The sequence below is a fragment of the Azoarcus sp. TTM-91 genome (genome assembly GCF_012911025.1).
In the GTDB taxonomy this organism is placed as follows: Bacteria; Pseudomonadota; Gammaproteobacteria; order Burkholderiales; family Rhodocyclaceae; genus Azoarcus.
This window is the reverse complement of the sequence record NZ_WUEI01000001.1, coordinates 57,343-114,069: the sequence shown is the minus strand read 5'-3', so window position 1 is coordinate 114,069 and position 56,727 is coordinate 57,343. Positions and strand designations below refer to the sequence as shown.

At 69.9% G+C, this 56,727-nt stretch carries 48 protein-coding genes (2 of these 48 cut by a window edge); 35 read left to right on the top strand and 13 right to left on the bottom strand.

The window, feature by feature from the left end; genetic code table 11:
* The 3 genes from GRF61_RS00465 to GRF61_RS00455 form a co-directional block, all read right to left on the bottom strand.
* Positions 1–461, bottom strand: partial view of a TIGR02281 family clan AA aspartic protease gene (locus GRF61_RS00465; RefSeq protein ID WP_169148779.1) — the 5' portion only. 61 nt of this gene lie to the left of the window's left edge; 461 of the gene's 522 nt are visible here — the first part of the coding sequence; the start codon lies at positions 459–461; its stop codon lies off the left edge, out of view.
* A gap of 119 nt (positions 462–580) precedes the next feature.
* A complete protein-coding gene (locus tag GRF61_RS00460; RefSeq protein ID WP_169148778.1) occupies positions 581–2,203 on the bottom strand; it encodes a peptide chain release factor 3 in 1,623 nt (540 codons plus the stop codon).
* 212 nt (positions 2,204–2,415) lie between these two features.
* Complete coding sequence (locus tag GRF61_RS00455) at positions 2,416–4,068, bottom strand: VWA domain-containing protein (RefSeq protein ID WP_248281042.1); 1,653 nt, start codon at positions 4,066–4,068, stop codon at positions 2,416–2,418.
* Between the two features lie 290 nt (positions 4,069–4,358).
* On the opposite strand from GRF61_RS00455, the gene GRF61_RS00450 reads away from it, so the two are divergent.
* The 9 genes from GRF61_RS00450 to GRF61_RS00410 all read left to right on the top strand — a co-directional run bounded on the left by GRF61_RS00450 (position 4,359) and on the right by GRF61_RS00410 (position 17,664).
* Complete coding sequence (locus tag GRF61_RS00450; protein ID WP_169148776.1) at positions 4,359–6,020, top strand: DUF2138 family protein; 1,662 nt, start codon at positions 4,359–4,361, stop codon at positions 6,018–6,020.
* Positions 5,993–6,712, top strand: a complete 720-nt coding sequence (locus tag GRF61_RS00445; protein ID WP_348982323.1) for a DUF1175 family protein — start codon at positions 5,993–5,995, stop codon at positions 6,710–6,712. Before GRF61_RS00450 ends, GRF61_RS00445 begins: the two co-directional genes overlap by 28 nt.
* A gap of 22 nt (positions 6,713–6,734) precedes the next feature.
* A complete protein-coding gene (locus GRF61_RS00440; RefSeq protein ID WP_169148775.1) occupies positions 6,735–11,387 on the top strand; it encodes an alpha-2-macroglobulin in 4,653 nt (1,550 codons plus the stop codon).
* Positions 11,388–11,759: 372 nt separating this feature from the next.
* Positions 11,760–12,386 (top strand): hypothetical protein, encoded by a 627-nt coding sequence (locus GRF61_RS00435; RefSeq protein ID WP_169148774.1) that lies wholly within the window; start codon positions 11,760–11,762, stop codon positions 12,384–12,386.
* 188 nt (positions 12,387–12,574) lie between these two features.
* The gene (locus GRF61_RS00430) at positions 12,575–13,360 is read left to right on the top strand and encodes a sterol desaturase family protein (protein ID WP_211165650.1); all 786 of its coding nucleotides are present in this window, start codon (positions 12,575–12,577) and stop codon (positions 13,358–13,360) included.
* On the top strand, positions 13,350–14,207 hold the full coding sequence (locus tag GRF61_RS00425; RefSeq protein WP_169148773.1) for a fatty acid desaturase: 858 nt from the start codon (positions 13,350–13,352) through the stop codon (positions 14,205–14,207). The genes GRF61_RS00430 and GRF61_RS00425 overlap by 11 nt, the downstream gene beginning before the upstream one ends.
* Positions 14,207–16,099, top strand: a complete 1,893-nt coding sequence (locus tag GRF61_RS00420; protein WP_169148772.1) for an iron-containing redox enzyme family protein — start codon at positions 14,207–14,209, stop codon at positions 16,097–16,099. Before GRF61_RS00425 ends, GRF61_RS00420 begins: the two co-directional genes overlap by 1 nt.
* Positions 16,099–17,013, top strand: a complete 915-nt coding sequence (locus tag GRF61_RS00415) for a hypothetical protein (protein WP_169148771.1) — start codon at positions 16,099–16,101, stop codon at positions 17,011–17,013. The genes GRF61_RS00420 and GRF61_RS00415 overlap by 1 nt, the downstream gene beginning before the upstream one ends.
* A gap of 93 nt (positions 17,014–17,106) precedes the next feature.
* Complete coding sequence (locus tag GRF61_RS00410) at positions 17,107–17,664, top strand: mechanosensitive ion channel family protein (RefSeq protein ID WP_169148770.1); 558 nt, start codon at positions 17,107–17,109, stop codon at positions 17,662–17,664.
* Positions 17,665–17,731: 67 nt separating this feature from the next.
* On the opposite strand, the gene GRF61_RS00405 is transcribed toward GRF61_RS00410, so the two are convergent.
* The gene (locus tag GRF61_RS00405; protein ID WP_169148769.1) at positions 17,732–19,156 is read right to left on the bottom strand and encodes a nicotinate phosphoribosyltransferase; all 1,425 of its coding nucleotides are present in this window, start codon (positions 19,154–19,156) and stop codon (positions 17,732–17,734) included.
* Between the two features lie 199 nt (positions 19,157–19,355).
* On the opposite strand from GRF61_RS00405, the gene GRF61_RS00400 reads away from it, so the two are divergent.
* From GRF61_RS00400 to GRF61_RS00375, 6 genes are all read left to right on the top strand, one after another.
* Positions 19,356–21,071 carry a DUF2300 domain-containing protein gene (locus GRF61_RS00400; protein WP_169148768.1) on the top strand — a complete coding sequence of 572 codons (1,716 nt, stop codon included), beginning with the start codon at positions 19,356–19,358 and terminating at the stop codon, positions 21,069–21,071.
* Between the two features lie 232 nt (positions 21,072–21,303).
* Positions 21,304–22,221: a transporter gene (locus tag GRF61_RS00395; protein ID WP_169148767.1), complete on the top strand. Its 918-nt coding sequence runs from the start codon at positions 21,304–21,306 to the stop codon at positions 22,219–22,221.
* A 139-nt stretch (positions 22,222–22,360) separates the two neighbouring features.
* Positions 22,361–22,987 carry a hypothetical protein gene (locus tag GRF61_RS00390; RefSeq protein WP_169148766.1) on the top strand — a complete coding sequence of 209 codons (627 nt, stop codon included), beginning with the start codon at positions 22,361–22,363 and terminating at the stop codon, positions 22,985–22,987.
* Positions 22,988–23,004: 17 nt separating this feature from the next.
* The gene (locus tag GRF61_RS00385; RefSeq protein WP_169148765.1) at positions 23,005–24,582 is read left to right on the top strand and encodes a GMC family oxidoreductase; all 1,578 of its coding nucleotides are present in this window, start codon (positions 23,005–23,007) and stop codon (positions 24,580–24,582) included.
* A 26-nt stretch (positions 24,583–24,608) separates the two neighbouring features.
* The gene (locus tag GRF61_RS00380; RefSeq protein ID WP_169148764.1) at positions 24,609–26,069 is read left to right on the top strand and encodes a benzaldehyde dehydrogenase; all 1,461 of its coding nucleotides are present in this window, start codon (positions 24,609–24,611) and stop codon (positions 26,067–26,069) included.
* 181 nt (positions 26,070–26,250) lie between these two features.
* Complete coding sequence (locus tag GRF61_RS00375; protein ID WP_169148763.1) at positions 26,251–28,140, top strand: sigma-54-dependent Fis family transcriptional regulator; 1,890 nt, start codon at positions 26,251–26,253, stop codon at positions 28,138–28,140.
* 13 nt (positions 28,141–28,153) lie between these two features.
* Here GRF61_RS00375 and bkdR read toward each other — a convergent pair whose 3' ends face one another.
* Positions 28,154–28,651, bottom strand: a complete 498-nt coding sequence (gene bkdR / locus GRF61_RS00370; protein ID WP_169148762.1) for a Bkd operon transcriptional regulator BkdR — start codon at positions 28,649–28,651, stop codon at positions 28,154–28,156.
* A gap of 158 nt (positions 28,652–28,809) precedes the next feature.
* On the opposite strand from bkdR, the gene GRF61_RS00365 reads away from it, so the two are divergent.
* Positions 28,810–29,772 carry a DMT family transporter gene (locus GRF61_RS00365; RefSeq protein ID WP_211165649.1) on the top strand — a complete coding sequence of 321 codons (963 nt, stop codon included), beginning with the start codon at positions 28,810–28,812 and terminating at the stop codon, positions 29,770–29,772.
* 42 nt (positions 29,773–29,814) lie between these two features.
* On the opposite strand, the gene GRF61_RS00360 is transcribed toward GRF61_RS00365, so the two are convergent.
* The 3 genes from GRF61_RS00360 to GRF61_RS00350 all read right to left on the bottom strand — a co-directional run bounded on the left by GRF61_RS00360 (position 29,815) and on the right by GRF61_RS00350 (position 34,155).
* Positions 29,815–31,476, bottom strand: coding sequence for an MFS transporter (locus GRF61_RS00360; RefSeq protein WP_169148761.1), 1,662 nt, complete (start codon positions 31,474–31,476; stop codon positions 29,815–29,817).
* A gap of 5 nt (positions 31,477–31,481) precedes the next feature.
* Positions 31,482–33,368, bottom strand: coding sequence for an amidohydrolase (locus tag GRF61_RS00355; protein ID WP_169148760.1), 1,887 nt, complete (start codon positions 33,366–33,368; stop codon positions 31,482–31,484).
* A gap of 100 nt (positions 33,369–33,468) precedes the next feature.
* Entirely contained in the window at positions 33,469–34,155 is a 687-nt protein-coding gene (locus GRF61_RS00350) for a hydrolase (RefSeq protein WP_169148759.1), read from the bottom strand.
* 358 nt (positions 34,156–34,513) lie between these two features.
* Here GRF61_RS00350 and GRF61_RS00345 point away from each other — a divergent pair, with 358 nt between their 5' ends.
* The 3 genes from GRF61_RS00345 to GRF61_RS00335 all read left to right on the top strand — a co-directional run bounded on the left by GRF61_RS00345 (position 34,514) and on the right by GRF61_RS00335 (position 37,092).
* The gene (locus GRF61_RS00345) at positions 34,514–35,341 is read left to right on the top strand and encodes a DUF2135 domain-containing protein (protein ID WP_169148758.1); all 828 of its coding nucleotides are present in this window, start codon (positions 34,514–34,516) and stop codon (positions 35,339–35,341) included.
* On the top strand, positions 35,319–36,074 hold the full coding sequence (locus tag GRF61_RS00340) for a DUF2135 domain-containing protein (protein WP_169148757.1): 756 nt from the start codon (positions 35,319–35,321) through the stop codon (positions 36,072–36,074). The genes GRF61_RS00345 and GRF61_RS00340 overlap by 23 nt, the downstream gene beginning before the upstream one ends.
* A gap of 79 nt (positions 36,075–36,153) precedes the next feature.
* The gene (locus GRF61_RS00335) at positions 36,154–37,092 is read left to right on the top strand and encodes an alpha/beta hydrolase (protein WP_169148756.1); all 939 of its coding nucleotides are present in this window, start codon (positions 36,154–36,156) and stop codon (positions 37,090–37,092) included.
* Here the strand turns inward: GRF61_RS00335 and GRF61_RS00330 are convergent.
* Positions 37,089–37,628 (bottom strand): hypothetical protein, encoded by a 540-nt coding sequence (locus tag GRF61_RS00330; RefSeq protein WP_169148755.1) that lies wholly within the window; start codon positions 37,626–37,628, stop codon positions 37,089–37,091. The two genes, GRF61_RS00335 and GRF61_RS00330, sit on opposite strands and share 4 nt — an antisense overlap.
* Positions 37,629–37,746: 118 nt before the next feature.
* Here GRF61_RS00330 and GRF61_RS00325 point away from each other — a divergent pair, with 118 nt between their 5' ends.
* The 12 genes from GRF61_RS00325 (at position 37,747) to GRF61_RS00270 (ending at position 48,957) form a co-directional block, all read left to right on the top strand.
* Positions 37,747–38,298 carry a winged helix DNA-binding protein gene (locus GRF61_RS00325; RefSeq protein ID WP_133593926.1) on the top strand — a complete coding sequence of 184 codons (552 nt, stop codon included), beginning with the start codon at positions 37,747–37,749 and terminating at the stop codon, positions 38,296–38,298.
* Positions 38,295–39,056 (top strand): 5-oxoprolinase subunit PxpB, encoded by a 762-nt coding sequence (gene pxpB / locus GRF61_RS00320; protein WP_169148754.1) that lies wholly within the window; start codon positions 38,295–38,297, stop codon positions 39,054–39,056. Before GRF61_RS00325 ends, pxpB begins: the two co-directional genes overlap by 4 nt.
* Positions 39,053–40,153: a biotin-dependent carboxyltransferase family protein gene (locus GRF61_RS00315; RefSeq protein WP_169148753.1), complete on the top strand. Its 1,101-nt coding sequence runs from the start codon at positions 39,053–39,055 to the stop codon at positions 40,151–40,153. The genes pxpB and GRF61_RS00315 overlap by 4 nt, the downstream gene beginning before the upstream one ends.
* Positions 40,150–40,917, top strand: a complete 768-nt coding sequence (locus GRF61_RS00310) for a 5-oxoprolinase subunit PxpA (RefSeq protein WP_169148752.1) — start codon at positions 40,150–40,152, stop codon at positions 40,915–40,917. Before GRF61_RS00315 ends, GRF61_RS00310 begins: the two co-directional genes overlap by 4 nt.
* 279 nt (positions 40,918–41,196) lie before the next feature.
* Entirely contained in the window at positions 41,197–42,120 is a 924-nt protein-coding gene (locus GRF61_RS00305; protein ID WP_169148751.1) for a LysR family transcriptional regulator, read from the top strand.
* Between the two features lie 83 nt (positions 42,121–42,203).
* A complete protein-coding gene (locus GRF61_RS00300) occupies positions 42,204–42,998 on the top strand; it encodes a putative hydro-lyase (RefSeq protein WP_169148750.1) in 795 nt (264 codons plus the stop codon).
* Positions 42,999–43,085: 87 nt separating this feature from the next.
* Positions 43,086–44,123, top strand: coding sequence for a TRAP transporter substrate-binding protein (locus GRF61_RS00295; RefSeq protein ID WP_169148749.1), 1,038 nt, complete (start codon positions 43,086–43,088; stop codon positions 44,121–44,123).
* Positions 44,124–44,212: 89 nt separating this feature from the next.
* A complete protein-coding gene (locus GRF61_RS00290; RefSeq protein ID WP_169148748.1) occupies positions 44,213–44,830 on the top strand; it encodes a TRAP transporter small permease subunit in 618 nt (205 codons plus the stop codon).
* A complete protein-coding gene (locus GRF61_RS00285; protein WP_169148747.1) occupies positions 44,827–46,110 on the top strand; it encodes a TRAP transporter large permease in 1,284 nt (427 codons plus the stop codon). Before GRF61_RS00290 ends, GRF61_RS00285 begins: the two co-directional genes overlap by 4 nt.
* A gap of 50 nt (positions 46,111–46,160) precedes the next feature.
* Positions 46,161–46,844, top strand: a complete 684-nt coding sequence (locus tag GRF61_RS00280; RefSeq protein WP_169148746.1) for a DUF2848 domain-containing protein — start codon at positions 46,161–46,163, stop codon at positions 46,842–46,844.
* Between the two features lie 218 nt (positions 46,845–47,062).
* Positions 47,063–48,409, top strand: coding sequence for an amidase (locus GRF61_RS00275; RefSeq protein ID WP_211165648.1), 1,347 nt, complete (start codon positions 47,063–47,065; stop codon positions 48,407–48,409).
* Complete coding sequence (locus GRF61_RS00270) at positions 48,409–48,957, top strand: ureidoglycolate lyase (protein WP_169148745.1); 549 nt, start codon at positions 48,409–48,411, stop codon at positions 48,955–48,957. The genes GRF61_RS00275 and GRF61_RS00270 overlap by 1 nt, the downstream gene beginning before the upstream one ends.
* 386 nt (positions 48,958–49,343) lie before the next feature.
* Here GRF61_RS00270 and GRF61_RS00265 read toward each other — a convergent pair whose 3' ends face one another.
* Complete coding sequence (locus GRF61_RS00265; RefSeq protein WP_211165647.1) at positions 49,344–49,805, bottom strand: helix-turn-helix domain-containing protein; 462 nt, start codon at positions 49,803–49,805, stop codon at positions 49,344–49,346.
* An 82-nt stretch (positions 49,806–49,887) separates the two neighbouring features.
* Here GRF61_RS00265 and GRF61_RS00260 point away from each other — a divergent pair, with 82 nt between their 5' ends.
* From GRF61_RS00260 to GRF61_RS00250, 3 genes are all read left to right on the top strand, one after another.
* A complete protein-coding gene (locus GRF61_RS00260) occupies positions 49,888–50,505 on the top strand; it encodes an NAD(P)H-dependent oxidoreductase (RefSeq protein ID WP_169148744.1) in 618 nt (205 codons plus the stop codon).
* 290 nt (positions 50,506–50,795) lie between these two features.
* Entirely contained in the window at positions 50,796–51,578 is a 783-nt protein-coding gene (locus GRF61_RS00255) for an NAD-dependent deacylase (RefSeq protein ID WP_169148743.1), read from the top strand.
* A 71-nt stretch (positions 51,579–51,649) separates the two neighbouring features.
* On the top strand, positions 51,650–51,877 hold the full coding sequence (locus tag GRF61_RS00250) for a DUF2798 domain-containing protein (protein ID WP_169148742.1): 228 nt from the start codon (positions 51,650–51,652) through the stop codon (positions 51,875–51,877).
* A 125-nt stretch (positions 51,878–52,002) separates the two neighbouring features.
* On the opposite strand, the gene GRF61_RS00245 is transcribed toward GRF61_RS00250, so the two are convergent.
* Together GRF61_RS00245 and GRF61_RS00240 are read right to left on the bottom strand one after the other, a co-directional pair.
* Positions 52,003–52,863, bottom strand: coding sequence for a DMT family transporter (locus tag GRF61_RS00245; protein ID WP_169148741.1), 861 nt, complete (start codon positions 52,861–52,863; stop codon positions 52,003–52,005).
* Positions 52,863–53,747: a MurR/RpiR family transcriptional regulator gene (locus GRF61_RS00240; protein ID WP_169148740.1), complete on the bottom strand. Its 885-nt coding sequence runs from the start codon at positions 53,745–53,747 to the stop codon at positions 52,863–52,865. Before GRF61_RS00240 ends, GRF61_RS00245 begins: the two co-directional genes overlap by 1 nt.
* A gap of 85 nt (positions 53,748–53,832) precedes the next feature.
* Here GRF61_RS00240 and GRF61_RS00235 point away from each other — a divergent pair, with 85 nt between their 5' ends.
* Entirely contained in the window at positions 53,833–54,729 is an 897-nt protein-coding gene (locus GRF61_RS00235) for an oxidoreductase (RefSeq protein WP_169148739.1), read from the top strand.
* A gap of 255 nt (positions 54,730–54,984) precedes the next feature.
* Here the strand turns inward: GRF61_RS00235 and GRF61_RS00230 are convergent, their stop codons facing one another.
* Positions 54,985–56,727 carry the end of a hemagglutinin repeat-containing protein gene (locus GRF61_RS00230; protein ID WP_169148738.1) on the bottom strand. The gene runs 5,082 nt beyond the window's last position, so the window shows 1,743 of its 6,825 coding nt (coding positions 5,083–6,825); its start codon lies beyond the right edge, outside the window; the stop codon is at positions 54,985–54,987.

The following is a 56,727-nucleotide window of genomic DNA, read 5'->3' as shown; positions in this document are numbered from 1 at the left end:
AGCACGCTCATGCCCAGCAGCACCTGGTCGTCCTTCATGCCGGGGTTGAGGTGGGCGCGCACGTCCTGGGCGAGGAAGGGGCCGAAGCCGAGCTCGGCGATGCGGGTGGTGCGCACGGTGACGCCGCCGTTGGCAGTCATCACCTGGGCGGTGCCGCCGGGCTTGAGGCCGAGTTCGCTGCCCAGGTGGGCGGGCACCGACACCAGGGTGGCGCCGGTATCCAGCAGGAAGGTGACCGGCTGGCCGTTGATGGTGCCGGGGGCCACGTAGTGGCCCATGCGGTTCCGCCGCAGCGTGAGTTCGCCGCTGCCGCCGGGCTGGGCGACGAGGCCGTGGTTGGGGTTGTCGCGCTTCTGCAGGGCATTCTCGAAGTACAACCACAGCAGGCCGAGGAGGGCCAGCGCGGCCAGCCAGCTCATGATGCGGCCGGCGCGGCGGGTGGTGTGCTCGGATGCGCTCATGGCCAATTCACCGGTCGGGAAGGGAAGCGGGCAGGAAAAGGCCCGCCATCACGGCCGCGCTCACCTTTCCACCACGGTGGTCGGGTTGCGGACGAAGGCGGGCCGGCATGGCGTGAGGATCAGGACAGCACCTGGCCGTGCTCGCGGGTGGCATGGAAGCCGACCTTGGGCCATTTCTCCATCGTCACCTCCAGGTTGTAGCGGCTGCTGGCGAGATACACCGGGTTGCCGTCCACATCCTTGCCCAGGCGCAGTGCCTGTTCGCGTTCGAAGTTGCGGCGGGTGACTTCGTCCGGGAAGGTGAGCCAGCGGGCGGTGTGGATGTCGGCGGATTCGAAGATCGCATCCACCTTGTACTCGTCCTTCAGGCGCTGGGCGACGACTTCGAACTGCAGCTGGCCGACCGCGCCCAGCAGCATCTGCCCGCCGATCTGTTCGAACACCTGGATGGCGCCTTCTTCGCCAAGCTCCTGCAAACCCTTCTGCAACTGCTTGGATTTGAGCGGATCGCGCAGGCGCGCGGCGCGGAACATTTCCGGCGAGAAATAGGGGATGCCCTTGAAGCCAAGCACTTCGCCTTCGGTGAGGGTGTCGCCGATCTGCAGCTGGCCGTGGTTGTGGATGCCGATGATGTCGCCGGCCACGCCGTCTTCCTTCAGCACCCGCTCGTTGGCCATGAAGGTGAGCGCGTTGGCGAGCTTCATGTCGCGGCCGGCGCGCACATGCTTCACCTTCATGCCGGAGCTGTAGCGCCCGGAGCAGATGCGGAAGAAGGCGATGCGGTCGCGGTGCTTCGGGTCCATGTTGGCCTGGATCTTGAACACGAAACCGGTGAAGGCTGGTTCGGCCGGTTGTACCATGCGGGTGTCGCTGCCCTTGGTGCCGGCGACGCGCGGCTGCGGCGGCGGCGCCCAGTCGATCAGCGCCTGCAGGATTTCCTGCACGCCGAAGTTGTTGATACCAGAGCCGAAGAACACCGGGCTTTGCTTGCCGGCGAGGAATTCTTCGAGGTCGAAGGGCGGCGAGGCGTCGTTGAGCAGGTCGACGTTTTCGCGTACCTGGCCGATCTCCATCGGATAGCGGGCATCCAGTTCGGGGTTGTTGATGCCGGACAGCACCTCGGCGTCGCTGCGGCGTTCCTCGCCGGGGGTGAAGGTGAGCACGTTGTCCTGCAGCAGGTGATAGACGCCGCGGAAGGCCTTGCCCATGCCGATCGGCCAGGTCACCGGCGCGCAGCTGATCTTGAGCACGTCCTCGATTTCGGCCAGCAGCTCGAAGGGCTCGCGCACCTCGCGGTCCATCTTGTTCACGAAGGTGATGATGGGGGTGTTGCGCAGGCGGCAGACCTCCAGCAGCTTGATGGTCTGCGCTTCCACGCCCTTGGCGGCATCGATCACCATCACCGCGGCGTCCACCGCGGTGAGCACGCGGTAGGTGTCTTCGGAGAAGTCCTCGTGGCCCGGGGTGTCCAGCAGGTTGATGGTGTGGTCCTGATATTCGAACTGCATCACCGAGCTGGTCACCGAGATGCCGCGCTGCTTTTCCACCTCCATCCAGTCGGAGGTGGCGTGGCGGGCGGATTTGCGCGCCTTCACCGTGCCGGCGAGCTGGATGGCGCCGCCGAACAGCAGCAGCTTTTCCGTCAGCGTGGTCTTGCCCGCGTCAGGGTGGGAAATGATGGCGAAGGTGCGGCGCTTGGCGACATCGCGCAGCAGGTCGGGGGGAAACGGTGTGGAAGACACGGTAGAAGGCCAGCCAGAAGTTGCGGGGGCGCGGCCGGGGCAGGCCTGCGCTGCGGGATGGCGGATTCTACCAAGCTATCAGGCGCTTCCGGCGGTGGTGGGGCGAGTGGCCGGGCAAGGGTGCTGCCCGGCGCGCCCGCTGTGCCGGAGAGGGAAAAGGCGGTGGCGTGGATGACAGCGGCACCACCGCCTCCGGGTTTTGCCGCTGGCTTTCAGTCGCGCTCGGTTTCCGGCTGCGGCTGCGTGGCGGCCAGCCCTTCCGCCAGCCGTACCAGGCCGAGGAATTCGCCGCGGTAGCCGTAAGGATCTTCGCCGCGGCTGGCGCGGGCCAGGCTGGCGATGTCGTTGAAGCCGAAGTCGTTCAGGTAGCGTCCGCCATCGCTCAGGCGCTGGCCGAAGGCGGCCACTGCGGCGGCGAAGCGGAAGTCCTCGCTGCCCTTGTCCTGGCGGATGTCGGCGCGGCGCAGGGGCACTTCCAGCAGGCGGCTGTCTTCGCCGTGCGCCGGCTTGTAGCGCAGGCGCAGGAAGGCGAGTTCGCCGGCCTTGCTCCTGGCGGTTTCCGCTGCGGCATAGCGCAGCGGCTCCAGCCGGCCCGGCGTGCCGGCCAGGGTGATCTCGTACAGCGCGGTAACGCGGTGGCCGGCGCCGATCTCGCCGGCATCCACCTTGTCGTTGCTGAAATCCTCGCGGCGCAGGGCGCGGTTCTCGAAGCCGATCTGGCGGTACTCGCTGACGACGGCCGGGTTGAATTCCAACTGGATCTTCACATCGTGCGCCACCGTGGCCAGGGTGGAGCTGAATTCGTCCACCAGCACCTTCTGCGCTTCGTTGAGGTTGTCGATGTAGCGGTAGGCGCCGTCGCCGGCGTCGGCCAGCTGTTCCATCAGCTGGTCGTTGTAGTTGCCCGTGCCGAAACCCAGTGTGGTGAGGGAGATGCCCAGCTTGCGCCGCTCGGCGACCAGATCCTTGAGCGTTTCGAAGCGGGTGATGCCGACGTTGAAGTCGCCATCGGTGGCGAGCAGCACGCGGTTGATGCCGTCCTTGAGGAAGCCCTGCTGCGCCAGGGTATAGGCGAGCTCGATGCCGGCGCCGCCGGCGGTTGCGCCGGCCGCCTGCAGGCCGTCGATGGCGGCGATCATCTGCGCCTTGCGGTCGCCGGCGGTGGGCTCCAGCACTACCTGGGTTCTGCCTGAGTAGGTGACCAGCGACAGCCGGTCCTGCGGCCGCAGCTCGGCGACGAAGCGCTTCATCGCCTGCTTCAGCAGCGGCAGCTTGTCGGCGGTGGACATGGAGCCGGACACATCCACCAGGAACACCAGGTTGGCCGGCGGCAGCGTTTCCTTGGCCGGGTCGGCCGCCTGGATGCCGATGCGCAGCAACAGGCTGTTGCGATTCCACGGCGTGGGCGCGACCTCGGTGCTGACGGCGAAGGGCGTGTTGTCCTTCGGCAGCGGGTAGGCGTAGGGGAAGTAATTCACCAGCTCTTCCACCCGGATCGCATCCCGCGGCGGCAGCTGCCCGGCGCGCAGCAGGCGGCGCAGGTTGGTGTAGCTGCCGGTATCGACGTCGATGGAGAAGGTGGAGACCGGCGTTTCCGCCACCCGCAGCACGCCGTGGCGCTCTATCGGCTGGTATTGCTCACGGTCGCTGGCGGACGGCTGCATGGCGGGCGCTGGCTGCGCAATTCTCGCCAGGGCCGCGGAAGGCATGGCGGCGGGCTGCGGAGAAGGCATTGCGATCGAAGGCAGGGAGGCGGATTCCGCCTTGCGGGGCTGGGGGGCGCCGGCGGAGTCCGGATGGCCGGTGGTGCCGCAGGCGATGGGCAGGGTGGCGAGCAGGAGCAGAGGCAGGGTGCGGGCGCGCATGGCGTGTTCCATTCGATGGAATTGGGAAGGCAGGGAAAAGCCGGAAAAGAACCGGTGTGCTTGAAGCCCGGGCAGCCTAAGCGAAGGGCGGCGGTGTGCTCACCGGCATATGCAAGACTTCTTTTCCTTGCCCGCGGCAAGGTTATTTATTGTGGATGGCCGGCCACGCCGCAGCCCGGAGGCGGCGAAAGCGCTTTTGGGCGCGATGGCGTCATGTGCTTGGGGCATAATCCGCCTCTTGCCGCGATCGCCGTGTCGCGCCTTTTTCCGTACTACCGGTGCCCACCTCCATGTCCGCCGCGCCCAAGAAAAGCCGACGCTGGCTGCTGCTGCTCGCAGCCGTCCTGGTTCTCGCCCCCGGGGCTTACTTCCTGCTCAAGCCGTCGCCCTTCGATGGCAAGGTCAATGCCCTCGGCCTGGATCTCGCCCAGCCGGACGCGCTGATCCGCAGCCAGAGCCTGTCACGCCTGCCGCCTGACCTGCTGCGGGTGCCGCTGGCGCGCGACGTGCTCACCGAGGATTTCGTCGATTACTACGAGCAGCATGAACAGCGCCTCGCCCTGTCCGGCACGCTGCGCCGCCTTGCCTACGAACACCAGCTCAGCCTGCCGGAACGGGTGCTGGAGTCGGTGTTCGACGAGCCGGCGGAGGTCGCCCTGTGGCGCGGCGGCGATGGCGCCCTCAAGCACTTCGCGGTGGCGATGACGCGCAACGGCCTCGCCCGCACGCTGCAGATGCTGCTGCCGCTGGCGCCGGAGGTGCAGCTGTCCACCGTCGGCGAACTGCGCGGCGGCAAGGCCAGGCTGCTGGTGCTGGAGTACGGCTACGGCCATCGCTTGCTGCTGGCCGCGCGCGGCGACCGGGTGGTGGCGCTGTCCGACCCTGGCATGCTGCTGCAGAGCGCCGAGGACGCAGCCGAAGGCGAAGAGCCGGCGCAGGACGGTGCGGCGGCGGCGGTCATCGCCCGCCTGCTGGACATGGACGCCGACGAGGTTTCGCCCTTCGCCGAACACTTCGCCCTGACCGCGCCCAGCGGCAAGGGCCACCAGCTGGTGGTGGGCGCCAGCTTCTACGCCATGGGCTACCAGGCTTTCGCGCCCGGTGTCGCCGCGCTGGATTTCTCCTTCGACGACCAGGGCGGCTGGCGTACCGCGATGCTGGTGGATGGCGCCGCGCTGCCCACCGGCGGGCTGGACGGCAGCGCGCTGTGGTCCGCCCTGCCACATGGTGCCAGCCTGTGCGCGCTGGCGCCGGTGGCCTGGGATCGCCTGTCGCCGCTGGCGGAAAAGCTGGGCGTGCCGGCGGAGAAGGACAAGGCGGCCGGCGGCCTGGGCGCTCTCTTCACCGGCCCGGCAACGGTGTGCTGGTACGGCGATTCCCGGTTGTACACCCCGCTGTTCGCCGCCACGCTGAAAGCGGACGTGGATGCCGCCACCGCCGCCCGCCTCACCACCGTGTTCGGCGCGGCCACCGGTAGCGGCGGCCAAGTGGAGGCCGAGGCCGACGGCAGTGGCGCGGATGGCCTGCGGCTGTGGCGCAAGCAGGTGCCCAGCGTGTTCGGCAGCGGCCCGGCCGACGAGCGCCAGATGGTGCCCAGCCTGGCGAGCAGCGGCCGCCTGGTGCTGTTCTCGCCGGATGCGGCGCTGGTGGACAAGGCGGTGGATGTAGCCGCCAAGCGCTACCCGGCACTGGCCGACAGCCTGCCCGCCGCCAGCCGGACCATTGCCCTGGTGGACCCGGCGCCGATGGCCGCGCTGCTGCGCAAGGAAGTATTCGCCGCCCTGCCGCGCAGCGAGGAAACCCTGCTGCGCAACGCCGCCGACGCCCACTTGCTGCCGCGCCTGCAACAGCTCTCCAGCTACCCGGCGCTGCGGCTGGTGCGCGGCGGCGAGGCCGGCCAGGGCCGGCAGTGGCAGCCGCTGCAGTGGGAAAGCACGGCGCCACGGCGGTGAAGCCGGTGGATCACATGATGGACAGCGCACTGCGCCGCCGCCTGCTGCTGGGCGGCCTCGCCGCCCTGCTGGCCGGGCCCGCGCAGGCGCTGATGCCGGTGGCGCCGGGCCGCGCCGCGCCGTCCGGCCCGCGGCTGGACGCCGACCAGAGCCGCGCCTTTCGCGCCTGGGTGGTGTTGATCGCCGAAGAACAGATCCGCCGCGGCCCGACGCCGCGCTGGAGCCACCGCGACTGCGCCGGCCTGGTGCGCTTCGCGGTGGCCGAGGCGCTGGCCGAGCATGACGCCCGCTGGCGCAAATCCATGGGTCTCGACGGCCGCCTGCCGCCGGAAACCGTGCCCGACCCGCTGCGCAACGAACTCCGCCACCAGTGGCGCCGGCCTGACGGCAGCAGCGGCGCCTATGTCAATGCCATCGGCCTGGTGCAGGAGAACAGCCGCGCCATGGGCCGCGACCTGCGCCTGGCGCGGCCGGCCGACCTGCTGTTCTTCGACCAGGGTGACGCCCAGCACCTGATGCTGTGGACCGGCCGCCGCATCGTCTATCACAACGGCGCCGAACCGCGGCCGGGCGACGATGGCCTGCGCGCGGTCGCGCCGCAGGAACTGCTGGCCTGGAACGACACCCGCTGGCGGCCGGACGCAGCCAACCCCAATTTCGCCGGCATCTTCACGCTGGCTTTTCTCACCTGAACCGTAGAACGACGACGGCGCCATGACGATTCCCTTCCGCCCGGTCATTTCCTCCACGCCCGCCCGCAGCCGGCTCTCCCGCCTGTTCGTGGCCGCCGCCCTGGTGGCCGCCAGCCTGGCCGGCGGCCTGCCGCAGCCGGCGCAGGCCCAGTCCGATGTCGGCCTCTCCAGCGGCTACCTGCCCTTCCAGAGCACGCCCTTCTTCATCCTCGCCGACAAGCAGTTCGGCAGCGGCGACGAAGCCCTGCTGCGGGTGGAAGTGCCGGGTGGCAGCGGCGGACGCGCGATGCTGGAAGCCTACGGCGGCGTCGACATCCGCCTGTACCGGGTGCCCAGGCCGCTGGATTTCCTGAAGGCGCAGAAAAACCTGCACCGGGTGGATGTGCGGCCGCGGCCGCGCGATGAGGGCGTGGCCAACACCCTGTCCTACCTGTGGGACAACGCCTGGAAGAAATCCCGCATGGCCTGGCGCGACCTGTTCTCGCCGCAGGCCCGCAGCACCGTCACCGCCGCCGCGCCCGCGCTGCAGAGCAAGCCGGCCTTGCTGGAGCCCACCGAGTTCCGCGCGCCGCAGCGCTTCAAGCCGCTTGAAGGCTACGAGCTGGCGGACAGCTTCCGTTACCCGTTGTGGCAGGCGCAGCCGATCAAGCCGCCAGAGGTGAAGCTGCAAGGCTCCAGCAGCGACTTCATCCCCGCCAGCGAAGGCAACGTCCATGTGCCGCTGGGCAAGCTCAAGCCCGGCCTCTACCTGGCGGAAGCCATCATCGGCACCCACCGCGCGCTGACGCTGGTGTTCGTCTCCGACACGGTGGCGGTCACCAAGATCGCCTCCGGCGCGCTCACCGTGTGGACCGCGAACCGCAACGACGGCCGCCCGGTGGCGGACAGCCGGCTGCTGTGGACCGACGGCGTCGGCACGCTGAAGTCCGCCAGCACCGGCGCCGACGGCCTCGCCACCCTGGCCCACGCCAGCCCGGAGCGCACCTATCTGCTGGGCGAGGATGCCGGCGGCGGCGTCTTCGTCTCCGAGAATTTCTATTACGACAGCGAGATCCACGACACCAAGCTCTACGCGGTGACCGACCGGCCGCTGTACCGCCCGGGCGACCTGGTGCGCATCAAGTTCCTCGGCCGCGACTTCCAGTCCGCCAGCCGCTCCCGCCCGGCGCGCGCCGGCGAGCTGCGCATCGAGGTGAGCGACCCCAACGGCACCCCGGTGCTGACCACCGGCGTGCCGCTGACGCCGGACACCGGCGCAGACACCGCCTTCCGCCTGCCGGACAACGCGGTGGCCGGTGGCTACGACATCCGCATCGCCTACGAGGACAAGCGCTACGGCGCCGCCTTCCGCGTCGCCGAGTACGTCAAGCCGCACTTCGAGATCGAGCTGCTGCCAGACCACCCTGCCTTCAAGACCGGCGAGCCGGTGAGCGGCAAGGTGCGCCTCGCCTATCCCGACGGCAAGCCGGTGAAGAACGCCGCGGTGGAACTCACGCTGCGGGCGCAGACGCTCACCATGGTGCAGGGCGAACTGCGCTACAGCGGCCTGTTCCCGGTGCAGCTGTCCACCGCCAGCCTCACCACCGATGGCAGCGGCGAAGCGAAGTTCATCCTGCCGGCGGCCAAGGAGCCCTCCCGCCTCATCCTCACCCTGCTCGCCACCGACGGCGCCGCCTACCGGGTGCGCAGCTCGCGCGAACTGCTGGTGGAGCGTGCCGCATCGAGCTGGAAGCTGGTGGCCGCGCGCAACTTCAGCATGGCCGGCGACAAGCCCGGCTTCCGCCTGGAAGCCGAGGGCGAGAACGCCGCCGCGCCGGTCAAGTGGGAAATCGTGCGGCTGGAGGACCAGTCCCGCAGCAGCGGCGATTTCGACCCGGCGGCGCGCGAATGGAAGCCGGCGCTGGACCGCCCCGGCTCCTACTCGCTGATGCTGCGCGACGCCGCCGGCAACATCGTCGCCGCCACCGCGCACTGGGTGGGCGGCGGCAAGGACAAGGACAGCCTGCAGGTCGCCGCCGGCTCCATCGAGATGGTCACCGACAAGCCCGGCTACCAGCCGGGCGACACCGCCGAGGTGCTGATCTCCTTCCCCGAGCCGGTGGACGAAGCCCTGCTGACGCTGGAGCGCGACGGCGTGGACGCCACCGCCCTGCTCAGCCGCGGCGCCGGCTGGCTGCGCACCGAGCGTCTGGCGCCGAACCAGTGGCGCGCGCGGGTGCCGGTCACCGAGGCCCATGCGCCCAACATCACCTTCTCCGCGGTGTACGTGAAGCACGGCGACTACGTGTTCCAGAACGCCGGCCTGGTGGTGGAACCGCCGCGCATCGCGCTGGACATCCGCAGCGACCATGAAACCGTGCAGCCCGGCGAGCTGGTGACGGTGGACATCCAGGCCACGCTGCGCGGCAAACCGGCGCCGGCGCTGCTCACCGTCTCGGTGGTGGACGAGATGGTCTATGCGCTGCAGCCGGAGATCGCCCCCAGCCTGCCGGAATTCCTCCAGCACATCCGCCGCAACAACGTGCGCACCAACGCCAGCCTGAACTTCATCGCCTACGACGAAGCCGCCGACTGGTCCGCCACCGCCGCGCGCCAGCCGCCGGCCCGCCACCAGTACAACGAACGCGGGGTGAAGGTGCTGGAGCGCCCGCGCCGCGACGACACCGACACCGCCGCCTGGCTGCCGGCGCTGAAGACCGACGCCCAGGGCCACGCCCGCTTCAGCTTCCGCATGCCGGACGCGCTGTCGCGCTGGCGCATCACCGTGCGCGCGGTCGGGCAGGACAGCGCCGACGGCGTGCCCGGCCAGCGCACCGCCTACGTCCGCTCGGACAAGTCCTTCTATGCCAAATGGACCTCGCCCGACTGGCTGCGCGAAGGTGACAAGCCGCAGGCGGCGCTGGCGGTGTTCAACAACGCCGGCGAGGAACGCAAGGCCGAGGTGGTGCTGACGCTGGCCGGCAAGGAAATCAGGCAGGAGGCCAGCCTGCGCCGCGGCGTGAATTACCTCCAGTTCGCGCTGCCGGAGTTCAAGGGCCGCGAGCAGGCCCGCGTCGAAGTGCGCGAAGGCGGCAAGACGGTGGATGCGCTGGAAACGCCGCTTACCGCCCAGTTGGCCGGCTGGCGCGGTCCGCGCGAGCAACTCGTGAGCGTGCACGGCGATACGCCGGCCGCCCTCGGCCTGCCGGCGGATGCCCGCGACCTCAGCGTGCGGCTGGTGGCCGGCGGCGGCGAACACTTCCTGCGCATCGCCGACGATCTGGTCGAATACCCCTGGGGCTGCACCGAGCAGACCGCCAGCCGGCTGCTGCCGCTGGCCCTGGTCACCCCGCTGCTGGCGCCCAATCGCAACGCCGAGGGTGAAAGCGGCCGGCTGTGGCAGACGCTGTACAGCCAGCGCCTGCGGCTGGCGGCGCTGGCCGGGCCGCAGGCGGTGTTCGGCTGGTGGGGCGACGGCAGCGAGCAGAGCGCGCTGATGACCGCCTACGCGTACTACGCCGACTGGTACGCCGCCCGCACGCTGGGCATCGAACTGCCTGCTTCCCACTGGGAGCGGGTGCTGCTCGCCTACCGCAACCACGCCGGCCGCGAGCCGCTGCTGCACCGCGCGCTGGCGTTGTGGTTCGCCCAGGAAATCGGCCTGCCGGTGCGCACCCAGGCGGAAGGCCTGCTGCGCGAGCTGGGCCAGGCCAAGCCGGCCGGCGAGGAAAGCGGCGGCGCCAGCTGGAGCCCCTTCCTCGCCGCGCCGGATAGCGCCCTGGGCCACGCCCACGCTCGCGTGCTGGCGGCGGTGGTGGCGCAGCGCGCCCAACTGTCGCCGCCCGCCGGCTTCGATGCCGCGCTGGCCGAATCCCAGGCCCAGCTCGCCGCCAGCGGCCGTCCGGCGGCGCGCGCCCTGCTGCTGCTCGCCGGCAAGGAACAGCGCGGCGCCGCGCCCGACATCCTCGCCAGCGTTGGCGCCGCCATGCCCACGCTGGATCGCGCGCTGACCCTGGTATGGACGCGCAAGGCCCTGGGCGAGATCGCCCCCGGCACGCCCGCCGGCAAACCGCTGGGCGCCTGGCAACAAGCCAAGGCCGCCTTCGGCCAGCAGGAATGGCGCTGGCCCGCCTCCAGCCCGCTGCCGGATGCGCTGCAGCTGGAAGGCCGCGCCGCCGACGCTCCGCCGCTGACCGCGCTGGTGCGCTACGAAGCCACCGAGGACGCCGGCCCCGGCAAACTGCCGGTCACCGTCGAACGCCATCTCTACCGCCTCACCCGCGACGAGGACGGCAAGGGCTACAGCCGCACGCTGGTGAAGCCCGAAGATGGCCTGTCGGTGCAGGAGCTCTACCTGGACGAGATCACGCTGAAGTCGGACGCCACCCACCGCCACGGCCTGATCGAAGCCCCGCTGCCGCCGGGAGCCAACGTGGAGCGCGGCACCTGGGGCATCGCCCTGACCGACGAGGGTCCCGAGCCCCAGCCGCTGGGGCGCGCCCGCGCCGAAGAACAACGCGACCGCTACGGCGTGCCGGTGGACCGCCTGGAAGGCAGCGTCACCGTCCGCCACCTGCTGCGCGTCGCCCAAGCCGGCCGCTTCGCCCTGCCACCGGCGCGCTACTACCGCATGTACCAGCCAGAGCAGAAGGCGCTGGCGAACGCCGGCGAGGCGGTGGTGTGGGTGGTGAAGTGAAGAACCGGGCCGCAAGGCCCGGTTCTCCGCTGGCGCGCAGGGACTGATTCAGAGCCCTCCCGTTTCCGACAAGGTTGGTTTGCTTGCGCTCAATTCTTTGAGCCCGCATAGAAGAGCAGGAGTGAGGGCTGCCTGATCGGGTCAGGCCGGCGTAAGCCGATTGGACTATCGGCTAGCGACACCATGCGGAACAGGTGAGGGTGTCGGCACGCCTGACAACGCACCAGCTGATCAAGCTGCCCTGGCCGCCATTCGATTAATTTCAATGAAATATTCATAAAGGGTTCGCAACTTGCTTCGATAGTGGCCGCGCCGCGGTTCGGATACTCCGGCGCTGGTTTTCCCCCGTCCCTATCGAAGCGGAGCCCTGAGATGAAATTGGTCTTTCGTCAGTTGCGCGGTCTGTTGGCGCTGGTGGTCATGTTGACCGCGTCCGTGAATGCGCATGCGCTGTTGTTCAACATTGATCCCAGCCGGAGTTCGGTGACTTTTGTGCCGAGTGACATCCTTATCTGCGATGTCAATGGAGAATGCCCGGAACTGCCTTCACCGCAGACCTTCAGCTTGTCCGGCACGCTGGATTACCAATTGCGGAGATGGGAGATACAGGGTGCCTGGGTCGAAACCGTAGCGATCAAACCGGTGAACGTGGATTCCCATGGAGCCGAATTACTGGATTTCCTTTTTCCATTTGTGTCGGCATATGTTGATCCGGATGGCTTCAGCGGCCCCCATTTCTGCCGCTTTTCTACGGGCTATTGCGCAACTGACCCCTTCTTGACGTCCACCTACATTGGCTTCCTTGATGGCGACACGCTGAGGTTGGAAGGAAAAGAGCCATTGAATTACTACGAATTCTTCCGCTTCTCGGTGGTTGCCCAGGCGGTGGGAATCAACAGCGTGCCGGCACCGGGCACCTTGTTCTGCCTGCTGCCGGGTTTCGTGGCCTTGATGGTGATGGGCCGTCGCCCGCCGCTTCCGGCCGCCAGCCTGGCCTGAACACCGTCTGCAGCAAGCGGCGGGGAACGCGTGGCGGCTGTTCCCGCCGCGTCGTGGTTCCAGCGGCAGTGCCGGGGCGCTTCTCCTTTTGTGCCGCCGCCGCGTATTCCACCGGCTTCCTGTCTTTCGCCTGTTTGGAATAAAGTGGGCGCCCCGAAGCGCTTGCCGGCGTCCTGCCGCATACCGTCTTGTCGACGATCCAGAACTTTGTCCTCACTGCCCGCTGGTACGAAATCATCCTGGCGGGATGGTGCTTCTTCGGTGGCATCTATTTCCTGTTCGGTGCCGTCACCACGGTGCTGACGCGCTGGCTGATGCCGGCGCTCGGCCGTGGCGGGCGGCTGGACCCGCGGCCGGTGGCGGCGGGGCAGTTGAAGCGGGAGATCGGGCTGTCGGTCTGTTCGGCGCTGCTGTTCGGCGCCGGCATGGTGTTTCCGTGGGGGCTGCTGCAGCTGGGCTGGGCGCGGTTGGCGGTGGAGCCGTCCTGGTGGCGGGTGGTGCTGGAGATCCTGGTGCTGGTGGTGTGGAACGAGGTGCATTTCTATGCCAACCACTGGTTGCTGCACACCCGCTGGCTGCGCCGCTTCCACAACCCGCATCACCGTTCGGTGGTGACCACGCCCTGGGCCACTTATTCCTTCCATCCGGTGGAGGCGGTGATGCTGGGCAATGTGATCCTGCTGCCGATGGTGGTGCACGATTTCAGCTTCGCCGCGCTGTTTTCGGTGCCGCTGTTCAGCCTGCTGTTCAACTGCATCGGCCATTCCAATTACGACTTCCTGCCGGATTTCCACCGCGACCGCTGGTGGCTCAACGGCGCCCGCCGCCATCATCTGCACCACGCCTGCTTCACCGGCAATTACGGCTTCATGTTCCCCTTCATGGATCGCCTGTGCGGCACCGCGCTGCCGCCTGAGGCGGCCGAGAGCCGCATCGCCCGCGATCTGAACCGCCGCCTGGCCGATGCTGGTTAACTGGCGGGACGTGCACAGCCTGGCCTACCTGGCCGCGCTGCCGGCGCTGGCGGCCTGGCAGTGGGTGCATGGCTTCTCGCTGCCGCTGTACGCGGCGATGCTGTTCCTGACGCTGGGCATCGGCGTGATCCACCACAACCACACCCACCGGCGGATGTGGCGCAACAAGCATCTGAACCGGGCGACCGACCTGTGGCTGAGCCTGCTGCAGGGCCATCCCACCTATGTGTTCTACCCGGCCCATGTCGCCAATCACCACCGCTACCGGCACGGCCTGAAGGATGTGGCGCGCACCTACCGCTTCGGCGGCGATACCAACCACCTGTGGGGCTACCTGATCCATCCGCTGCAGGCGGTGGCGGTGCTCTACCCGCTGTTCTGGCGCTGGCTGCTGCGCCAGTACCGGCGCGGCTCCGGCGCCTGGCGGCATGCGCTCTACCAGTACCTGGCGGTACTGGCGCTGTGGGGCGGGCTGGCCTGGGTGGACCTGGAGAAGTGGCTGCTGCTGGTGCTGCTGCCGCAGCTGCACGGCCTGCACTGGCTGCTGGCCACCAACTACCTGCAGCACGCCCATGCCGACGGCGCTTCCCGCATCGACTACGCGCGCAACTTCGAGGGCTGGGTGAATCCGCTGCTGTTCAACATCGGCCTGCACACCGCGCACCACGAGCATCCGCGCGCGCACTGGTCCGAGTTGACGAAGCTGCATGCGCGCTACCGGGACAAGGTGCATCCGCGCCTGAACGCCGGCGGGTTGCTGCCCTACATGTTCCGCACCTTCCTGCTTGGCCCCTTCTTTCCGCGCTGGCGCAGCCGGCCGCTGATGGACCCCACGGAGATCCGCTGATGCCCACCCGTTTCGACCACGTCTATATCGAGGCCGCCGGCTACCACCTGCCCGGACCGCCGGTGGACAACGAGCAGATGGACGCTTACATCGCGCCGCTCAACCGCATGTCCGAGCGCATCAAGGACCGCATCCTGGCGGACAACGGCATCCGCAGCCGGCACTACGCCATCGACGCCGAAGGCCGCACCACGATGTCCCACGCCGAGCTTGCCGCCGCCGCCATCCGCGACTGCCTGGCGCGCGGCAAGCACTCCATCGCCGATGCCGGGCTGCTCGCCGTCGGCGCCTGCGGCGGCGATGCGCTGATGCCTGGCTTCGCCAACATGATCCACGGCGAGCTGGGCGCGCCGCCGATGGAAACCCTCTCCAGCCAGGGCATCTGCGCCTCCGGCGTGCTGGCGCTGAAGCATGCCGCCCAGGCGGTGGAGCTGGGTGAGCACGGCATGGCGCTGGCCGCCGCCGCCGACATGCCCTCGCGCATGTTCAAGCGCAGCCGCTTCGCCCCGCGCGGCTACGACGCCGACTTCGATGCCCACTTCCTGCGCTGGATGTTGTCCGACGGCGCCGGCGCGATGCTGCTCACCCGCCGCCCCAGCGGCCGTGGCGGCCTGCGGCTGAAGCTGAAGTGGATACACCAGCGCAGCTTCGCCGGCGACTACCCGGTGTGCATGCAACTCGGCCTGTCGCCGGACCGCGCCACCTCCTTCCTCGACTACCCCTCGTCTTCCGAGGCGGAGGCCGAGGGCGCGCTCTCCCTGCGCCAGGACATCCGCCTGCTGCCGCACCTGTTCGACGTCTCCATCCACGAATACGTGAAACTGGTGCGCGAGGGCTGGGTGAGGTCGGAAGAGGTGGATCACTTCCTCTGCCACTACTCCTCCGAGCGCTTCGTGCCGGTGGTGGAAGAACTGCTGGACAAGGCCGGGCTGGCGATTCCGCGCGAGCGCTGGTTCAGCAACCTCGCCATCCGCGGCAACACTGGCGCCGCCTCCATCTTCGTGATGCTGGCGGAATTCCTGGAAACGCACACGCTGCGGCCGGGGCAGAAGATCCTCTGCTTCATCCCGGAATCCGGCCGCATCAGCGCCGCCTACATGCTGATCGAGGTGGAGGACGCGGAGATTCCGCGCCAGCGCCTGGTGCCGCTGGCGCAGACCCAGCTTCAGGCACAACCCGCGGCAGACCTCCTGCCGGCCGCGCCGCACGACCCGGATTCCGCGCCCGGACACCTGCGCGGCCTGCTCACCGCGCTGGCCGGCATCTGGCACGACTACCGCTCCGAGGTGTGGCGTTCGCCGGTGGTGCACAAGCTGGTCGCCGGCCGCTTCACGGTGGCGGACTACCGCAGCTGGACCGCCCAATGGGTGCCGCAGGTGCGCGAGGGCAGCAAGTGGATGCGCGAGGCGGTGGCCTCGCTCAGCGCGCCCTTCGCCGCGCTGGGCGAGCTGGTGGAACTGCACGCCGGCGAGGAGCAGGAGGATTTCCGCATCCTCTACCAGGACTACCTGGCCGCCGGCGGCAGCGAGCCGCTGGAGGCGCTGCGCCGCAACCCCGGCGGCGAGGCGCTCAACGCCTACCTGCATGCACTCGCCGGCAGCGAGAACCCGCTGGGGCTGCTGGGCGCCATCTACATCATCGAGGGCACCGGCCAGCGCATCGTGCCGGCGCTGCTGCCCTTGCTGCGCCAGCAGCTGGACCTGCCGCCGGCCGCCTTCCGCTTCCTCGAATACCATGGCCACAACGACCAGAACCACCTGCAGCGCTGGCTGGCGGCGGTGGAACTGGCGCTGGCGGTGGAGCCGGCCGCCGGCGCGCGCATGGTCGCTACCGCGCGCCGCACCGCCCAGCTCTACCTCATGCAGTTCCAGCACATCCTGGAGGACGCGTAATGAGCCCGCAGCCCGACTTCCTCGCCGCCGGCCACGATCCCAAGGACCCCAACCCTTGGCTGGCGCTCTACCTGGACCGCAGCACGCCGCTGCCGGACGCGGTGAAGGAAGCCTGGCTGGTGGATTCCAGCTCCGCCTCGCGGCAATACCTGCTGCCCATCATCCGGCCGCTGGCGCGCGCCTTCATCGTGCTGATCCAGATCGTGAAGATGGTGATGCCCAAGCGCTGGTCGGCCTCGCGCACCCTGCACTGGATACTGGCCGAGGGCATGAAGCGGCTGGTGGCGCCGGAGGCCAACTGGCTGGTGATGCGCCATTTCCACCTCGGCGCGCAGATCCTCGCCTTCATCGCCCGCAACTCGCCGGTGCCGGTGGAAACCACGCCGTTGACGCCGGTGGCGCTGGACGAGCTGAAGGACGATCTCTTCGTCAAGCACGACATCAACCTGTTCAACCTGGTGATCCGCCTCAACCAGGCGCTGCGCGAGCACGGCGAGGTGCTGGCGCCGGTGGCCGAGCCGGATTTCAGCATGATCCAGGAGCCCGCCGTGCGGCTGGAGGACATGCCGCGCGGTCCGCTCAACGTCATCGACCTGCAGACCGCCATCGAGTGCTTTACCCCCATCTTCCAGTTCTTCCTCACCGACAACGACTTCTGGCGCGCCGCCAACTCGCTGCAGCTGGACGAGACCATAGGCCTCTACGCCGCCACCATCCTGGGCGCGCCGCAGCACCTCATCCTGCTCAACAACAAGCATCCGCTGGTGCCGATGAGCACCCTGCGCGCCGGTTACCGGCTGGTGCTGCACGGCCTGTCGTCCGAGATGCTGCATGCGCTGCTGACGCGGCTGAAGGAGGCGCAGCACAGCGCCAGCCCGCAGGCCCGCGCCCAGGCCGAAGCGGCGGCGCTGTGAGGTCGGCGGCGTGAGCCGGCGGGCGCCTGTTCTACAATGCCGGCGCCGTTTTCCAGATGAAGCGCCGCCGAGTCCGGCGCCGCCCCCCTGCCGATGAAAGAAATCATCCCCCTGTGGGCTCAGCCCTGGCTGGACGTGATCGAGCTGGCCACCCAGATTGCCCTGATCGTGCTCGCCGCCTGGCTGCTGCGCCTGGTGCTGCGCCGGCTGGTGCGGCGCATCGGCGAGCGCTACAACCTGCCGCCGGAACTGGTGATCGGCTCGCGCCGGCTGACCAGCTTCGTCATCTACTCCACCGCGCTGCTGCTCATTCTGGACCGCTTCGGCGTTTCCGGCACCGTGCTGTGGACCGCCTTCACCGGCTTCGCCGCGGTGGCGGCGGTGGCCTTCTTCGCCGCCTGGAGCGTGCTCTCCAACATCTTCTGCACGCTGCTCATCTTCACCGTCCGCCCCTTCCGCCTCTACGACCAGGTGGAGCTGCTGGAGAACGGCGAGAAGCCGGGGCTGAAGGGCCAGGTGGTGGACATCAACCTCATCTACACCACGCTGCAGGAGAGCCTGCCCGACGGCCAGGACACGGTGCTGCAGGTGCCCAACAGCCTGTTCTTCCAGCGCAGCATCCGCCGCTGGCGCAGCGGCGTGCAGGGCTGAGGCGCGGCCGCGACGCAGGACCGCCGCACGGCGGGCCGTGCGGCGGCGGTTCAGGCCGTGGTTGGGTCTACGCCGTAGGCGCGCGCCTGCGCGCCGGGCTGGCCGCCAGCCCTTCCGCCGCGCGGGCGCGGATGTCGGCGAAGCTGTCATCCACCAGCAGCTCGCCGTCGCGGAACACCGGGCGCAGCAGGTTGGCGCGGCCGGCCAAGGCTTCCACCCGCAGCGCCTCGCAGCCGTCCGCGCCGGCTACCACTGCCCAGCGGCCGGATTTGCTGCGCTTGCCGGGATCGGTCACCGGGTCCTTGTAGATCTCCCGCGGCCGGCCGTTGATCACCGCCTCGCTGGCCTTCATCGCCCAGCGCATGGTGTCGCGGTTCACCCGCTGCAGCAGGCCGCCGCCCATGCCGAAGGCGCTGTTCTCGGTGGACAGCCCGCGCGCCTTCAGGGCGCCGAGAATGCCCGGCAGGCTGCCCAGATGCACGCCGTCGCCCTGGATCACGCGGAGGAAGTCGGGCAGCACCCGGTAGCCCTTGGCGTTGGTGTGGAAGCCGAAGCGCGCCATCAGCCGCTCTATCAGCTCGGGCAGCACCTGCTCCGGATCGCCGCTGTCCGGGCGGATGACGATGCGGCCGCCGCTTTGCGCTATCAGCGGCCGCAGCTCGGCGCCGACGATGTTGTCCACCGCGTTCCACAGGTCGTAGCTGTCCACCACGAAGGCGACGATCCTGCCCGGGCCGGCGAAGCGTTGGATGATGTTGCGGTAGGCATCGGCCTCGCCGGCGCGGCCCCAGGCGGTCATGGTGCTGTGCTCGCTGGCCGGGATGCTGAAGCCGGCTATGGCTTCGCCGTAGTAGCGGCGGGCGACCAGCAGCGCGGACACGGTGTCGGTGCCGAGGAAGTTGAGCAGGTGGGCGGCGCCGCCCAGGCCGGCGGCTTCCTCGGTGGAGGCGCCGCGGGCGCCGAAGTCGTGCAGCTGGAAGGGCAGCACCGCGTCCGGGTCGTCGGCGGTCTCGTCCAGGTAGGCGCGCAGGATGCGCTTGCAGGCGAAGCTCAGGCTGGCCACCGTGGTCGGGTACCACACCGCGCGCAGCAGCGCGGTTTCCAGGTAGCTGGGCAGCCAGAAGAACTCGGCGTCGGTGTTGCGCAACTGCAGCAGCGGGATGTGGGTGCCCAGCACCGTGCCTTCAGGCAGGGCCTCGATCTCCAGCGGCAGGCGGCCGCCGTGTTTCTGCAGCAGGCGCTCCCAGCCGGCGCGGTTGAAGAGGCCGACGTGGGCCTGCGCCACCGCTTCCGCCTCGTCTACATCGGCGCTGGTGAGCGGCTGGGCGAGGTAGGCCTTGAGGAAGGCCTGCAGGCCGAAGAACAGCACGTCCTCCAACTCCCCGCCGCGGGATTCGATGTAGCTGCTGATGAACTCGGTGCCCGGCGGGTACTGCAGGTAGTGGCTGAGCTTGTAGCTGTCGGTGTTGAGAATCAGGTTCTGGGTGCTCATCTGCGGGGGAGGAAAAGGGAAGCGGAGGGCATGCAAGCGCTGCGGAGCGCTGCCGCCTTGGGGGCAGGCATCGCGCCGATTGGACGCCCCGCAGCTGGCAGCGTCAAGCTGGCCGGTGGTGGGAGGGGCCGGCGATAGGTGGACAAGCGTCGCGGTGGGCGGACATCATGCTTCGGCTCAATCTGCCTCGCACCTTTCCATGATTCCGCTTCGCCTTGCCCGCATTTTCGGCGGTTTGGCCCTGATGGCCGCCGGCGCGGCCAGCCTCGCCGCGCCGGCGCTGGAGCTGGCCTACCGCGACCCGCTCTCAGGCGAGCTGATGACGCGCGCCTATGCGGCCGACGGCCAGCCGGTGGACGGGCAGGCGGTGGCGGCCCGGGTGCCGCTGGGCAGCCTGTGGAAGCTCTTCGTGTTCGCCTGGCTGGCGGAGAGCGGCGGCGCGGCGCCGGATTACGTCTGCCGCGCCGGTTCCGGCAACGATGCCGCCAGCCGCCGGCTGCGCGAGGAAGAGCACTATTGCTGCGAGCGCGGTGGCGCCATCGGCCGGGATGCGGCGCTGGTGTCCTCCTGCGGGCTGTTCTTCGAGCCGGCGCGGCTGGGGCTGCAGGCCGCCGGCTGGCGCGATTTCTGGACCGCGCGGGCACCCGGCGCGCCTTGGCTGGCGGAGCTGGCGGCGATGCGGCCGGAGACGCTGGTGAGCCCGGCGGAGCTCATCTTCGCGCTGGAGGCGGTGCCGGCGCGGGCGCGGGAGCAGGCGGCGCAGGTGCTGCTGGCGCGCACCTTCGGCTCCGGCGGCGAGGCCGGCGCGGTGCGCGAGCTGGGCGGGCGGCTGCGCATCAAGACCTTCTCCTGGTTCCGCCCCGGCACGCGCGAGCGCTACGGCGGCGGCGCCGGCTGGCTGGTGGATGGCACGCCGCTGTGGTTCGCCGGCAGCGGCACCGGCCAGCAGGTGCTGGCGCGCCACGGCGCCACGCTGGCGGCGGCCTTGCCGCAGGGCGAGGCGGCGCTAGCACCCGGCTGCGTGGAGGTGGCGTTCTTCAGCCGCTATCCGCTCGCGCGGGTGGAACTGCCCGGCGGCAAGGCGGCGCGGCCCGGCCCGCTGCGCGGCCGCCATGTGGCGGTGTTCGACAACGGCGTCGCCCTGCCCTTCCTCGCCAGCGGCCAGATGCGGCTGGTGCAGCAGGCCGGCCGGCCAGTGGTCTCCGGCCGCTTCGGCGTGGATGAATACGTCGCCCGCGTGCTGGACCGCGAGGCCGACGCCAGCGACACCGAGGCGGCGCGCGCGCTGGCGGTGGTGATACGCAGCTACCTGTTCAACGAGGCGCGGCGCGAGGGCAACTGCCTGGCCATCGCCGACAGCAGCCGCAGCCAGCGGGTGTCGGCCAATCCGCCGTCGGCGGCGGCGCTGGCGGTGGCGGCCTTCACTACCGACCTGGTGTTGCGCGGCGCGCCGGTGGGCTATCACCTGGACACGCCGGGGCCGGGCCGCCTGGTGTGGCGCGAGGCCCAGGCCGCCGGCCGCGCCGGTACGCCGTGGGATGCCATCCTGCGGCGGGCTTTTCCCGCCGCCGACCTTGCCGCCAGCCGCGATCCCGCCGGCCTGCCCTGCGAACGGCTGGAGCAGGCGGAGCGCTGGCTGCAGGCGCAGGCGCCGCAATGGCACCGCCAGCTCGCCGATCTGCCCGGCTTCCGCCCGCCGGCCTCGCCGCCGCTGGTGTGCCGGCTGGCCTGGGGCACGCCCTTCTCCGAGCTGGACCGCGGCCGCATCCATGTGCGCGAGCTGCAGACGGTGGAGGACCGCATCACCCTGGCCCACGAATACCTGCACCTCGGCCTGCGCCACCACCCGGCGAGCCAGGACGAGGAGCTGGTGGAGCGCTGGGCGCGGCGGCTGACGGGCGGCAGCTTCGACTGAGGGGTCCGGCGGCGCGCCGGTCTCAAACTGAGACCGATCGTCTCAGCCGGAGACGGCTGAGACGGCCCTGCGTCCGGCAGGCGGCCGCCGCCTTCCCCACAAGCCGCTGATCAGAAAAGGGAAACCGCCTCGATTCGCGGCGGAGAACAGGGCTGGAACACTCCTTGCCATGCATGGCACGGGGCCGCGCAGACGGTACCCGCAAAGCCAAAACAACGAGGAGACTCCACCCATGCACAGGTCATCCTGCTGCGGCCGCGGGCGTTCGCGCCCCGCATCCCTGACCCTTGCCCTGCTCGCCAGCCTGGGCCTGCTTGCCGGCGGCGCCGGCGCGGCGGAAATCGCCACCGACCCCGGCGACTACGCGGCGCTGCCGCCGGGCACCGACCTCGGCATCCTCTACCTGCAGCACACCGAGCGCGACGCCTACTACGCCGGCGGCGACAAGCTGCCCGGCCGCTTCCGTCTGGAGACCGACATCGGCCTGCTGCGCTGGGTGCATTACGCCAGGCTGGGCGACTACGTGATCGATCCGCAGCTCATCCTGCCCTTCGGTACCGTGCGGCTGAAGACGCCCTTCGCCGGCCTCTCCTCCACCTCCGCCAGCGGCGTCGGCGATCCGCTGGTCGGCGGCACGCTGTGGCTGGTGAACCAGGCCGAGGAGAAACGCTGGCTGGGCCTGTCGGCCTTCGTCTCCATCCCGGTCGGCAGCTATGACGACGACAAGGGCCCGGTGAACGTCGGCGAGAACCGCTGGAAGGGCATCTTCCAGGCCGGCTACGTCACCGCGCTGCCGGCCAATTTCATGCTGGACCTGATCGGCGAATACGCGGTGTATGGCGAGAACGACGACTTTCTCGGCATGAAGCGCAAGCAGGACCCCAGCTACGGCCTGCAGGCCCACCTGCGCTACCTCTTCTCCCCCTCCACCCACGCCGCCGTCTCCTATTACCGCGACTACGGCGGCGAGACGAAGCTGGACGGCGTGCGCCAGGACGACCGCCTGCGCAACGACCGCTGGCTCCTCACCTTCGCCACCTTCGTCGCTCCCACCGTGCAGCTGCAGGCGCAGTACGGCCAGGCGCTGCGGGTGGAGAACGGCGCGCGTGAATCCAGCCGCTTCAACCTGCGGCTGCTGAAGGTGTTCTGAGGCGCGGCCCGCCAGGGCCGCACCCAGGCGAGGGAGCGAGCGGCCGCTCCCGCCCGGCCGTTCCCCAGGAGACGGCCGGCAGGCGGCGGGGGCGATTCCCCCGCCGCCGACCAGACCGACCACAACAGGAGACAAGACAATGCCCGAACCCATTTCCACCAGCCTGCATCCGCACACGCTGCAGGCGCTGGCGCAGATACAGCGCATGGACAGGCGCGCCTTCCTGCGCTTCGGCCTGGCCGCGGCCGGCGCCGCCGCCGGTGCCGGCCTGCTCGCTCCCGGTGCTGCCCAGGCCGCGCTGCCGGAGGGCATCAAGGTGATGAGCGCGGACGAACACGCGGTATTCCAGCGCCTGCTGGCGGTGATGCTGCCCACCGACGGCAGCGCGCTGGTGCCCACCGCGCAGATCCCGGTGATGCAGACGCTGGACGCCGCCCTGCTGGCGACCATGGAGCCGCACATCCTGCAAGGGCTGAAGGGCGGCGTGCGCTACTTCGACGACGGCCCGCAGGCGCGCTACGGCAAGCGCTTCAGCGCGCTGGGCGATGCCGAGGCGGCGCGCTTCTGCGACGAATGGGCGGATTCACCCGAGGTGCCGCAGCGGGCGCTGGCGATGGGGCTGAAGAAGCTGGTCGGCCTCGCCTACTGGGCCAACCCGCCGACCTGGGCGCCGCTGGGCTACGACGGCCCGGTGACGCGCAAATGGGGGCTGGAATCCCTCGGCAACGCGCCCCTGCCGCAGGCCGCCCGGCCGCTGCCCCAATGACCCGCGAGAGAACCCAGATGACCCGGAAGAAGATCGCAATCGTGCCGCCCCACGGCCTCAAGCTCACCCAGGCTGCGGACATCAGGCAGCGCAAGCTGCACCTCAAGGCCGACGCGGTGATCGTCGGCTCCGGCGCCGGCGGCGCCATCACCGCCTACGAACTGGCGGCCCAGGGCAAATCGGTGGTGGTGCTGGAAGCCGGCCCTTACGTGCCGTCGGAGAAATTCACCGAGATGATGGCCATCGCCATGGGCACGCTGTACCAGGACCACGGCGGCCAATCCAATGCCGACGGCGACATCAGCATCCTGCAGGGCGCCTGTGTGGGCGGCTCCACCGTGGTGAACGCGGCGCTCTGTTTCCGCACGCCGGACTACTACCTGAAGCTGTGGGCGCGGGAGTTCGGCCTCTCCAACCTCAGCCCGGCGGTGATGGCGCCCTACTTCGACAAAGTGGAGGCCAATCTCAAGATCCGCCAGAACGGCCCCCACGAAACCAGCATAGGCGCGGAGATGATCAACGGCGGGCTGCAGAAGCTGGGCATCCCCGCCGGCATCGCCAGGCGCAACGTGAAGGATTGCGGCCTCACCGGCTTCTGCTTCGCCGGCTGCGTGTCCGACCGCAAGCAATCCATGCTGGTCACCTACCTGCCCTGGGCGGTGGCCCACGGCGCCCGCATCTACGCCGACACCCGCGCCACCCGGGTGCTGGCCGAAGGCGGTGTCGCCCGCGGCATCGAGGCGGAGGTGGTGGACCCGGCGAGCGGCCGCAAGAAGGCGGACCTGCGGGTGGATGCGCCCATCGTCATCCTCGCCGCCGGGCCGGTGCAGACGCCGCTGTTGCTGCAGAAGAGTCAGCTCGCCAACAGCAGCGGGCAGGTGGGCAAGAACTTCGCCTGCCACCCCACGCTGTCGCTCACCGCCGAGTTCGACGACACGGTGGACGACTTCCACGGCGCCACCCACTCGCTCTATGTGGACAAGTACACCCTGCCGGAAGAAGGCGGCTACCTGCTGCTCAACGCGGTGCAGGACCCGGTGGAAGCCAGCTTCCAGGTCGAGCCCGGCACCGGCAAGCCCTACGTCTCCTACATGAGCCGCTACCGCAACACCCTGCGCCTCATCACCCTGATCCACGACAAGAACGTCGGCGAGGTGAGCTGGAAGGACGGCGCCAAGCACATCCGCTACACGGTGGACGACGCCGACTTCGAGGCGATGAAGGCCGGCCTCAAGACCAACGCCAGGGTGCTGTTCGCCGCCGGCGCGCGGCGCATCCACCTGCCCAGCTCGCGGGCACTGGTGATGGATAGCCCGGCCGATATCGACCGCGTCATCGACGGCCTGAAGAACCAGCCGGCGCGCTACCGCTACACCTCCTTCCACCCGCAGGGCACCTGCCGCATGGGGGCCGATCCGGCGAAGACGGTGGTGAATCCGCACGGCGAAACCCATGACGTGCGCAATCTCTACATCGCCGACGCCAGCCTGCTGCCCACCTCCATCGGCTACAACCCGTCGGAAACGGTGTACGCGCTGGCCAGCTACATCGCCGACCACATCAACGCCGCCCACCCCACCGCCGCCCAAGGCTGAACGCCGCCCGACCAGGAGAACCGACCATGACCGATACCCCCGCAGCGCGCTGGGAACAGCGCATCTTCCTCGGCGACTGGCAGCCCGGCCGGGGCGACAGCGTCGCCGTCACCGAGCCCGCCACCGGTCAGTGCCTGGGCCGGCTCGCCACCGCCAATGCCGACGATGTGGACGCCGCCGCCCGCCTCGCCAGCGAAGCCCAGTCCGCCTGGGCGGCGCTGCCCTTCGACCGCCGCGCCGCCATCCTGCGCGAGTTCGCCCGCCTGCTGCAGGCCGATGCCGAACGCATCAACCATTGGAACGTGCGCGAATGCGGCTCCATCCCGGCCAAGGCCGAGTGGGAGCTGAACGCCAGCGTGGAGCAGGCGCACATGGCGGCGGCCATGCCGATGCAGGCGGTGGGCGAGATCTTTCCCTCCTCCATGCCCGGCCGGCGCAACTACTGGCAGCGGGTGCCCATCGGCGTGGTCGGCGTGATCGCGCCGTGGAACTTCCCCATCCTGCTCGGCCTGCGCTCGGTGCTGCCGGCGCTGGCCCTGGGCAACGCGGTGATCCTCAAGCCGGATGTGCAGAGCGCGGTGTGCGGCGGCCTGCTGCTGGCCGAGCTGTTCGAGGCCGCCGGCCTGCCGCGCGGCGTGCTGCACGTGCTGCCCGGCGGCCCGGCTACCGGCGAGGCGCTGGTGCGCCATCCGGCGGTGAAGATGATCTCCTTCACCGGCTCCACCGCCGTCGGCCGCCAGATCGGCGAAACCTGCGGCCGCATGCTGAAGAAGGTGTCGCTGGAGCTGGGCGGCAACAACGCGATGGTGATCCTGGACGACGCCGACCTGGAATCCGCCGCCTCCTGCGCCGCCTGGGGCGCCTTCCTGCACCAGGGCCAGATCTGCATGCAGGCCGGCCGCCACCTCGTCCATCGCAAGGTTGCCGGCCGCTACGCCGAGCTGCTGGCGGCGCGGGCGGCCAGGCTGGTGGTGGGCGACCCGGCTGCAGGGCCGGTGCATCTGGGCCCGCTGATCAACGACCGCCAGGCCGACAAGGTGGCCGAGGTGGTGGCGCGCTCGGTGGCGCAGGGCGCGCGGCTGCTGGCCGGCGGCCAGCGCGACGGCCGCTTCTACCCGGCCACCGTGCTGGCGGACGTCACCCCGGCGATGCCGGCATGGACGGAGGAAATCTTCGGCCCGGTGGCGCCCATCACCGTGTTCGACAGCGACGACGAGGCGGTGGCGCTGGTGAACGGCTCCGACTACGGCCTCGCCGCCGCGGTGCACAGCGCCTCGGTGCCGCGCGCGCTGGCGCTGGCCTCGCGGCTGAAGGCCGGCATGGTGCACATCAACGACCAGACGGTGAACAACGAATTCCAGGTGCCCTTCGGCGGCATGGGCGCCTCCGGCAACGGCAGCCGCTTCGGCGGCCCGGCCAGCTTCGAGGCCTTCAGCCAGACGCAGTGGGTCAGCGTGATGGACAGCGGCATCCAGTACCCCTTCTGAGCCGCGCCCCGATTGACGCGTTTCCCCGCGGCAGCCGCCCTTCCCGGTGCTGCTGCGGGGCTTTTCCCTCGCGGTGTTCCTGCCGACTTTCGGCCGGCTATACCGTAAGTCAGTTAATGGAGGTATAAAAACGGCTTCTGGATTCGGGCGCCATCCTGCGCCCCGCCGCGAGGTCACCGAGATGAACCCGCCTGTCCCCAGCCCGCTAGAGAGAGCCATCGTCGCCCGTCAGGCCTATTTCGAACACGGCCTGAAGCCGGACGACCTGATAGACGAGGCAATTTTCCGCTCCTGGACGCGCTGTACCGCGGCCGACCGCCGCGAGCGCGATCCGGTGGAATTCGAGCCGGTCGGCCGCGCCATGCTGCGCGGCCTGCTGGAGCGCAGCCAGCCGCTGCTGCAGGCCGCCGCCGGGCCGCTGGACAAGCTGGCGCGGGCGGTGAGCGGCGCCGGCTACGCGGTGCTGATGACCGATGGCGCCGGCCATGCGCTGTCGGTCGGCGGCGCGCTGGACGACCGCGCCCACCCGATGCGGCTGGCTTTCCGCCAGGGCGTGGATCTGTCCGAAGACGCCATCGGCACCTCGGCCATGTCCTGTGCGCTGAGCGAGCGCCGCGCCATCCGGGTGTTCGGTCCGGAGCACTTCTTCTCCGCCACCCGCATGTTCCACTGCGCCGCCGCCCCCATCCTGGCGCCGGACGGCAGCCTGGCCGGCGTGGTGGACATCACCCGCGATTCGCCGCGGGCGGATTTCGGCGCCCTCGCCCTGGTGAGCCAGTGCGCGCGGGCGATAGAGCGCGAACTGTTCCGCGCCCGGCCGGCGGCGCACACCCTCAAGCTGTCGTGGGACGACAGCCGCCCGGAGGACGCCCAGGATCTGCTGGTCGCCCTGGGCGCGGACGGCGAGATCCTCGGCATGAACGAGCAGGCGCGGCGCTTCCTCGGCGAGCGCGGCGAAGGCAGCGAGCATGGCCGGGGCGCCGCGCTGCACTTCGGCGACCTCTTCGAAGGCCGCTTCCAGGCCTGTATGGACGCGCTGCGCCAGGCCCGCGGCCCGGTGCCGCTGCGCCTGCATTCCGGCCTCTGCCTGTTTGCCTCCGCCGGCAGCCCGGCGCCGCCCGCGCTTTCCACGCCGCCGGCGCGCCGCCCGGCCGCGCCACGGCAGGAGGCCTTGCCGGAGTTCGGCGATGCCACCATTCCGCGCCAGCTGGAAACCGCGCTGCGCGCCCTCGCCAACCGCCTGCCGGTACTGTTGCTGGGCGAGACCGGCAGCGGCAAGGAAGTGGCGGCGGACTGCCTGCACCGCCGCAGCACCCGCGCCGCCGGCCCGCTGGTGGCGCTGAACTGCGCGGCGATACCGGAAACGCTGATCGAGGGCGAGCTGTTCGGCCATGTCGAAGGCGCCTACACCGGCGCGCGGCGTGGCGGCATGCCGGGCAAGATCGAGCTGGCCGATGGCGGCAGCCTGTTCCTGGACGAGATCGGCGACATGCCGCTGGCGCTGCAGGCGCGCCTGCTGCGGGTGCTGGAGACGCGCGAACTCAGCCGCCTGGGCAGCACCGCCAGCCGGCGGGTGGACTTCCAGCTGATCTGCGCCACCCACCAGGATCTGCAGCAGGCGATGCGCGAGGGCCGCTTCCGCGCCGACCTCTACTACCGCATCGCCGGCTTCACGGTGACGCTGCCGCCGCTGCGCGAGCGCAGCGGGCTGGCGGCGTTGATGGAGGCGTTGCTGGCGGAGGTTTCCACAGGCCGCCGCAGCCTGGCGCCGGCCGCGCTCGCCCGCTTGCTGGCTCATCCCTGGCCGGGCAATGCCCGCGAGCTGCGCCATGCGTTGACTTACGCCCATACCGTGGCCGAGCCGGGCCGCCCGTTGCAGCCGCACGATTTCCCTACCCTGGCTTCGCCGCCGCAGGCCGCGCCGGTGGCGGCCAGCGGCCTGCTCGCCACGCTGGAGGAGGAAGCCATCCAGCGCGCGCTGCAGGAAACCGGCGGCAAGGTGGCGGCTGCCGCCCGCCTGCTGGGCATGAGCCGCGCCACCCTGTACCGCCGGCTGCGCGAGCGGCGCTAGGGCCGCGCGCCGCTCAGCGCGCCGGCGGCTGCAGCGTCAGGCCTTGGTCCGGCAGCGGCAGTGCGGTCTTGTAGCGCACCTGCTTGAGCGCGAAGCTGGAGCGGATGTTGGCGACGCCGGGAACCTTGGTCAGATGGTCGAGGATGAAGCGCTCCAGCGCCTGGATGTCGGATACCACCACCCGCAGCAGGTAATCCTCGTCGCCGGTCATCAGGTAGCACTCCATCACCTCCGGCCGCTCGTCCATCGCCGCTTCGAAGCGCTTGAGCATGTCCTCCGCCTGCTTCTCCAGCCGCACATGGATGAAGACGTTCACCAGCAGGCCCAGCATCTCCGGCGCCAGCAGCGTGACCTGGCGGCGGATCAGCCCCAGTTCCTCCATCGCCTTCACCCGGTTGAAGCAGGGCGTGGGCGACAGGTTCACCGAGCGGGCCAGCTCGGCGTTGGTGATGCGGGCGTTGTCCTGCAGCTTGTTGAGAATGGCGATGTCGGTGCGGTCGAGTTGGCGCATCGGATAATTTATCCATGAATTGATGAGCGGGTAGGCGAATCATCTTCAATCAGCGCCAATCATAGCCAAGGTAAGACAAAAATTCTGCTTGCGTAAGGATAGGATTTTCTCCACGCCGTGCCGCCCGCGCGGCCGCTATCCGTCGATGGAGAACGTCCGTGGCCAGTCCGCTTTCCCCTTGCTCCCTCACTCCGCCGGCCGCCTTCCCCGGGCGCCTGGGCTGGCTGCGCCGACGGCCATTCGCCGGCCTGCAGGGTGCTGCCCTGCTGGGCCTCGCCATCCTGATCTGGGGTGCGAACTGGCCGGTGATGAAGGCCGGGCTGGAGCACATCACCCCTATCTGGTTCGCCGCGACTCGCTTTGCCCTCGGCGGCCTCTGCCTGTTCGCGCTGCAGCTGGCGACCGGCAGCCTGCGCCTGCCGCGGCGCGGCGACCTGCCGCTGGTGGCCAGCGTCGGCCTGCTGCAGATGCTCGCCTTCACCGTGCTGGGCACGCTGGCGATGACCGAGATCCCCGCTGGCCGCTCGGCGGTGCTGGCCTACACCACGCCGCTGTGGGTGACGCCGGCCGCCATCCTGTTGTTCGGCGAGCGCTTCGGCCTCCGCCAGGCCGGCGGTACGCTGCTGGGCCTGGCCGGCGTGGCCCTGCTGCTCAATCCGCTGGCGCTGGATTGGCGGGATGTGGCGGTGTTGAAGGCCAACCTGATGCTGCTCGCCGCCTCGCTGTGCTGGGCGGTGTGCATCCTGCATCTGCGCCGCCGGCGCGGCGCCAGCAGCGCTTACCACCTCGCGCCCTGGCAGATGCTGGTGGCGACGCTGCCGCTGCTGGTGCTGGCCCGGGTAGTGGAGGGGCCTTACAGCGGCGATGGTTCGCCGGCTTTCTGGCAGGTGGCGCTGTTCGTCGGCCCGGTGGCCACCGCCTTCTGTTTCTGCGCGGTCAACGCCGCCAGCATGCGCCTGCCGGCCACCGCCATGGCCAGCGCGATGCTGGGCGTGCCGGTGGTGGGGCTGGCCCTGTCGGTGCTGCTGCTGGGCGAGGCGCTGACGTCCGCGCTGCTGGCCGGCGTGTGCGCCATCCTCGGCGGCATCGCGCTGGTGAGCCTGCCGGCGAGGCGGGGATGAGGCCGGGGCTGCACGCTGGCGCCGGCGCCCCGGATTGCCGTTTCAGTGCGGTCCGGCGGGCTCACTCCCTGGGCGCGTGGGCTGGCGCGGCGGCAGGCCGACGCCGAGCAGATGGCGCACCCTGGGCGGCGCCTCGCCGGCATGGAAGCGCACTACCTCGCGCTGCAGGTCGGCATCCGCGCTGTGCACCCGGCGGTGCTGGCGCAGGTGTTCGGCCCAGGATTCGACCAGGAACCACTCGGTGAGCAGCTCGGCGTCGGCCGGGTCTTCCATCACGCCCCAGCTGAAGGCGCCGTCGCGCAGGCGTTCCTCGGAGAGCTGGTGCACGGCGCGGAGGAAGGCGTCGCGGTCGGCGGCGGGGATGCGGTACTCGATCAGGATCATCACCGGGCCGCGGTCGTGGGCGACCGCTTCCGCCATCTCCGGGTCGGGCCAGTGGCGGGCGGGGCCGAGGTCGTCCTCGCCCAGCGGCAGGCGCAGCCGGTGCATGCCCAGTGCCGCCAGCACCAGGCCGACTGCGGCGATCAGCAGCGCCTGCGGCGTGCCCAGGCCCTGGGCGACGAAACCCCACAGCAGGCTGCCGGCGGCCAGCGCGCCGTTGAACACCATCTGGTACACCGCCAGCGCGCGGCCGCGCACCCAGTTGGGCAGGATGGCCTGGGCGGCGCCGGCCATGGTGGTGAGCGCCAGGATCCAGGCCGCGCCCAGCAGCAGCAGCAGCGGTAGCGCCAGCCACACCGGCGGCGCGGCGGAGAGGGCGGCCATCACCAGCGCGGTGGCCAGCGCCGAGGCCAGCATCACGCCGTCGCCATCTAGCCGGCGCTGCAGCCGCGGCATCAGCAGTGCGCCGAGGATGGCGCCGGCGCCGACGGCGCCCAGCAGCACGCCGTACAGGCTGGCGCCGCCCTGCAGCAGCTGGCGCGCCACCAGCGGCAACAGCGCCCAGATGCTGCTGCCGAAAGCGAAGTGCACCGCGCTGCGGATGAGCACCACATGCAGCTTGCTGTGGGCGCGGGTGAAGCGCAGGCCGGCGCGCAGGGCGCTGAAGAAGTGCTCGCGCAGCGGGTCTTCGGCCTGCGCCGGGCGGCGCCACCACAGCAGCGCGGCGATCACGAACAGGTAGCTGAGCAGGTCGGCGCCATAGGTGGCGGCGGCGCCGAAGGCGGCCAGCAGCAGGCCGCCGGCGGCCGGGCCGATGGCGCGGGCGATGTTCACGCCCAGCGAGTTCAGCGCCACCGCCCGCCGCAGCATGGGCTGGGGCACCAGCTCCGGCACGATGGACTGCCAGGTCGGCCCCATCATCGCGGTGCCGACGCCGCCGAGGAAGACCATGGCGACCAGCAGTTCGATGGTGAGCGCCTGGCGCCAGGCCAGCAGCATCAGCGCGCCGCTGACCAGCGCCAGGCCGATCTGCACGGCGATGAGGAAGCGGCGGCGGTCGAGGATGTCGGCCAGCACGCCGGCGGGGATGGCGAGCAGGAACACCGGCAGCGTGGCGGCGGCCTGGATCATGGCCACCGCCGCCGGCGAGGCCGACAGGTCGGTGGCCAGCCAGGCGCTGGCGACGTCGCGCATGAAGCTGCCGATGTTGCCCATCACCGTCGCCACCCACAGCACGGCGAAGGTGGGTAAGGCGAGCGGGGCGAAGGCGCCGGTGGCGGCGCTGGTGGTGGAGTCGGCCGTGGAGGCCGCGGTCTTGGTCATGATGATCAGAATGCCCAGCAGGCGCAGCCGAGCGCGCCCCAGAAGCTGCGGGCGTCGCCCGCCGGCACCTGGCTGGCCCAGGCCTGCGCATGGGCGTGGCCATGTACGCCGCAGGCGCTGGCGCAGCCGCAGGCGGCATCCGGCTGCAGCCGGGCCTTGTTGTAGACCTGGGCGGGCTGGATGGCGCGCGGGCGGTAGCCGCCGTCGTGGCGCACCGGCGACCAGTCCGGCATGGCGGGCGGAATCTCCGGCGCCAGCGGGCCGAATTCCTGGTCGCCATGCACCACCTGGCCGCCCAGCACGGTGAGCACCGAGGTGATGTCCTGGATCTCGTCGCCGGGCACGGCGAAGTAGTCGGCGGAGAGCACCGCCAGGTCGGCGAGCTGGCCGGCCTTGATCTGGCCTTTCTTGCCGACTTCGGAGGAGAACCAGGTGTTGGCCTCGGTCCACAGCCGCAGCGCGGTGTCGCGGTCCAGCAGCTTGGCCTGGGGATAGAGGCCGAGGCCGCCCACCGTCTTGCCGGTGGTGAGCCAGGACAGCGACACCCAGGGGTTGTAGGAGGCGACGCGGGTGGCGTCGGTGCCGGCGCCCACCTTCACGCCGCGCTCCAGCATCTTCTTCACCGGCGGCGTGGCCTCGGCGGCGCGGGCGCCGTAGCGTTCGACGAAGTACTCGCCCTGGTAGGCCATGCGGTGCTGCACGGCGATGCCGCCGCCGAGCGCGGCGATGCGGTCGATATTGCGTTCGGAGATGGTCTCGGCGTGGTCGAAGAACCAGTTGAGGCCGTCGAAGGGCACCTCGCGGGCGATCTTCTCGTACACGTCCAACGCGCGCGAGATGGTTTCGTCGTAGGTGGCGTGCAGCCGCCACGGCCAGCGCTTTTCGGCGAGCAGGCGGATCACCGGTTCCAGGTCGGCCTCCATCGACGGCGCCATGTCCGGCCGCTCGACGCGGAAGTCCTCGAAGTCGGCGGCGGTATAGACCAGCATCTCGCCGGCGCCGTTGTGGCGGTAGAGGTCGTCGCCCTGGCCGGGCTGCACCTGGGCGCTCCAGCTCTTGAAGTCGGCCAGTTCTTCCTTGGGTTTCTGGGTGAACAGGTTGTAGGCCAGGCGCACGGTGAGCAGGCCTTCGCGGTGCAGCTCTTCGATGATCCGGTAGTCGTCCGGGTAGTTCTGGAAGCCGCCGCCGGCATCGATGACGCCGGTGACGCCGAGGCGGTTCACCTCGCGCATGAAGTGGCGGGTGGAGTTCTTCTGGTACTCCGGCGGCAGCTTGGGGCCCTTGGCCAGGGTGGCGTAGAGGAGGGTGGCGTTGGGCTGGGCCAGCAGCAGGCCGGTGGGGTTGCCGTGGGCGTCGCGCACGATCTCGCCGCCCGGCGGGTTGGGCGTGTCCTTGGTGTAGCCGACCGCGCGCAGGGCGGCGCCGTTGAGCAGGGCGCGGTCGTAGAGGTGGAGGATGAACACCGGCGTGTCCGGCGCGGCGGCGTTGAGTTCTTCCAGCGTGGGCAGGCGCTTTTCGGCGAACTGGTGTTCGGTGAAGCCGCCCACCACCCGCAGCCACTGCGGCGCCGGGGTGCGCGCGGCTTGTTCCTTGAGCATGCGCATGGCCTCGGCCAGCGAGCGCACGCCGTCCCAGCGCAGTTCGAGGTTGTAGTTGAGGCCGCCGCGGATGATGTGCATGTGGCTGTCGATCAGGCCGGGGATGGCGCGGCGGCCGTGGAGGTCGATGACGCGGGTGTGGTCGCCGGCCAACGGCATGACGTCCTGCCGGCTGCCGACGGCGATGAAGCGGCCATCGCGGATGGCGACGGCTTCCACTTGCGGGTTCTGCCTGTCCAGGGTGGCGAACTTGCCGTTGGTGAGGATGAGGTCGGGGGGAGCGTTGGCGGGCATGGCATGTCCTCGGCGACGGGGCGGTCGCAATCGGAAAACGGGCGGCGCAGGCAATGAAGCCCGCCGCCAGCGGGGGCGGCGGGCTGTCATCAGGTGGCGGTCAACGTGCCGGAACGGCAGGAATGGCCTTGTGTGGCGTGCTGGTGCGCTGGGCCGCTTTGTGCACCATGGTGTAGGCGTAATCCACACCCATGCCGTAGGCGCCGGAGTGCTCCTTCACCAGCTTCATCACCGCATCGTAGGTGTCGCGGTGGGCCCAGTCGCGCTGCCATTCGAGCAGCACCTGCTGCCAGGTCACCGGCACCACGCCGGCCTGCACCATGCGCTGCATGGCGTAGTCGTGCGCTTCCTTGCTGGTGCCGCCGGAGGCGTCGGCCACCATGTAGATCTCGTAGCCGCCTTCGAGCATGGCGCACAGGGCGAAGGTGGTGTTGCACACCTCGGTCCACAGGCCGGAGACGATGACCTTGTTGCGGCCGTTGGCGGCCAGCGCGTCGCGCACCTTCTGGTCGTCCCAGGAGTTCATCGAGGTGCGCTCCAGCAGCGGCTGCTCGGGGAAGACATCCAGCAGTTCGGGGTAGGTGTAGCCGGAGAAGGAATCGGTTTCCACCGTGGTGAGGGTGGTGGGGATGTTGAAGATCTTCGCCGCTTTGGCCAGGCCGACGGTGTTGTTCTTCAGCACCTGGCGGTCGATGGACTGCACGCCGAAGGCCATCTGCGGCTGGTGGTCGATGAAGATGAGCTGGCTGTTTTGCGGGGTCAGGACTTCGAGCTTGGGGTTGGACATCTTCTGCTCCTTTTGTTGTCGACTGCACGGCTGGGAGGTTGCTGCCGGGGCGGTTGCCGCGCCGGGCTGTTGCATCGCCCATAAGCAGACTAGGCGTTAAAGTGGAGTACGACCATCGGCTATTCGTATCAGCGGATGCAATGGTGGAGAGTGCGGCGCCGCTGTGCGTGAGGGAGCGGGGGCGATCTTCCGGTCGCCCTGCCCGGGAGGCGCGCCGGAAAGCGACCGCGCTGGCGGCGGCGAAGGCTACGGCGGCCGCCGTTGCGCCCTGCCGGCGATGGTCGTAGCATGCGCGGCGCGCCATGCCATTGCGCTGGCGCCGCCCGCGCGACATGCGCCCCACCTGCCCTGCTCTCCGATGCGCTTCCGCTTCCGCCCCGATTTCCTGTTCGCCGCGGCCTTGTCCCTCGTGCCGCTGCCCGCGCTGGCGCTACAGCCGCTGACGCTGGATGCACCCGCCGGCGGCTGGAATCGCGGCGGCTTCACCGACCGCAGCGAGGACAGCGGCGTCGCCTACCCCTACTCGCCGATAGACCGCGGCGCCCAGGCCGGCCGCACGCTGATCCGCGGCCGCCTGGCCGCCGAGCACCGCGCCCGCGACGCCAACGGCAAGGTGCGCATGCCGCCCACGCTGGTGGTCAACGGCAACCCGATGCCGCTGTACAGCGACAACGACGGCCGCTTCGCCCGCCCCTACGCCTTCGCCCCCGGCTCCAACAGCGTGGAGATCCGCAGCGCCGGGGGCGAGTCCCTGGGCCGGCTGCAGTTCTACGAAGCCAATCCGGCGCGGCCGCGCGCCCAGCTGCGCGCCATCCTGGCCTGGGACGACGACCAGGCGGAGGTGGATCTGCATGTGCTGACGCCGGACGGCCAGCACGCCTTCTGGGCGCATCCGCAGCTCAGCAACGGCGGCGGCATGGATGTGGACAGCGTGGATGGCGCCGGCCCGGAGATGTTCTCCATGACCGCGCCGCTGCGCGGCCCCTACCAGCTCTATGTGAACTACTGGGGCAACTTCGGCAGCGCCGGCTACCATTTCGACGAAAGCACCCGGCAGCGCAAGATCATCACCTGCCGCATCACCCTCGTCTTCCATGAAAACACCCCGCAGGAGCGGCGCGAGAGCTTCGTCGTGCCGCTGCGCAAGATCGGCGATCTCACCCATGTCAAAACCGTCATCTTCTGAGCACGCCGCGCTTTTCCTCGCCCTCGCCCTGCCGGCGGCGGCCTGGGCGCAGGCCGAGATGCCCATAGGCGGCTGGCGCACCGGCAGCGCCGACGCGCCCTACACCCAGGAAGTGAACTACCCCGCCTCCCGCGCCGGCATGCCCGCCGGCACGCCGGACGCGGCGCAGATCCGCGGCCGCATCGCCCACCAGGGCAAAGGCCCGGCCACGCTGGTGGTCAACGGCAATGCCATGCCGCTGGAGGTGGACGAGCAGGGCCGCTACGGCCGCGCCTACAGCTTCGCCACCGGCCCCAACAGCGTCGAGATCCGCGACGGCGAGGGCCGCAGCGTGCAGCGCACCCAGTTCTACCAGACCGCCGCCGGCCAGCCGCAGGCGCGGCTGCGGGTGGTGCTGAGCTGGGATACCGATGGCACCGACCTCGATCTCCATGTGCTGACGCCGGACGGCGAGCACGCTTGGTACGGCAACCGGGTGGTGCGCAGCGGCGCCATCGATGTGGACGTCACCACCGGCTACGGCCCGGAGATCTTCGCCTCGCCGTCGCCGTCCAAGGGCCCCTACCTGGTCTATGTGAATTACTACGGCAGCGGCCGCAGCCACTTGCTCACCACCGCCCGCGTCAGCGTGATCTCCAACGAAGGCACGCCGGACGAGCGCCGCCAGGAGTTCGACGTGCCGATGCGCGCCGCCGGCGAGCTGACGCTGGTGCGGCAGTTCGTCTATCCCTGAGCGGGCCGGGGGCGGGCCGCTTTCCGCGAGCGGTGGCGAGGGGCGATACTGCCCCTCCCCCAGCACGAAGAGGACAGCCATGGTCCCCGCCAACACCGCCGCCATCCCGGCGGACCGCGAGCTTTTCCCCGGCTTCTCCAGCCTGAAGGTGGAGGTCGAGCCCGGCCTCTCCATCGCCTGCGTCACCGATGCCGTTGCGGGCGATACGCGGCCGCCGCTGCTGCTGCTGCACGGCCATCCGCAGACCCACGCCATCTGGCACAAGGTGGCGCCGGAGCTGGCGCGCCACTTCACCCTGGTGGCCGCCGACCTGCGCGGCTACGGCGACTCCGCCAAGCCGGCCGGCGCGCCGGATCACGCCAACTACGCCAAACGTCGCATGGCCGCCGACATGGCGACGCTGATGCGCCTGCTCGGCCATGAGCGCTTTGCCGTGCTCGCCCACGATCGCGGCGCCCGCGTCGCCCACCGCCTCGCCGCCGACCATGCGCAGGCGGTGAGCCGGCTGGTGCTGCTGGACATCGCGCCGACGCTGGCGATGTACGAGCAGACCAGCGAAGCCTTCGCCCGCGCCTACTGGCACTGGTTCTTCCTGATCCAGCGTGCGCCGCTGCCGGAACGCCTGATCGAGGCCGACCCGGCCGCCTACCTGCGCGACGTCATGGGCAGCCGCCATGCCGGCCTCGCCCCCTTCGATCCGCGCGCCTTCGCCGAGTACGGCCGCTGCCTCGCCCAGCCCGGCAGCGCCCACGGCCTGTGCGAGGATTACCGCGCCGCCGCCGGCATCGACCTGGAACACGACCGCGCCGACCGCGACGCCGGCCGCAAGCTGCCCATGCCGCTGCTGGCGTTGTGGGGCGCCCAGGGCGTGGTGCAGCGCTGCTTCGACCCGCTGGCCGAGTGGCGCCGGGTGGCGGAGCAGGTGGACGGCGGTGCCCTGCCCTGCGGCCACTACGTGCCGGAGGAAGCGCCGGCGGCGCTGCTGGAGCGGGCTCTGCCCTTCCTGCTGGCGGCTTAGGCGGCGCCCTTGCGCAGCCAGCCCAGCACTGGCTGCAGGCCCGCCAGCGCTGGTGCTTCCTTCAGCACCGTGGCGGCATCCGTCCACGGATAGGGCAGCGACAGCAGCCACTGGAACACCGTGGGCGCTTGCGCCGCGGGCAGCACCTCCATCGCGGCGATGACGATCTTCAGCTTCTCCGCGCAGCGCGGCTCGGCGGTTTCGAAGTACCAGTCGTAGCTGCCGCAGCCCACGCGCACCTCGCCCTTTTCCTTGTCGGTCATGCCGACCAGCCAGTCGCAGCGGAAATGGGCGGTCTCGACCGCCGGACGGCCGAGGTAGAAGGTGTAGACATTGTCGTAGCGCTCGCCGAAGCGGCGCACCAGCACGTCGGTGATGGCGGCCAGGCCTTCGCTGCGGGCGGGAAAGGCGATGTTGTCGCTGGCGACCTGCATCTCCAGCACGGCGTCCGGGGTGAAGGCGTGCTGCATGTGGAGCGGGCGGTTTTCGTCCTTGGCGTGGAGGTAGGCGCGCAGGACGCGTTCGGCGCTGTTCATGGGTTCTCGGGGCGGGTTGGGGGAAGGGACGCGCCGGCATGGCGGCCGGGCGGTGATTGTTCGATTCGTTGATTTCATCTATAACTTGTCGATAAATCGTATACGAAAAGAGAAAACCATGAGCAAACCGCCAGCCGCCCTGCCCTGCATGGTTCCGGAAGCGGGCCGCATCGTCTCCTCCCAGCACCTGGTGTCGCCGCGTTCGCCGGAGTTGTCGGAACTGGAGTACGGCATGATCCTGGCCTGGAACGCCTTCTCGCGCTGGATGATCCGTGCCAGCGCAGCAACCGGAGTGCCCGACATGACCGCGCTGGACGTGCTGGTGCTGCATCACGTCGCCCACCGCGAGCGCGGCAAGCGCCTGGCGGACATCTGCTTCGTGCTCAACGTGGAAGACACCCACGTGGTGTCCTACTCGCTGCGCAAGCTCGCCGGATTGGGCCTGGTGCGCAGCGAGCGCCGCGGCAAGGAAGCCTTCTTCTTCCTCACCGACAAAGGCTGCGAGGTCTGCCTCGCCTACCGCGACGTGCGCGAATCCTGCCTGATGGAAGGCTTCTCCGGCAGCGAGGAAGACAACGCCCGCATCGGCGAGCTGGCGGCGCTGCTGCGCATGCTCTCCGGCCGCTACGACCAGGCGGCGCGGGCGGCAGCCACGGCGGTGCCGGGATGAGCCCGCAGATCCGCTTGCTGGATGCGGGCGACGCCGCGCTGACGGTGGAGTTCGGCGACGCCATAGCCCCCGGCCTGCTGGCGGCGGTGAACGCGCTGGACGCGGCGGTGGCGCGGCTCGCCCGCGCCGGCGGCCTGCCGGGGCTGATCGAGGCGGTGCCCACCTTCCGCTCCCTCACCCTGCTCTACGACCCGCTGCTCACCTGCCGCGCCGACGTCGAGGCCGCGCTGGCGCCGCTGCTGGTCGGCGCGGGCGAGGCGCAGTCCGCCAGCGGCCGGCACTGGCGGCTGCCGGTGTGCTACGGCGGCGAGGCCGGCCCCGACCTGGAGGCCACCGCCGCCGCCATCGGCGCGACCGCCGACGAGGTGGTGGCGCTGCATGCCGGCACCGAATACCGGGTGTACATGCTGGGCTTCATGCCCGGCTTCCCCTTCATGGGCGACCTGCCCGAGCGGCTGTGCCTGCCGCGCCGCGCCGAACCGCGGCTGCGGGTGGCGCCGGGCAGCGTCGCCATCGCCACCGGGCTGAGCGCGATCTATCCCTGGGAAAGCCCGGGTGGCTGGCACTTGCTGGGCCGTTGCCCGGTACGCCTGTTCGACCCGGCGGCGGCCGAGCCTTCGCTGCTGGCGGCGGGCGATTGCGTGCGTTTCGAGCCGGTGTCCGCCGCCGAGTACGCGCGGCTGGCGGCGGCGGTGGCGGCGGGAGAATTGCCGCCGGCGCACTGGCGCGCCGAGGCGGCGGCTGGAGGCGGGCGATGAGCGCGGCCAGGCCCATCGGTGTCGAAGTGCTGTCGCCCGGCGCCTTCGCCACGCTGCAGGACGGCGGCCGCCGCGGCTTCCGCCGCATTGGCGTGCCCTGGGCCGGGGTGCTGGATCGCCGGCTGATGCGCCTTGCCAATGCGCTGGCCGGCAACGCGGAAGACAGCGCGGTGATCGAGTGCTTCGACGGCGGCCTGCAACTGGCTGCCCGCGGCGGCGCGGTCCGCGTCGCGGTGGCCGGCCATGCCGCGCTGGAGATAGGCAGTGGCGAGGAACGGCGGGCGCTGCCGGCCTGGCGCTCGCTGACGCTGGCCGAGGGCGAGGTGCTGCGCATCCGCCGCATGGAGCGCGGCCGGCTGGCGATGGTGGCGGTGGCCGGGCTGGCGCCGGCGGTGGTCATGGGCAGCGCCGCCACCTATGCCCGCGCCGGCCTGGGCGGCATCGACGGCCAGGGCCGGGCGCTGGCCGCCGGCGACCTGCTGCCGGCCGCCGCCGCGGCGGAGGGCCCGGAGCGGGTGCTGCCGCAGCCGCCCGGCGGCGACGCCGCGCCCATCCGGGTGATTCCCGGGCCGCAGGCGGACCACTTCTCCGCCGAGGCATTGGCGGCGCTGGTGGCGGGCGAATACCGCGTCACCGCCGAGGCCGACCGCATGGGCGTGCGCCTGGAGGGGGCGACGCTGGCGCATGCCGGCGCGGCGGAAATCGTCTCCGATGCCACCGTGCCTGGCTCCATCCAGGTGCCGGGCAAGGGCCAGCCTATCGTGCTGCTGGCCGATGCCCAGACCGCCGGCGGCTATCCCAAGATCGCCACCGTGATCAGCGCCGACATTCCCCGCCTGGCGGCGCTGCGGCCGGGCGAAACCCTGCGCTTCGCCGCGGTGGACGTGGCCGAGGGCGAGCGCCTGGCGCGGGTGGCCGAGGCCTGCACCCGGGAACTGCTGGCGGCCATCCGCCCGCTCTATGCCGAGGGCGTGGATCTGGCCGCGCTCTATGCCTGCAACCTGGTCGGCGGCGTGGTGCATGCGCTGGGCCCGGATTACCGCCCGCTGCTGGACCCCCTGCCGCAGCAGGCCGACCCGAAGAGGAACACGCTGTGAAGATCAACCTCAACGCCGACCTCGGCGAATCCTTCGGCGCCTGGAAGATGGGCGAGGACGAGGCCCTGCTGCAGGTGGTGAACTCCGCCAACATCGCCTGCGGCTTCCACGCCGGCGACCCGATGGTGATGCGCCGCACGGTGCGCGCCGCGCTGGCCGCCGGCGTCAGCCTGGGCGCCCACCCCGCCTACCCGGACCTGCAGGGCTTCGGCCGCCGGCCGATGGCGCTGTCGCCGGCCGAGGTGGAAGCGGCGGTGATCTACCAGGCGGGCGCACTGGCCGCCTTCGCCGCCGCCGAGGGCGGCCGCCTGAGCCATGTGAAGCCGCACGGCGCGCTGAGCAACCAGGCCTGCGAGGACGCCACCCTGGCCGACGCAGTGGCGCGGGCGGTGCGCGCGGTGGACCGCGAGCTCATCCTGCTGGCGCCGGCGCTGTCGCAGCTCTACTTCGCCGGCGAGCGCGCCGGCCTGCGGGTGGCGGCGGAGATCTTCGCCGACCGCGCCTACACCGACGACGGCATGCTGATGCCGCGCAGCCGCCCGGGCGCGGTGCTGCACGACCACGCCGAAGTCGCCGCCCATGTGCTGCGCATGCTGGCGGCGGGCGGCATCGTCGCCCACTCCGGCAAGGTGCTGCCGGCGCCGATGCAGAGCATCTGCGTGCATGGCGATACGCCGGGGGCGGTGGAGAGCACGCGTTACCTGGCCGCCGCGCTGGATGAAGCCGGCTGGAAGAGGGTGCCGGTGCCGGAAGTGCTGGGCTGAAAGGGGATTGCCCCGGGGGAGCGGGAGAGCGGGGGAGCGCCCGCCAGGATGCTTGCAGTGCTTGAGCGCCGCAGGCCCCTCTCCCCCGGTTCCGCTCCGTGCCCCGGGGGAGAGGGGAAGAAAACCATGCGGGACCGATGCCTTGCGCAGATTTTCAGATGGCGGCGACGGGCTTCGGCCGGCAGAGCAAGCGCCCGCCCGCCAATCGCCCCAAGCACGCCCTCCTCCGCTAGCTACTGATAAGCTCGGGTGATCGCCTTTTCCAGCCCAACTGCTAACGTGATCGAACTCCGCGGCATCGAAACCTTCTACTGGGTCGCCACACTGGGCGGTTTCCGCTGCGCGGCGGAGAAGCTGCACACCAGCCAGCCGGCGGTATCGCAGCGGGTGGCGCAGCTGGAGCATGCGCTGGGCGCGCGCCTGTTCGACCGCGACACCCGCGGCGTGCGCCTCACCGCCAAGGGGCAGGAACTGCTGCCCCACGCCGAGCGCATGCTGCAGATGCGCCACGACATGCTGCTGGTGGCGCGTTCGCAGAACGCCATCAGCGGCCGGGTCTGCATCGGCGTGGCGGAGACCATCGTGCAGACCTGGCTGCCGGCGCTGCTGGAGCGGGTACACAACACCTTCCCCGAAGTGGTGCTGGAGATCGAGGTGGATACCACGCCGGTGCTGCGTTCCCACCTGGTCGGCCGGCAGATAGACCTCGCCTTCCTCATGGGTCCGCTGGCCGACGCCAACGTCGAGAACCTGCCGCTGTGCCGCTATCCGCTGGCCTGGGTCGCCAGCCCGCAGCTGGACCTGGGGCCGGAGCCGCTGACGCTGCAGCGGGTGGCGCAGCTGCCCATCATCACCTACCCCTCCGGCAGCCGGCCTTACCAGATGGTGCGCGAGATGCTGTTGCGCGCCGGCGTGGCCGCGCCGCGCATGTACGGCCTGGCCTCGCTGGCGATGGCGGTGCGCATGGCGCGGGACGGCATAGGCACCAGCGTGATCGCGCCGGTTTTCCTCGGCAAGGAGCTGGCCGAGGGCCGGCTGCGCTTGCTGCAGGTGGCGGCCGAACCCTTGCCGGAGCTGGCCTTTACCGCCAGCTGGCTGCATGGCAGCGACAGCCATGTGGCGGCGGCCATCGCCCGGCTGGCGGCGCAGGTGGCGGCCAGCGAGGAGGGCGGAGAGGCGGCAACTGATCCGTTTTTCTTATAAGCCTCAATCCGAACATACGATTAGACAGTGCGGTACTTCTGGGCTGAAATGGATTTGCAACATACCGTTACCCCGGAGTCCGCATGTCCGCATCCGCTGCCGTTCCCGCCAGTGTCGCCGCCCGCCTGCAGGCGCGCAGCGGGGCTTTTACCGGCCCCACGGCCAACCTGGCGCCTGGCCATGTGCAGGCCAATCTCGCCATCCTGCCGCGCGAGCTGGCCAACGATTTCCTGCTGTTCTGCCAGCGCAACCCCAAGCCCTGTCCGCTGGTGGGCGTATCCGAGGCGGGCAACCCGCGGCTGCCGTCCATAGGCGAAGACCTCGACATCCGCAGCGACGTGCCGCGCTACCGGGTATGGCGCGACGGCGAGGTGGTGGAGGAATGCACCGATGTGTCCCACGTCTGGCGGGATGACCTGGTGAGCTTCGCCATCGGCTGCTCCTTCTCCTTCGAGGAGGCGCTGCTGGCCGCCGGCATCGACATCCGCCACATCAGCGCCGGCAGCAATGTGCCGATGTACCGCACCAGCATCCCCACCGTGCCGGCCGGCCGTTTCTCCGGCCCGCTGGTGGTGTCGATGCGGCCGATGAAGGCCGCCGACGCCATCCGCGCGATCCAGATCACCTCCCGCTTTCCGTCGGTGCATGGCGCGCCGGTGCATCTGGGCGATCCGGCGCAGATCGGCATCCGCGACGTGATGGCGCCCGACTACGGCGACGCGGTGGCGATCCGCGACGGCGAGATTCCGGTGTTCTGGGCCTGCGGTGTGACGCCGCAGTCGGTGGTGGCGGCGGCGCGGCCGTCGTTCTGCATCACCCACGCGCCGGGCCACATGCTGGTGACCGACCTGAAGAACGCAGACCTGGCCCTGTTCTGATTTCCCTGCCCATCGGCGGCGGGGCTGCCGGTGGGTCAAGCAGCCTTTCCCCGTGAATCACCCCTCACCCCATCGGAGGAGCGTCCCATGAAAAAAGCCCTAGCCGTCATCGCCGGCACCCTGCTTGCCGGTTCCGCACTGGCCCAGGACCTGCCCAAGACCCAGCTCAAGATCGTCGGCGGTCTGAGCAACCTCACCGCGTATACCGACTACGAGCGGCCGTTCTGGACCAAGACCATTCCTGAGAAGTCCGGCGGCCAGGTCACCGCCGAGATCAAGGGTTTCAACGAGATGGGGCTGAAGGGGCCTGAGCTGCTGCGCCTGATGTCCCAGGGCGTGGTCGAGTTCGGTACCGCCACCCTGTCCTACTTCGCCAGCGACAACCCGATCAACGAAGCCATCGACCTCGCAGGCCTGGCGCCGGACGTGGCCACCGCGCGCAAGGTCACCGAGGCCTTCGAGCCGGTGTACGCCAAGTTCTACGGCGAGGGCTCCAAGGTGAAGCTGCTGGGCATCTCCACCTATCCGGCGCAGGTGCTGTTCTGCAACGCCGAGGTGAAGGGCCTGGCCGACCTGAAGGGCAAGAAGGTGCGCACCAGCAGCCGCAACCAGGCCGAGTTCGTCGAGGCGGTGGGCGGCTCCAGCGTGACGATGGCCTTCGGCGAGGTGGTGCCGGCGCTGCAGAACAAGGTGGTGGATTGCGCCATCACCGGTTCGCTGTCGGGCTACTCCGCCAAGTGGTACGAGGTGTCCACCCACCTGTACGCGCTGCCGATCAACTGGAACCAGCAGATCCACGCGGTGAACCAGAAGGCCTGGGACAAGCTGGACCCGAAAGTGCAGGCTTTCCTGCAGGCCGAGGTGAAGACCCTGGTGAACGACATCTGGGACGCCGCCGCCCGCCAGACCCAGGAGGGCTATGACTGCAACACCGGCGCCGCCGCCTGCCCCAACCCGGTGAAAGGCAAGATGGTGCTGGTGCAGCCCAGCGCGGCGGACATGGAAGAGCTGAAGAAGATCCGCCAGACGGTGCTCTCCAAGTGGGCGGCGCGCTGCTCCGCCCAGTGCGTGAGCGACTTCAACGCCACGGTCGGCAAGACCATAGGCGTGACCGCCAGCAAGTAAGCCTTGCGCCTTCCGGCCAGGGGCGCCTCTGTCGGCGCGCCCTGGCCTCCTTCCTGCAGTCGGGTCGTCCGGCCTCTGGAGTTTTCCTCATGACCAAGACGAATTGCGCCGCGCTTTCCCGCCTGCTGGGAATGGCGCGGACCCTGTCGCGGCTGGCGGTATGGGTGGGCGGCGCGCTCACCCTGGCCAGCGTGTTCCTCATCGCGGTGGACGTGCTCGCCCGCCGCTTTCTCGGCGTCACCACCGGCGGGGCGGACGAGCTGTCCAGCTACGCCTTCGCCATCAGCACCACCTGGGCGCTGGCCTTCACCGCGCTGGAGCGCGCCAACGTGCGGGTGGACGTGATCTACCAGCACCTGCCGGTGCGCCTGTGCGCGGTGCTGGACTGGCTGGCGCTGGTCTCCCTCGGCGTGTTCTCGGTGTACCTGAGCTACTACGCCTATGACGTGGCGATGACCTCCTGGGACGGCAACGCCGCCGCCAACACGCCGCTGGCGACGCCGCTGTGGATTCCGCAGACGCTGTGGGTGCTGGGCCTGGCCTGGTTCTCGGTGGTGCTGGCGCTGATGCTGGTGCGCGCCTCGGTGGCGCTGGTGACCGGCGACCTGGAGACCGTGCGCGAGATCGCCGGGGTGAAGTCCGCCCAGGAAGAGGCGGAGGAAGAAGCCGCCGCCGGCGAGCGCATCGTCAAGGGAGAAGCCGCATGATCGCCGTCGCCCTCATCCTGCTGCTGGTGCTGATCGGCCTCAGCCTGCCGGTGGCCGCCGCGCTCGGCGTGCTCGGCCTCATCCTGGACCCGATCTACTCCATGCTGCCGCTCACCCGCGCGATGGGCGAGATGGCCTGGAGTTCGAACAACGAGTTCCTGCTCGTCGCCATTCCGATGTTCATCCTGCTGGGCGAGGTGCTGCTGCGCGCCGGCTTCGCCGAGCGCATGTACGGGGCGATGAGCCTGTGGTTGTCGTGGCTGCCGGGCGGGCTGATGCACGCCAACATCGGCGCCTCCACCGTGTTCTCCGCCACCTCCGGCTCCAGCGTGGCCACCGCCGCTACCGTGGGCACGGTGGCGCTGCCGCAGATCAAGCGCTTCGGCTACAACGAGCCGCTGTTCCTCGGCTCCATCGCCGCCGGTGGCACGCTGGGCATCCTGATCCCGCCGTCCATCAACCTGGTGATCTACGGCGTGCTCACCAACACCTCGGTGCCCAAGCTCTACCTTGCCGGCATCCTCCCCGGCTTCCTGATGGCGCTGATGTTCATGGCGGTGATCGTGATCGCCTGCGTGCTCAAGCCGGAGTGGGGCGGCCAGCGGGTGCGGGCGAACTGGGGCGAGCGCTTCACCTCCCTGGTGCACCTGCTGCCGCCGCTGGGCATCTTCCTGCTGGTGGTGGGCTCCATCTACGCCGGCATCGCCACGCCGACCGAGGCCGCCGCGCTGGGCGTGGTGGGTGCGCTGATCCTGGCCGCCTGCTTCCGCCGCCTCAGCTTCGCCATGCTGCGCGAGGCGCTGGAGAACACCATGCGCGCCACCGCGATGATCATGATCATCGTCATCGCCGCCGCCTTCCTCAACTTCATCATGTCGGCCATCGGCCTCACCGACTCCATCACCCAGACCCTGTCCGGCCTGGGCCTGTCGCCGGGCTGGATGCTGCTGGCGGTGGTGGTGTTCTACGTCATCCTCGGCTGCTTCATGGAAACGCTGTCGATGATGATCACCACCATCCCCATCATCGCCCCGGTGATGATCGCGCTGGGCTTCGATCCGGTGTGGTTCGGCATCGTCGTCATCGTGCTGGTGGAAACCGCGCTGATCACCCCGCCGGTGGGCCTCAACCTCTTCGTCGTGCAGAGCCTGCGCAAGAGCGGCTCCATGCAGGACGTGATCGTCGGCAGCCTGCCCTTCGTGGCGGCGCTGTTCCTCATGGTCGCGCTGCTTGCCTTCGTTCCCGGGCTGGCCCTGTGGCTGCCCTCGGTGTTCGGCTGAACGCCCCGACCCCGCCTCTGACCCCAACATCCCAAGGAAAGAACAAGACAATGAAACTGCACTTCACGCTCGAGACCGACGGCGGCAGCCGTCCGCTGGAAGCCGACATCCGCCAGTTGGTCATCGCCGGCTGGGCCGGCCGTGACCGCGCCGCCATCGAACACCACATCGAGGAACTGGCCGAGATCGGCGTGCCGCGCCCCAGCAGCGTGCCGCTGTACTACCGCGTGGCCGCCAACCAGGTGACGCAGGACGCCACCATCCAGGTCGTCGGCGGCGACAGCTCCGGCGAGGTGGAAGCCTTCGTCTTCAAGGTGGATGGCGAGCTCTATCTCTCCATCGCCTCCGACCACACCGACCGCAAGCTGGAAGCCCACAGCGTGGCGCTGTCCAAGCAGATCTGCGTGAAGCCGGTGGCCACCACCGCCTGGCGCCTGGCCGACGTCGCCGGCCACTGGGACGAACTGCAGGTGCGCTCGCGCATCATCGAGAACGGTGCCGAGGTGCTCTACCAGGACGGTACCCTGGCCAGCCTGCGCACCGCTGAAGACCTGATCGCCGGCTACACCGGCGGCAAGGGCCTGGAAGAAGGCACCGGCATGACCTGCGGCACCGTCGCCGTCATCGGCGGCATCCGGCCGGCGGCCACCTTCGAGATGGAGCTGCACGACCCGCGCAGCGGCCGCAGCATCCGCCACCGCTATACCGCCACCGTGTTGCCCGAAGTCGCCTGAGCAGCAGGCGACGCCGCCGGGTGGTGGTCCCTCCCCACCCGGCGGCATTCCACCGTGCCGGCAGCCACGCCAGCGGCCGGCACGCTTGCCTTACCATGCGTCGAGCCGCCGCCCCGGGCCCGAGCGGCCCGCCCGGCGCACCGCACCAGATGCCGCAGCGACGCCGGCGCCCCCGCGGCCTGGCGCCTCCTTCATCGCCGATAACGAGACTCCGCCCCATGCTCCCCACCATCGAACTCCTGGCCGCCGAGCTGGCCGCAGGCCGCCGCAGCGCCGTCGAACTCACCACCGCCGCGTTGGGCCGCGCCACCGATCTCGCCGGCGAAGGCGCGCGGGTGTTCACCCGCATCGACGCCGAGCGCGCCATGGCCGCCGCCAGCGCCTCCGACACCCTGCGCGCCGCCGGCATCGTGCGCTCGCCGCTGGAAGGCCTGCCGGTGTCGGTGAAGGACCTGTTCGACATCGCCGGCCAGCCCACCACCGCCGGCTCGGTGCTGCTGAAGAACGCGCCGCCCGCCACCCGCAACGCGGTGGTCATCGACCGCCTGATCGCCGCCGGCGCCATCATCGTCGGCCGCACCAACATGACCGAGTTCGCCTACTCCGGCCTCGGCCTCAACCCCCACTACGGCACCCCGCGCAACCCCTGGGACCGCGCCACCGGCCGCATCCCCGGCGGCTCCTCCTCCGGCGCCGCGGTGTCGGTCAGCGATGGCATGGCGGTGGCGGCGGTGGGCTCCGACACCGGCGGCTCGGTGCGCATTCCCTCCGCCCTGTGCGGCCTCACCGGCTTCAAGCCCACCGCCCGCCGCGTCAGCATGGAAGGCGTGCTGCCGCTGTCCACCGCGCTGGACTCCATCGGGCCGCTGGCCGCCTCGGTGCGCTGCTGCGCCATCATGGATGCGGTGCTGGCCGGCGAGCCGGTGGACATCCCCGCCGCCGCCGAACTCGCCGACGCCAGCTTCGCCGTGCCCACCGACGTGGCGCTGAACGACATGGACGAGACGGTGGCCACCGCCTTCGAGATCGCCCTTGCCCGCCTGCAGGCCGAAGGCGCGCGGGTGCGCCGCATCGCGCTGCCGGAGTTCTCCCAGCTCGCCCAGCTGCACGCCCGCGGCACCTTCACCGCCGCCGAAGCCTGGGCCTGGCACCGCGGCTACCTGGAAAACCGCGGCGCCGAGTACGACCCCCGCGTCGGCAGCCGCATCGCCGTCGGCGCCAAGATGAGCGCCGCCGACCTGCTGGACCTGATTGCTGCCCGCCGGCGCTGGATCGCCGCGGTGGAAGCCCGCATCGCCGGCTTCGACGCCCTGCTGATGCCCACCGTGCCGCGCATCGCGCCGGAGATCGACCTGCTGGTGCGCGACGAGCAGGCCTACTTCGCCGCCAACGGCCTGATGCTGCGCAACCCGACGCTGATCAACTTCCTCGACGGCTGCGCCCTGTCGGTGCCCTGCCACGACACCGGCAACGCCCCGGTGGGCCTGATGATCGCCGCCGCTGGCGGCAGCGACCGCCGCGTGCTGGCGCTGGGCCAGGCCATCGAAAGCGTGCTGGCGGCGTGATGAGCACGCCCGTGGTGAGGATAGAGGCGTTGAGCGCGGAGGCTTTCGCCCCCTTCGGCTGGGCGCTGGGCGGCGAGCGCTACGACGCCGCCGCCACCGGCTTCAGCAACCCCGGCAGCGACTTCTGGCATGTGCACGACTTCGACGCCGGCGCCGCCGGCCAGCCGGAAGTGCTGTGGGTGAATTACCGCAACGACAGCCTGCGGGTGCGCCTGCTCGAAGCCCACTGGCTGACCCAGCAGGCCATCGTGCCGCTGGGCGGCGAGATCGTGCAGGTGGTCTGCCCCGGCCGCGAGGACGATCCGCGCACGCCGGACCTGCAGCGCCTGCGCGCCTTCCGCATCCCCAACGGCCAGGGCGTATGCATGAAGCCGGGTTGCTGGCACACCAGCTTCGTCTTCGCCGGCCAGACCACCTGCCTGATGCTGACCCGCCACTCCACCACCGCCGACCTCGCCGCCGCGCTGCAGGACGGCAGTGCGGCGAGCGAGAGCAGCATCGTCGAGCTGGCGGCGCTGGGAGAGCCCGAGCCGCTGCTGCAGCTGTAACCGGCCCCGCTGGTGGCGAGGGCCGGCCCGTCTCCGGGTACAACGCATCCCAGTCCCCTCGCACGGCGGATGCCCGGCCAGCACACACCAGGCTGGCGAAGCGATGAAACATCGGGGGAGCTCGGGTGGAGCGGGCTGCGCATTGCTGTCAGGACGGCAGATCCGGGAATGATCCAGAGCGTCCGATTTTCCAGTTCGGTTACTGGGTTCTGCATCACCCTGCCGGCGCGTCGCGCAGGGGCAGACCACGGCCGGTCGCGGCTCGCGCGAAGTGGCGGCGTGTGCCCGACATCCTTGCTGGGCGGGGCGTTCAGTACGATGCGCAAGGCCTCGAGGGCAGCGCGGCACTTCAATCGGCCGAGAAAGCAGCCGTCCGGTCAGGAAACTTACCGCCGTTGGTAGATAACGCCCTGAACGGAGATCCGCTCCGGTTCGGACTCTTCATCAAAGCGCCGATGCGCTTCGGATATGGCTGACTTGTTGGCATTCGCCCAGTTGACCAGTGACATCACGGGTCCTAGCAGCGTCATTCCCAATGCGGTGAGTTCGTAGTCGACGCGCGGCGGAATTGTCGGATACATCGTCCGGGTAAGCAGCCCATCACGCTCCAGACCACGCAGCGTCAGCGTCAGCATGCGCTGCGAAATGCCGTCTATTCCCCGCTTCAGCTCATTGAAACGCCGCGCTCCGCTTGCCAGCGTGGCGATGATGTAAAGGCTCCACTTGTCACCGATGCGATCCAGGATTTCGCGGGTGGCCTGGCAGCCTTCGGCATCGGGCTGCGGCATGTCCTTAGGCAGATCAATGTGACTCAGTGACATACATGTGCCTTCTTGTGGATCGATCATGGGAACCATACCATCCTTCGTATGGTTTGGTAATTTAGGATTCATTGATTACCTAGTTCTTATTTTATCCTTAGGAGCCATCATGAGCCACATCCTACTGGTCACCTCAAGCCCCCGCGGGGCTGAAAGCCTTTCCACACGCTTCGCAACCGAGATCGCCGAAGGCCTCAAGGCTCGCTGTGGCGGTACGCTGACGGTGCGTGATCTCGCAGCAGACCCGTTTCCCCACATCACTTCTGCCTACGTTAATGGCCGCATCACGGCGCCAGATGCCCGGACGCCTGAGCAGGCTGAGGCAGTGCGGATCGCCCAGGAGCTGGTTGATGAGCTAAAGGCCGCTGACGTAGTTGTGCTTGGCTCGGGAATGATCAACTTCGGACCGTCCTCCCAACTCAAGGCCTGGTTTGATCACATCATTTGGCCAGCTGTCACTTTCGGCTACGGCGACACCGGGCCAAAAGGCTTGCTGACCGGCAAGAAGGTTTATCTTGTCGCCGCCGCCGGCGGCGTGTTCTCGGAAGGCGCCTGGGCACCGTTCGATTTCCAGAGCAACTACCTCTTGCACCTGCTCGGTTTCATCGGCCTCACTGATGTTGAACTGGTGCGCGTCGAAGGCACCGTGTTTGGCCCGGACGCGGCAAAGGCCGCCATCGCCAATACCGAGATGGCGGTGCAAACCTTGTTGGCGAAGGCGGCATGACCACGGGTGCGGAGAAGAGCGCTGTCCTGTTCGAGCGGGCATGGCTACTTGCACCCAGCGATGTCCTCACGCGCTACGCGGGGGCGATTCCGCTGCCGTTTCCCGCCGCTTGACCGGGTGACGCAGAAGTCGCGCGCGGCCTGGTCCCGATCGGGAGTCCAAGGCGTCCGACCATCAAGTGCGCATTTCGGACGCTGGCTTGAAGGGGCTGGCACCGAAAAGGTTGCGGCCTGCTGCGACCGCAGACGACTTCCGCTAGCCTTGCGCTTCTTCCGCACCCTCCCTTTCCCATGATGGATACAAGGCCCCCTCTCGCCGCCGCCCGCGATGCCATAAGCGCTGCCCGCCGCATCGTCATCTTCACCGGCGCCGGCATGTCGGCCGAGAGCGGGGTGCCGACCTTCCGGGATGCGCTCACCGGCCTGTGGGCGCGTTTCTCGGCGGAGGCGCTGGCGACGCCGGAGGCTTTTGCACGTGATCCTGAGTTGGTGTGGGGCTGGTACGAGTGGCGGCGGGCGCGGGTGAGGGCGGCGCAGCCGAACGCCGGGCATCGTGCGATTGCGGAATTCGCCGCCCGGCGGGCGGCGGAGGGCAGCGGCGGGGTGACGGTGGTGACGCAGAACGTGGACGACCTGCATGAGCGCGCCGGCGGCCCGGCGGCGGTGCACCTGCATGGCAGCCTGTTCGCACCGCGCTGCGGTGCCTGCGGCGCGCCGGGGGCATTCGCCACGGTGGAGCCGGTGGAGCCGGAGGGCGGCCGCAGGCTGGCGCCGCCGCGGTGCGAGCAGTGCGGCGGCGCGCTGCGGCCGGGCGTGGTGTGGTTCGGCGAGGGGCTGCCGGAGGCGGCATGGAGCGCGGCCTCGCAGGCGATGGATAGTTGCGACCTGGTGCTGTGCGTGGGCACTTCGGCGCTGGTTTATCCGGCGGCGGCCCTGCCGGAGCAGGCGCTGCGGGCGGGGGCGACGCTGCTGCAGGTGAATCCGGGGCATACCGCCTTCGATGCGCTGGCCCGCTTCAATCTCAAGGGTTCCGCCGCCACCGTGCTGCCTGCCCTGCTTTGCGGAAATCACTGATGTTGCAGCGCACACAGATGGCGGCGCACATGGCAATATCGAGTGATACCGATACAAGAGCCCCCACCCCGATGAGACTCAAGCCCCATCACGTCATGCCGGTCATGATGTCCGCCATCATGGCGTTCGTGATGACCGCGGTCATCACCCTCCTCAACCTCGGCCTCACGCCGGATTTCCTCAAGCTGTGGATGCACGCCTTCCTGCTGGCCTGGCCGATTGCCGCGGTGGCGGCCTTCTTCGCCATTCCGCTGGCGCAGCGGGCGACGCGCTTCATCACCGCCTTCGGTTCGGACTGAGCTTTTCCCGCCGCGAGGTGGCAAGAAACGGCGCGGCGCGGGATGTGCCGCGCCGCTTGCGTTCGGGCGGGGACTGCGCGCCGCATTGCAGCGGCGTCACCGCCCGGGCTTCTGCAGCCTGAGCGTCAGAACCCTATCGCCGCGATCCCGGCCAGCACGACCACCGCGCCGGCAATCCGGCGCGCGAGATGATCTTCGCGGAACAGCCTGCAAGCGAGCAGCGCGCCGATGACGATGGAGGACTCGCGCAGCGGCGCGACGAGCGCCACCGGCGCGCTTTGCATGGCGGTGAGAACGAGGATGTAGGCGAGCGGGGAGAACACCGCCACGATGAGTATGGGCACGGCGTCGGTACGGATGGCGGCCAGCAGCCGCGGCCGTTGGCGCAGCACGCCCGGGGCCAGGATCAGGCTCTGCCACAGCAGCGTGCCGGCCAGGTAGCTCACCGGGGCCAGGTGCAGCGAGGTGACCGCGTAGCTGTCCCACAGGGTGTAGCTGGCGATGGCGACCCCTGTGGCGATGCCCCAGCGCATTCCCTGGAGCGGGCGGCGGCTCCCGCTCCGGAACGGGTTGCCGGTGACGACCAGGATGCCGGCCAGGACAAGCAGGGCGCCGGACACGGCGATCGGGGTGAGCCGCTCTCCCAGCAGGAGGATGGCGAAGAGCATGGTCAGCAATGGCCCGGTGCCGCGGGCGATGGGATAGACCACGCCAAGCTCGGCGCGGTCGTAGCCGCGCTGCAAGGTCAGGGAGTACGCGGTGTGCAAGACAGCCGAGACCGCCGTGCCCACTGCGAGTCGCCAGTCCAGCGTTTGCTGCCCGTTGGCGACGAAGGCGAGGCCGATCGGGACGCATAGCAGGGCCGAGGCGCAGGTATAGGCGCAGACGAACAGCAAGGTGTCGCCCCGCTTGTACTTCGAGGCCAGATTCCACACCGCGTGGGCGACCGCCGCAGCGAGGACGACTGCGACCGTGCCGGGCTGCATCAGGAGATGTCGGGCAGGTCGATGCCCGCCCGTTCCGCCCGGCGGCTGCGCGCCGGGTCGCGCAGCGCCAGGGCGGCGACCAGCGCGTCGATGAGGACGAGTTGGGCCAGCCGGCTGCCCGCGGCCGCCATCTGCGCCGGCAGGGGCGCTCCGCCCACGACAAGCGCGATGTCCGCGAGCTTCGCCAGTGGCGTGCCGTACTGGTTGGTGACCGCGATGAGCGATGCGCCGGCAGAGGACGCCGCATCGGCGATGGCGAGCGTCGTCGAGGTGCGTCCGGTCGAGCTGACGGCGATGACGACGTCGCCCGGCCCCAGGAGCCGCGTGGCGATCATCGCCGACAGATAGTCCGGGATGCCGATGGTCGTCGCGCCCACCGCGCGCAGGCGGAAGACGGCGTCGGCGGCGACCGTCGCCGACGTGCCGGCGCCGAATGCGATCACCTGGCGCGCAGCCAGGATGGTATCGACCGCCTTGTCGAACGCAGCGAGTTCGACCGCCCCGCCTAGCGCGGCCAGGGCGTCGGCGCCCGCGCGGATGGCGGTTTCCAGCACGGTGGCCGAGGTCGCATCCGCGGCAAGTGCCTCGGGTGGCGCGAAGAACCGGGTGGTGCCGCGCGCGCGGGCGATCTCCATCTTGAGCTCGGCGAATCCGCCGAACCCGATCGCACGCGCAGCTCGAACCACGCTCGGCGGCGAAACGCCGGCACGGGCGGCTACCTGCGCGGTGGTGCTCTCGCCGACAAACAACGGATCGGCGAGCAGCAGCGCGACGACTTTTGCCTCACTCGCGGCGAGATCGCCACAGCGCGCCTGGATGTTCCCGATCAGTTGCACCAGGCGTGCATCGATTCCTGTAATTTCATTACTTGAATAATTGTCCATGTGTAATAAATTACATTGGGCGTGGGGGCATCACAAGCAGCCGCTGGGCAGGTGCCTCCCAGCAAGGCCGGAGGAGTCCGTTTCGATGAACGCAGAATGCGATGCATCCGTCGTTGTACTGGGCCCGGGGGCCATCGGCACCACGATTGCGGCGGCGCTGCACGAGGCCGGCCGCAGGCCCTTGCTGTGCGGCCGTACGCCGCGCGATAGCCTGACGCTGCGGGATGGTGAGCGTCTCGTCGTCGTTCCCGGTCCGGTGTGGACCGATCCCGCACGGATCGGGCGCAAGGCCAGGGTCGTCTTTCTCGCGGTCAAGGCGACGCAGACCGCGGCGGCCGCAGGATGGCTGGCGGCCTTGAGCGGCCCGGAAACCGTGGTGTGCGTGCTGCAGAACGGGGTCGAGCAGATGGAAAACGTCAGCCCGCACTGCCCCCACGGCCAGATCGTTCCAGCGGTCGTGTGGTTTCCCGCCCAGGCGCAATCCGACGGTTCGGTGCGCTTGCGCGGCGACGTGCGCATCAGCCTGCCAGTCACCTTGGCTGCCGGCGTGGTGGCACAGGCGCTGCAAGGCACGCGATGCGCGGTGGAGCTGGCCCCGGATTTCAACTCCCTGGCCTGGCGCAAGCTGCTGCAGAACGCGGTGGCCGGGCTCATGGCGCTCACACAGCGTCGCGCGGGCATGTTCCGCCGGGCCGACATCTCCGGGCTGGCCCTGGACTACCTGCGAGAGTGCCTGGCGGTGGCCCGCGCCGAGGGGGCTGAACTGGGCGACGAGGTGCCGCAGGCCATCCTCGACGCCTTCCAGGCCGCCGCAGCCGACATGGGCACCTCCATCCTGACGGATCGCGAAGCCGGCCGGCCACTCGAATGGGATGCCCGCAACGGCGTCATCCTGCGCCGGGGCCGGGCGCACGGCATTCGGACGCCGATTGGCGATGTGCTGGTGCCGCTCCTGGCCGCCGCGAGCGACGGCCCGGGCTGATCCTGCGGACATGCCCTCGCCGCGGGAGGCTTCGCCGTCATCGTGAAGTCCGCCGGCTGGAGGAAAGCGGCCGTTACGGCTGCAATACCGGATCGGCCCAGGCCTTGATGAATGCCGCGCAGGGCGCTTGGGCGCAGGCCGGCAAAGTCCGGTGCCGGAGTCGGGGTGAGAGGAAAAAAGGCCGCTGGCGGAGGGTTTCCGCCAGCGGCCTTTTGCTTGCGCCCCGTCCTCGCGGCCGGGGCGTCGTCGGCGGGCTTACTTGCCGATGTTGATGTTCACCCCCTGGCTGGAGCTGGAGCTGCTGCTGCCAACCGCGGCACCCATGCCGTAGCCGCCGGAGCCGCTGTCCTCGCTGGTGCCGGTCTTCTCGTTGCTCTTGTTGCCGCTGGAGGCGCTGGCGGCGACGCCGACTTCCACCGAGGTGCTGGAACTGCTGCTGTTGGCCGACTGGGTGACCAGCTTGCCGCCGGTTTCCAGGCCGCCGCTGGCGGCGTTGACCTGGGTGCCCTGCAGCGTGGTATCGCCACCGCTCTTGATCGTCAGGTTGCTGCCGGCGTTGATGTTGGCGCCGGTCTGCGTCACCGACTTCTCCTTGGCCACGCCCACGCCCAGTTCCGCCGAGGCGGACTTCTCGCTTGACTTCTCGCCGGTCTTTTCGTCGCTCCCGGACTTGCTGGAGCCGGCGACGCCGACGCTGACGTCGGTGGAGGAGGAGGAATAGGTGTCGGTGGTGGCGGTGATGGAGACGTTGCGGGCGGCATCCACGGTGACGTTCTCGGCCGCATCCACGTTGGTGCCTTCCAGCTTGACGTCGCCGCTGCGCGCCTTGACCGTGACGCTGCCGCCGGAGGAGCCGACCGAGCCGGCGGTGGAGGTGCTGGAGTTCATGCTGGAGGTGCCGACGCCAACGTTGGCTTCGCCTTCGCCACCGCCGCTCTCCACCTTGGCGGAGACGCCGACATCGACCTTGGTGGAGGACTCGGAGGCGGTGCTCTTGGCCGCGCTGATGGTGACGTTCTCGCCTTCCAGCGAAACGTCGCCGCCGGCCTGCAGCGCGGTGCCTTCGAAGCTGGCGTTCTTGCCGGCGCTGACGGTGAGCTTGCCGCCGCTGTTGATGCCGCCGGTGACCGCTTCGCTGGAATCGGCGCTGCTCTTTTCCACGCCCACGCCCACCGAGGCTTCGGCCGACTTGCCCTCGGCGGTCTTGCCGCCGCCGACGCCGACTTCCACCGAGGTGCTGCTGCTGCTCTCGGAGGAGGTGTTGCGGGCGGCGTCGAAGGTGACGTTGCCACCGGCGGCCACCGTGGTGTCGCCGGCCGATTCGATGTTGGTGCCTTCGAAGCGGGTGTCGCCGCTGGTCTTCACCGTCACGTTGCCGCCGGAGCTGATGCTGCCGGTGACCGCGGTGGAGGACGAAGACTTGCTGTTGCTGTTGCCGACGCCGACGTTGACGCTGCCGCTGGCTTCGTCGCCCACCACCGCCACCTTGGCGGAGACGCCCACCGACACGTCGGAGGACTTCTCGCTGCTGGAGCTGGTGTTGCGGGCGGCCTGGAAGTCCACATCCGAGGCCTCCAGGCTGACGTCGCCGCCGGCCTGGATGTTGGTGCCCTGCAGCGTGGTCTTGCCGCTGGAGGCGCTGCTGACGTTGCCGCCGGCCTTGATGTTGGAGGTCACCGCCTCGCTGCTGCTGGAGGTGGAGGACGAGCTGCTCTTGGAGGCAGACGCCTCGAAGCCGACCGTGACCGCCGCCCCGGTTTCCGTTTCGCCGCTGCTGTTGGCGCTGGCGCCGGCGTTGGCACCGGCGGTGAGGCCGATCTTCAGGCTGCTGCTGTCGCTGCTGGTGGACGAGTAGCTGGTGTTCTCCGCCGCCAGGCTCTTGATCTCGCTGGCGCTCTGCGTGAAGTTGCCGCCAGCTTCGATCTGCGTGCCCTGGTCGGTGATGGTGCCGCTGGCGGTGCGCGTCATGTTGCCGCCGGAGCTCAGGCTGGAGGTCAC

Excerpts from the sequence above, each read along its gene's own strand:
- GRF61_RS00450 (WP_169148776.1), top strand. The coding sequence starts at position 4,359 with ATGTCCGCCGCGCCCAAGAAAAGCCGACGCTGGCTGCTGCTGCTCGCA.
- GRF61_RS00235 (WP_169148739.1), top strand. The coding sequence starts at position 53,833 with ATGAACGCAGAATGCGATGCATCCGTCGTTGTACTGGGCCCGGGGGCC.
- bkdR (WP_169148762.1), bottom strand. The coding sequence starts at position 28,651 with ATGCGCCAACTCGACCGCACCGACATCGCCATTCTCAACAAGCTGCAG.
- GRF61_RS00390 (WP_169148766.1), top strand. The coding sequence starts at position 22,361 with ATGCCCGAACCCATTTCCACCAGCCTGCATCCGCACACGCTGCAGGCG.
- GRF61_RS00255 (WP_169148743.1), top strand. The coding sequence starts at position 50,796 with ATGATGGATACAAGGCCCCCTCTCGCCGCCGCCCGCGATGCCATAAGC.
- GRF61_RS00360 (WP_169148761.1), bottom strand. The coding sequence starts at position 31,476 with ATGACCAAGACCGCGGCCTCCACGGCCGACTCCACCACCAGCGCCGCC.
- pxpB (WP_169148754.1), top strand. The coding sequence starts at position 38,295 with ATGAGCCCGCAGATCCGCTTGCTGGATGCGGGCGACGCCGCGCTGACG.
- GRF61_RS00355 (WP_169148760.1), bottom strand. The coding sequence starts at position 33,368 with ATGCCCGCCAACGCTCCCCCCGACCTCATCCTCACCAACGGCAAGTTC.
- GRF61_RS00425 (WP_169148773.1), top strand. The coding sequence starts at position 13,350 with ATGCTGGTTAACTGGCGGGACGTGCACAGCCTGGCCTACCTGGCCGCG.
- GRF61_RS00275 (WP_211165648.1), top strand. The coding sequence starts at position 47,063 with ATGCTCCCCACCATCGAACTCCTGGCCGCCGAGCTGGCCGCAGGCCGC.
- GRF61_RS00455 (WP_248281042.1), bottom strand. The coding sequence starts at position 4,068 with ATGCGCGCCCGCACCCTGCCTCTGCTCCTGCTCGCCACCCTGCCCATC.
- GRF61_RS00295 (WP_169148749.1), top strand. The coding sequence starts at position 43,086 with ATGAAAAAAGCCCTAGCCGTCATCGCCGGCACCCTGCTTGCCGGTTCC.
- GRF61_RS00435 (WP_169148774.1), top strand. The coding sequence starts at position 11,760 with ATGAAATTGGTCTTTCGTCAGTTGCGCGGTCTGTTGGCGCTGGTGGTC.
- GRF61_RS00380 (WP_169148764.1), top strand. The coding sequence starts at position 24,609 with ATGACCGATACCCCCGCAGCGCGCTGGGAACAGCGCATCTTCCTCGGC.
- GRF61_RS00440 (WP_169148775.1), top strand. The coding sequence starts at position 6,735 with ATGACGATTCCCTTCCGCCCGGTCATTTCCTCCACGCCCGCCCGCAGC.
- GRF61_RS00240 (WP_169148740.1), bottom strand. The coding sequence starts at position 53,747 with ATGGACAATTATTCAAGTAATGAAATTACAGGAATCGATGCACGCCTG.
- GRF61_RS00350 (WP_169148759.1), bottom strand. The coding sequence starts at position 34,155 with ATGTCCAACCCCAAGCTCGAAGTCCTGACCCCGCAAAACAGCCAGCTC.
- GRF61_RS00325 (WP_133593926.1), top strand. The coding sequence starts at position 37,747 with ATGAGCAAACCGCCAGCCGCCCTGCCCTGCATGGTTCCGGAAGCGGGC.
- GRF61_RS00260 (WP_169148744.1), top strand. The coding sequence starts at position 49,888 with ATGAGCCACATCCTACTGGTCACCTCAAGCCCCCGCGGGGCTGAAAGC.
- GRF61_RS00280 (WP_169148746.1), top strand. The coding sequence starts at position 46,161 with ATGAAACTGCACTTCACGCTCGAGACCGACGGCGGCAGCCGTCCGCTG.
- GRF61_RS00300 (WP_169148750.1), top strand. The coding sequence starts at position 42,204 with ATGTCCGCATCCGCTGCCGTTCCCGCCAGTGTCGCCGCCCGCCTGCAG.
- GRF61_RS00400 (WP_169148768.1), top strand. The coding sequence starts at position 19,356 with ATGATTCCGCTTCGCCTTGCCCGCATTTTCGGCGGTTTGGCCCTGATG.
- GRF61_RS00345 (WP_169148758.1), top strand. The coding sequence starts at position 34,514 with ATGCGCTTCCGCTTCCGCCCCGATTTCCTGTTCGCCGCGGCCTTGTCC.
- GRF61_RS00265 (WP_211165647.1), bottom strand. The coding sequence starts at position 49,805 with ATGATCGATCCACAAGAAGGCACATGTATGTCACTGAGTCACATTGAT.
- GRF61_RS00285 (WP_169148747.1), top strand. The coding sequence starts at position 44,827 with ATGATCGCCGTCGCCCTCATCCTGCTGCTGGTGCTGATCGGCCTCAGC.
- GRF61_RS00335 (WP_169148756.1), top strand. The coding sequence starts at position 36,154 with ATGGTCCCCGCCAACACCGCCGCCATCCCGGCGGACCGCGAGCTTTTC.
- GRF61_RS00420 (WP_169148772.1), top strand. The coding sequence starts at position 14,207 with ATGCCCACCCGTTTCGACCACGTCTATATCGAGGCCGCCGGCTACCAC.
- GRF61_RS00290 (WP_169148748.1), top strand. The coding sequence starts at position 44,213 with ATGACCAAGACGAATTGCGCCGCGCTTTCCCGCCTGCTGGGAATGGCG.
- GRF61_RS00395 (WP_169148767.1), top strand. The coding sequence starts at position 21,304 with ATGCACAGGTCATCCTGCTGCGGCCGCGGGCGTTCGCGCCCCGCATCC.
- GRF61_RS00385 (WP_169148765.1), top strand. The coding sequence starts at position 23,005 with ATGACCCGGAAGAAGATCGCAATCGTGCCGCCCCACGGCCTCAAGCTC.
- GRF61_RS00270 (WP_169148745.1), top strand. The coding sequence starts at position 48,409 with ATGAGCACGCCCGTGGTGAGGATAGAGGCGTTGAGCGCGGAGGCTTTC.
- GRF61_RS00375 (WP_169148763.1), top strand. The coding sequence starts at position 26,251 with ATGAACCCGCCTGTCCCCAGCCCGCTAGAGAGAGCCATCGTCGCCCGT.
- GRF61_RS00245 (WP_169148741.1), bottom strand. The coding sequence starts at position 52,863 with ATGCAGCCCGGCACGGTCGCAGTCGTCCTCGCTGCGGCGGTCGCCCAC.
- GRF61_RS00330 (WP_169148755.1), bottom strand. The coding sequence starts at position 37,628 with ATGAACAGCGCCGAACGCGTCCTGCGCGCCTACCTCCACGCCAAGGAC.
- GRF61_RS00415 (WP_169148771.1), top strand. The coding sequence starts at position 16,099 with ATGAGCCCGCAGCCCGACTTCCTCGCCGCCGGCCACGATCCCAAGGAC.
- GRF61_RS00315 (WP_169148753.1), top strand. The coding sequence starts at position 39,053 with ATGAGCGCGGCCAGGCCCATCGGTGTCGAAGTGCTGTCGCCCGGCGCC.
- GRF61_RS00405 (WP_169148769.1), bottom strand. The coding sequence starts at position 19,156 with ATGAGCACCCAGAACCTGATTCTCAACACCGACAGCTACAAGCTCAGC.
- GRF61_RS00340 (WP_169148757.1), top strand. The coding sequence starts at position 35,319 with ATGTCAAAACCGTCATCTTCTGAGCACGCCGCGCTTTTCCTCGCCCTC.
- GRF61_RS00410 (WP_169148770.1), top strand. The coding sequence starts at position 17,107 with ATGAAAGAAATCATCCCCCTGTGGGCTCAGCCCTGGCTGGACGTGATC.
- GRF61_RS00250 (WP_169148742.1), top strand. The coding sequence starts at position 51,650 with ATGAGACTCAAGCCCCATCACGTCATGCCGGTCATGATGTCCGCCATC.